Below are 57,486 nucleotides of genomic sequence, written 5' to 3' on the forward strand. Positions count from 1 at the left end.
CCCGTTGCGGGCGTTCAAGGTGAGCGGGTGGGTAGTGCTATGTCGCAAAAAGACCTGGAAACTTAATTTACGGACTATTTAACTCTCCCTATTTTGAAGACTCGTACTTCACACGTACCCAACCTCCTCTTTCGCGGTATGTTATTGGGATCGGGCGACGATTGGGCGGGCTTGAGTGGTCAGAAATCAATACTCCCTGGAATTGGAGTTTCGATCTGCGTAGGAATGAGCAAAATGGAGCCAAGCCCTCGAATAGTCTTCTTTGGTGGTCGCGGCTTCCGATGGTGGTGTTAGCTATTGGTTCGTGGACGATCCTCTTTGGCTTGATTCACAAAGCCACTAGTCCACTAGCCGGGTATATTTGGCTGCTCTTTGGTATCATCAGCCCCTATTTCCACCTGCATCTCAGTCGTGCGATGGCCGATTCGGTCTTGCTCTTTTGTTGTGTGCTGGTTATTCTAACCAGTTATTTCACGCTCTTGCATCTCCGCCAACCCCAACCTACATCCCGCTGGAAGTGGCACCTCTGGCTCCTCACAATAAGCGTGGGGATCTGTGTGGGTGCTACGGGTGCCGCCAAACTGAATGGTCTGGCGCTCGCTCCGGTTGGGCTACTTATAGGTGCTGGTGTGATCCATCGCTATCCCGCTACGCTGCGCCAACGTTGGTTGATGGCTGGCGCAAGTGTGTTGGTTGTCGGTGTGTGTAGTCTTCTGATATTCGTGGCGCTTAATCCCTATCTCTGGCCCAATCCAATTATGCGCACGAAAATTATGCTTGATCAACGTACCTTCGAGATGACTGATCAGCAACGTTTCTTTGCAGAACAGGGTATTAATTCGCTTAGTAAGCGTATGACTATTGTTCCCTTGCGAATCTTTTCAAACTATGCACCTATACTCCCCAATAAAGCGTTGCCTATCAATCTTGCTCTCTTCATTCTAGGGCTGTATGTAATCATTAAACGTATACGTGTGGAAACCTTCCTGCAACCGAGGAGTCTAGCACTTCTGTCCGTCATGGTGCCAGGTTTCTTTGTCTCGTTTCCGTCGCTGCTGACACTTCTAGACTGGGAACGCTATTACCTCTTCCCGATCTTTTTTGTTACGATAACGATTGCGATTGGGCTGGCCGAGGTGATCGAGCGCGGCTATGCGCTGTTGCGGCCCAACTAGGTCGGGATGGTGCCATGTGAGGCCAAGTTGTGCGCGTAGCGCGTCGTTTCGGGTAGCCGGTAGCGGGTCGTACACGCCAGTACTAGATCCGCCGCCTGTTCGATGCCCACCCGGTGCCCCGGTGAGATATACACCGGCTTGACTCGTGGCCGGGTGCGTAGCACCATCCCCACCGCTTCGCCCCGATCCACCAGCAGCACCCGGCCCCCCCGCACATCCGGTACCGCCGCGTGTTCCCCGATCAGTAACGTCTTGGCACAACCAATGCTGGGGATACCAGTCAGTATCCCCAGGTGGCTGGCAATCCCAAAGCGACGCGGATGCGCAATCCCCTGCCCGTCACAGATCAGCAGGTCGGGTGGGGTCTCAAGTTGCTCCAGCGCAGCCAGAATCGCCGGTGCCTCGCGGAAGGAGAGCAACCCGGGGATGTAGGGCAGCGGCGCAGGATGGCGTGCCACCGCATGGGCGATGGGAACCAGATCGGGAAAGCGCAGTACCACCACGGCAGCCCGCGCTACCCGGCCATCCTCCTCGAACCCGGCATCCACTCCGGCGACAGTACGCAAGGGAAACTGCGTGGCCCCCATGATCACCTGGCCCCGCAGTTCCTCCTGAATCGCTCGCCGCTTCGGTTGTGGTTGGCCACATAGGTTACTCCGCGTAACGCTCTTCTTTCCACGGATCGGCATGGTTGCTATAGCCGTAGCGCTCCCAAAAGCCCATCTTGTCCTGTGACAAGAACTCGAGGCCGCGTAACCACTTCGCGCTCTTCCAAAAATATTTACTCGGTACCAAGAGCCGGAGTGGGAAGCCATGATCGGGGGTTAACTCCGCGCCATCGTATTTGTAGGCCAGAAGGACGTTCTCATCCATCAAGACATCAAGCGGTATATTAGCTGTGAAGCCCAGATCGCAATGCGCGAGCACAAAGGCAGCCTCAGGTTTGAGCGGCGGGATATGCCGCAAAAACTCCTTGAATTGCACCCCCTCCCAATCGGTGTCGAGTTTGCTCCAACGGGTAACGCAGTGGATGTCGGTGGTGATGCGCATGGTGGGCAGGCTGCGAAATTGGTTGAAATCGAACCGCGCTGGAGCTTCAAGTTCGCCCCACACCCGCAGATCCCAGGTCTTCTCTAGATCGCTGTAGTGCGGCACATTTCCATAATGAAGCACGGGAAACTTCTCGGTGACGTACTGACCCGGTGGTACCCGGCCTTCCTGGTCGGGTGTACTCCGGTTGAGGCGGCGCTTCAGATTATCAAACATAACCCCTCCCTATAGGTGATTATTCGGTTGTTTCAAGCAGGTAAATCCCACCATCAAAGGTGCTCACCGCAATCTGCTTTCCATCAGGACGGAAGGCTATTGCTAACACGCTTCCGGTCGTAAGGCTGATGCCGCCTAAACGGGTACCACTCTGGGCATCCCAAAACTCGACCGTCCCGATCAGACTCCCTGTGACGAGGAGGGTTGCGTTGGGCGAGAGGGCGAGGCTACTAAACCAGCGTTCGGTGGTGGGGGCGTTGATGGTGCGCACTTCCGAGCCATCAGCGGTGCGCCAGAAGGTGAGCGTACCATTACTGCTCGCACTTACGAGCATATCACCATTAGCCGTGAGATCCATCGCAGTGATCTGGGTCTGTGGGTTGGTAATGACGATCTGCTCAGCACCAGTACGCGCATTCCAGACATGGATCGCGCCGCTGCTATCCTGGTTGGTCGCAGCCGCAAGCCGCGTCGCATCACGGTTGAAGGTGAGCAGCAAGGCTGGCCCATTCAACCCATGGAGCGTGCGAGTCGGTTTGAAGGTCTGGGCATCCCAGATCACCACCTGACCCGTATCGCTCCCGGCGGCAATCAGGCTACGATCCCGACTCACCACCACGCTCATCGCTATACCCTCAAGCCCCTGGAGTTCGTGGTTGCGATACTGCCCCGATAGATCAATGATCACCACCTCGCCTGCATCACTGATCGCCACCAATTCGCGATCACTTAGGAAGGCGATATACTGATTAGTCGGCAACCCGCCGTTAATACTCACTTGGCGTTCATCGGAGAAGCTGTGGATACGCACGGTTCCGCTCGCGCCGCCCGTCCCCAACACCGTCCCACTATCCGAGTAGGCCAGTGCCGTCACAACGCCCTGCGCCAACAGGATGGTGCGTTCAATCGTGCGGGTTTGGGTATTCCAGAGCGTCAACGAACCGCCGGTATCGCTCGCCGTCACGAGGCGTTGGCTATCGGTGGCCCAACTGAGGCCGAGCAGCCGCATACTATGCTCGGTCAATACCGCCCGCTCGGTGCCGGTCAGCGGGTTCCAGAGGCGTAGGGTGCCATCGGTACTGGCGCTGGCCAGGGTGTGGCCATCGGGGCTGTAGCTTAAGCCGCGAATAACCACCCAATCGGTGTGTCCACGCAGTTCATGCAGAAGTTGGCCACTGGTAGCATCGAGAATATAGATACTGTTGCTCACCGAGCCAACGGCAATGTTCGTACCATCCGGGCTGTAGGCGATTCCGGTCAGCCAATAGGGCACATTAGTAGCCGGATTGATCGGGGCCGTAAACGCAAAGCTCGCTACAGGCAATTGGCTCGCCACATCCCACAAGCGCACCGTGCCATCGCGGGCTGCCGAAGCCAAGCGGCTGCCGTCGGGCGCGAAGGCGATATTTCCCAGATAATCGGTATGGCCCCGCAAGACACCCAAAACCTGCCCACTGGCCACATCCCACAAGCGCACGCTGGTATCGGTACTCCCCGATGCCAGGATCGTGCCGTCGGGTGAGAAGGCTAAGCTGCGCACCCAGCCAGTATGCCCCTCAAGGCGCATGCGCTCCTGTGCTGTAGCGACATCCCAGACGATCACTAGCTGTTCATCCTGGGCTGACGAGGCCAGCAAACGACTATCGGGCGAGAAGGCCAGCGCACTCACCGTACTGTGGTGCCCCACCAGACTTGGCCCCGCATCGAGGGTTTCGCCCAGACGTAACTGAACAGTCTGCCCGACCCCGACCGCGATCATCTGGCCATTAGGCGCATAGACCACTGGCCCAACATCGGCCTCCTCGATCTGACGCACTATCGTGTAGGCGGCACTGGTGCTCGCTACCCCACCGAGGGTCGGCGCAGGTGGATTGGAGAGAGCCATACCGGGAGCAACCGAGCCACCCACCGCCACCCGCCCCATGACGGGCAGGTTGATGCCAGAGAAGCTGCGATAGCTGATCAGGACACCCACAAAGCAGATCACAGCAACGCTGATCGTCAATCCAGCCCCTAGGCCAATCAGATACACGGAGTTACTGCGGGGTAGGCTGAAGTGTGAGGCGACAACTGAATGTGCCGGAGCCATGAGCGGCCGGGCAGCATAGGTGCCAGGAGCCGGCTGGGCATAGGGTGAGGCAGGCGGCGGTGGCCCGTAGAGTGAGGGTGTAAAGGCTGGGCACACTGGTCTCTGCGAGCGCTGATCATGCAGCGCAACCATGCGTTCTATCTCGCGCACCAATCCGTGCTGCTCGTGACCACCAGGATCAGCGATCACCAGATAGAAGGTGCTTCCATGCGCAAAATAGTCGTGCCATGCCAAGCGGGCCGATTCATCCTGAACTGCCAGATCACCTAAAATCGTCTCAGCATCCTGGGGTAATTCAGCAATCAACACCCATACTGAAATGCGCAGATCAACCGCTCGATAGATCACACAGTCAGGGTGTTGATCAATGATGGAGGTAATCCGATAGTGATCCTGAAGGGTGGACTCAGGTGCCAGCATTCTCGACCTCAGGGACAAGCAAACCAATCAGGTAATAGCGCCGCATGCGACGATTATTTTGTATTGTAGCAGGTCTCATTGCTGCGCATGGCTGCTCGGCACGAATACTCATTGAGTCCTCATCCTTGGGTAGGGGTTCGGGGGCGGCTACGCCCATTGATATGAAGTTTAGGGCTATCGCCCTAAAATCCACGCTTGGGGCTGCACCCCAGACTCGCTTTTTTCTCTGATGTTGGCGGCTCTGCCGCCAACATCAGAGAAAAAAAGTTCTTCGGGGGCGGCGAAGCCGCCCCCGAACCCCCGCCGGGAGACTTAACATCTTGTATAATCAACAACGTCTGAGTATGCCACGGAAGGGAGTGCTACCTATGTCCGCCCCAAGAACCTATCGTCTGGCCAAACGCCTCGCCCAACTTGAGCCATCTGCGACGGCTGCGATGACTGGACGAGTCGCCCAGATGCGTGCCGCCGGGATCAATGTGATCTCCTTCAGTGTCGGTGAACCCGACTTCGATACCCCCGCCCCGATCAAAGCGGCGGGTATCGCGGCGATCAACCAGAACTATACCCACTACACCCCCGCCGGTGGTATTGCGGAACTGCGTAAGGCAGTCGCCCAGCGTGCCAGTAGCGATAGTGGGGTCACCTATGGTATCAACCAAGTGACGACGACCGCCGGTGCTAAAGAGGCGCTCTACCTAGCCTTCCAGGCACTCTGTGATGACGGCGATGAGGCGATCATCCCCGCTCCCTACTGGGTGAGCTATATCGAACAGGCCAAACTGGCCGGGGCAACCCCGATCACGCCGATGGCCAGCGATGCCAGTGGGTTCAAGCTCACGCCAGAGCAACTGGCCGCCAGCCTTAGCCCGCGCACCCGTATTGTGGTGCTCAACTCGCCCAGCAACCCCACCGGTGCCGTCTATACTGCCGCCGAGTTGCGCGCCCTCGCCGATGTGCTCCGCGATAGCGAGGCTATCGTGATCAGTGACGAGATCTACGACGCTATCAGTTACGTCGAATATGCTCGCTGGCTGAAGGTCGCCCCCGAAATGGCCGACCGCACCCTGATCGTCAATGGGGCTGCCAAAGCCTACGCGATGACCGGCTGGCGCGTCGGGTATGTGGCTGGCCCGCAGCCGATCATCACCGCGATCAAGGACATCCAGAGCCATACCAGCACCCACACGGCCTCGATCTCGCAGTATGCCGCGCTGGCGGCCTATACGCCGAGTGACGAGATTGAGGCTACCGTGGCCGAGATGAGCACCCAGTTCCATAAGCGCCGCGATCTCATCCTGGGGCTGTTGGCTGAGATCCCAGAGATCACCTGCAACGTGCCCGACGGGGCCTTCTACGTCTTTCCGAATGTCACCGGGCTGCTCAACCGGCCCCTGCGTGACGGGCGGGTCTGCACGACTAGCGACGATCTGACCAACTATCTGCTCGATGCGGCGCATATCGCTGCCGTATCAGGCGAATCGTTTGGTGCCCCCGGCTATATCCGCTTCTCCTACGCCACCAGCGAGGAGCAGATCGTTGAGGGCATGCGCCGCTTTATCGCCGCCGTGAAGGGGTAGATTTTTTAGTCTGGTGTGGTGGCGAAGCCACCACACCAGACTAAAAACTGGGGTTTTGCACATCCATGCCCGCTCGCCTTGCCACCCTCATCCCGCGCCTCGCCGGACAACGCATCCTGGTTGTCGGCGATGTGTCGTTGGATGAATATCTCTTCGGGCGCGCCACGCGCCTCTCGCGGGAAGCCCCCATCCCGGTATTAGAGCTACAGCGCCGCGAGATCATTCTCGGTGGCGCAGCCAACCCGGCGCGCAATGTCGTCGCCCTCGGCAGCCATGCATCCCAGATTAGTATCGTCGGCGATGACCTCGAAGGCCAGCAACTGCGCGATCTGCTGCGGCACGCCGGAATTGATGACCGTGGCCTCGTCATCTCACCCCAGCGCCCCACCACCCGCAAGACGCGCATCCTTGCCGATGAGTCGCCCCGGCTGCCCCAACAGGTCGCACGGCTGGATCGCTTGGAGCGCGGGGCGCTTGCACCCGATGAGGAAGCCCTGGTGATCCGCGCCCTCCACGCACAGATTCGCGGAGCCAACGCGCTGATCTGCTCGGACTACCAACTGGGCCTGATGACTCCGGCGGTGATCCAGGCTGCCCGCGACTGTTGCCAGCAGCATGGTGTCTGCTTCACCGTGGATGCGCAGGGCAACTCGCATGCCTACCATGGGGCCAACCTCTTCCGCTGCAACAACCAAGAAGCCGCCGCCGCACTTGGCCGCCGCCTAGAGAACGAAGCTGATTTTATCGCTGGCCTCACCGATCTGCGCGACGAACTCAATGCCCAGTTGGTGATTGTCACCCGTGGCCCGCATGGACTCTCGATCATCGGCCAGGATCTCGTCTATCAGCACCTACCCGCTGTGCAAGTGAGCGAGGTGTATGACACCATCGGAGCCGGGGATACCTTCATCGCCGTGGCGACCTTGGGCCTCGCGGCGGGATTGGCTCCGCTGGATGCCGCGCAGATCGCCAACACCGCAGCGGCACTGGTGGTACGCCGGGTGGGTAACGCCGTCGTCAGCCCCACAGAACTGGCCCAGAATCTGTAAGGGCGCGTCGTGACGCGCCCTAGAGAACGCAAGCTACGCCCGTAGCGGGGGTGTGGGGGCCGCAGGCGCCCACCAAAAAGCGTGTTTTGCTGGTATGGTTGGCCGCGAAGCGGCCAACCATACCAGCAAAACGATGGGTCTGGGGCGTAGCCCCAAGAAGAAATCTTCTTAGCTTGAAATCTCTAGGGGCGCGTCACGACGCGCCCCTGATCAATTCAGCCCCTAAAGCGATCAAACCCGCTTAGTGCCTCCTCCTCAGTCTGATAAATATCCGCATATTGCGCCAAGCCTACCATGCGGAAGATCTTCTGAAAGTGCTGTGAGAGGCCACTCACCGCCAACTTCTGGTTATTACGATTCACCTCGGTGACAATGCCGATCAAGATCGCAATTCCCGCACTATTGATATAGTCATTCTGACGGAAATTCAACAATACAAACCGCGCTCCCGTGTTGGTCACTTCACGATACGCATTGTTGATCTTATCCTCAGCGAAGGTCGTAACATCACCGACCAAATCGATGATCGCTACCCCGTCCTGATCGCGGGTCGTCACCGTCAGATCGTCTTCCAACATTATGCGCTCCTCCAAGCGTATCACCTAGTCGTCTAAAACGACCGCATGCAATCTTCACCCAGGCTTCAGGCTCCCAAGAGCCTACCGACAGACATGCGCCGCTCCCGAGCGCTGAAAGGTAAAGCGAAAACAGTTTCCGGCCTCATCACGCGGTACAAAACCCGACTCATCAGAGAGTTGGCTGATCAACAAGAGGCCCATCCCGCGTAAACTGCCCATACCAGTGAGTTTATCAACAATACTTAGTGGCGTAGGTGGAGGAACAAATGGACGAAGCCCCTGATCATACACCTCTATCACAAAGCGGTCGTCGTCAACATGACAAAGAATCTGCACCCGCAGATTAGGATTGAGTAAATTCCCATGCTCCATCGCATTAATGCATGCTTCACAGAGAGCGGTCTTCATATCATCAATACGATCCATGGGCATCCCTAAACGTCGGGCAAAGGCCGCAATCGTATCGCGGGCAATCAACTCATAGCCAAGCTGATTGGGCAGAGTCAATTCCATAGACATAGTTGTTGTAGGGGAAGCTGTCATGGTTCGAGATGAATAACCATACGTACCTGATTACCACCGCTTGGCGCGGTGGTAAACTCAACTTCATCCATCAATTCACGAATCAGCCAGATACCCCATCCTCCCTTATCTGAACGTTCCAAGACATCAGCAATCTGCGGGCTAGGAGTTGTATGCTCTTGCGGTAGAATTTTTTGGCCTTGGTCGGCAACACTAATCACCAAGCCATCATCACGTGCCGTAAGAAGTACCACGACCTTCATTGCCTCATCATGCTGATTCCCATGTTCGATCGCATTGGTCACGGCCTCACTGAGTGCCGTCTTAAGGGATTCGATTCGATCAGGATGAAAGCCCATCCGGCGTGCCAACGACGATGCCGTATCCATCGCCACCCGCTCATAACCAAGTTTGCTTGGCAGTCGTAGTTCGATGACCTTATCAAGAGGTTCTTGTGCCGGATCGTCGCTGATAGCCATAGCGTGTGTGCATTGGTCGCTAGTTTGTGCGACACAATGTAACAAAGAATTAACCATAAATACGTAGTATGTAACAACCTATAATCATCATAACACAGAGGTATCCTTGGTTGCAATAGGCATAAGGTATGAACCCGTATCCTTGTGTGCAACCTTTTGAACGCAACCCCGTATAAGATATTGTGGAAGCGCACAGCACATGCTAGAATGAACAACGCGACATGCTGCTCGCCTGCTCCACACCTACCGTACAGTGTTGTCGGATGCGAGTCAATCGCTCTTTAAGGAGGAATCGACCATGTCTATTCTGGGCCGGATCAAAGATCTCGTCAGCGCCAATGTTAACTCGATGCTCGACAAGGCCGAAGACCCTGAGAAGATGGCCAATGAGTACCTGCGCCAGCTCACCAATGAGGTGTATGAGGTACGCACGAGTGTTGCGGCGGCAATGGCCGATGAGACCAAGCTGGAACAACGGCGTATTTCAAGCCAGAATGAGGTTGATCAGTGGCAAATGAAGGCTGAGGCTGCTCTCCGCGCTGGCGATGAGGAACTGGCCAAGGCAGCCCTCGCACGCAAGGTACAGACGCAGAAACTGGCCGAGCAGTACCTCTCCCAGGAGCAGGCCCAAGAGGAGCAGGTCGCCGCCCTTCAGGATGCCCTCGTCAACCTGGAGACGCGCATTGCCGAGGTGAAGGCGAAGAAGGAACTAATCATCGCCAAGAAGAATCGCGCTGCTACCCAGGAGGCACTCCAGCGCACCGCTGCCAGCATGGGCCGGATTACGGCGATTGATAAGCTCGATCAGCTTGAGGAGAAGGTTGATGACCGCCTAGCCAAGGCCGATGCAATGGCCAAGCTGGAGCAGGGTTCATTGGAATCCAAGTTCCGCGATCTGGAGAAAGACCAGGAGATTGACTCGGAACTGGCTGAACTCAAGCGCCGTATGGGGATGAGCTAGGCTTCATCAGCGTGGGGTTCGGGGGAGGCACAGCCTCCCCCGAAGATTTTTTTGGTATTGCTTGGCGGCGAAGCCGCCAAGCAATACCAAAATGAGGGGCTGGGGCACAGCCCAGCCCCAAAGAATCTATCCATGCCTTGGCAAGCTTGACGCTAATTTAGACGGCTGCCTCATAACACGCCCGGCAGCGCGCTTCGTAGAGATCGAGGTCACCAACGACAATCGTTGGTGCATTGGCAGGAGCCGCACGCCCGTCAATCAGACGTTGCGAACGGGTAGCATACGCACCGCATCGCACACAGATCGCATACAGCTTATCTACCTGCTCGGCTAGTGCCATGAGTTGGGCTATCGCTGGGAATGGCTCAGCGCGGTAGTTCTGGTCAAGCCCGGCCACCAGAACCCGCAACCCACGATCTGCAAGATCTTGGCAGCCCGCCACGATCTCCTCTGGACGATCCTCAAGAAAGTGTAACTCGTCAATCGCAATCACCTGTAAGCCTTCCGCCCCGGCAATCACCTCCTTGATCGAACTCACCGGCACCGCCTCAAGCCGTCTTCCACTATGACTTGCCACATGGCTACTGCTGTAGCGTGTGTCCAAGCGCGGCGTAAAGACCCGACAACTCTGACGGGCAATCTGTACCTGGCGCATGCGCCGAATCAACTCCTCCGTCTTGCCACTGAACATACATCCACAGATCACTTCGATCCGTCCGCCCGCGCTTGGCCGTGTCACCGCGATTCCTCCTGGTACAATAGAAGAGCCATTGTAATCTCACGAAACAAAGAAGCAACCTATGAAACGACTCACAGATGATGAACGCCTCTTTCTGCACGATCCCCATCGGCAGATGAAGCGTGATTTTACCCACACCGACCCCTGGCGGGTGCTGCGGATTATGGGCGAGTTTGTGGAGGGTTTTGATACCCTCGCTGGCATTGGCCCCGCTGTTACCATCTTCGGTTCAGCCCGCGTCCAAGCCGATGCACCCGATTACCACGCGGCGATTGAGACCGCCAAGCGGTTGGCTGAGGCCGGGTTTGCGATCATCACTGGGGGTGGCCCCGGTATTATGGAAGCCGCCAACCGGGGTGCCCGTGAGGCGAATGGTTTCTCGATTGGCTGTACGATTGAGTTGCCCTTTGAAGCCGGGGCTAATTCGTATGTCGATCTCGAAATCCGCTTTCGCTACTTCTTCGTGCGTAAGACGATGTTTGTGAAGTATGCCTCGGCGTTTGTTATCTTCCCTGGGGGCTTTGGTACTCTTGATGAACTCTTTGAGGCGCTCACGCTTATCCAGACCAGCCGCATCCACAATTTCCCGGTGATTCTGTATGATTCGGCCTATTGGAGCGGTTTGATCACATGGATCAAAGAGAAGATGCTCAGTGAAGGCAAGGTTAATGCCAACGATCTGAATCTGATTACGCTCTGCGATGATCCATCTGAGGTGTGTGCGCTGATCACCACCTCGCATGCCGAGCGGCAGATCATGGCCGAAAGAGAGCAGTAGGGGCGAAGCATCGCCCGCCATGGAACAGGGGACCCCGAACGAGTTTGGCGGGCGATGCTTCGCCCCTACGGGATGTGCGCCAAGCCTTCATTCTTGGCCCGCGACTGTTCGGCCAAGCCCTGCTTGTAGGCGATCATCTTGGCCTGAAGTTCGAGATCTGAGGTGGCCAGGATCTGCACTGCCAATAAGCCCGCATTACGCCCGCCACCAATCGTGACGGTGGCTACCGGCACCCCAGCCGGCATCTGCACAATCGAGAGCAGTGAGTCGAGGCCGTTGAGCGCCTTGCTCTGCACCGGAACCCCGATCACGGGCAGGGGCGAGTAGGCCGCCAGCATACCAGGCAGGTGGGCTGCCCCGCCTGCCCCGGCAATGATCACCCGGATGCCACGGGTGTGGGCGCTGGTGCCGTAGTCGGCCATGTCTTGGGGGGTGCGGTGCGCCGAGACGACCCGCAGTTCATAGGTCACCCCAAACTCACGACACACATCCGCCGCACCCTGCATGGTGGGCAGGTCGCTATCGCTGCCCATAACTATCCCGATCATGATGTTCTTCCTCCCCGCTCAGACATCCACCAGATCAGCCGCCTGCAACGCCAACGCTTCGGCCTCGGCCAGACTCGCCCCCAAGACGGTGATATGGCCCATCTTGCGCCCCACCCGTGCCTCGCGTTTGCCATACAGGTGGATGTGGGCACCCGGAATGGTCAGAGCCGCCCGAAGCGCATCACGGCCCACCGAGCCATTGCGCCGACCAAGCAGATTGACCATGACCGCCGCTGGGGTGCGCAGTGCGGTAGGGGCGAGCGGCCAGCCGAGCACTGCCCGCAGGTGGTTCTCAAACTGCGAAGCGACACACGCCTCAATCGTGTAGTGGCCAGAGTTGTGCGGGCGCGGAGCCAGTTCATTCACGAGCATATGGCCATCGGCGAGCGCAAACAGTTCTACCCCAAAGATACCCACCCCCTGCACCGCCTCAACCGCCGCCACCGCCAGCGCGGTCGCTTCTGCTGCCTCATCAGCACTAATCGCAGCGGGCGCACGCACAATATGACAGATATGGTGGTGCTGCACCGTCTCCACCACCGGATAGGCGCGGGTATCTCCATCACGCCCGCGCACCACCATGACGGCAAGTTCACGCACAAACGGCACGAACGCCTCGACAAGCAGTGGGCTACCGCCACGGGTCAGGCGTTCCCATGCCGGGGCAATATCATCTGGGCTACGCAGCGTCACATTCCCATAGCCATCATAGCCATTGCGGCGCGCCTTGAGCAGCAAGGGGAAACCCAACTCCTGCGCCGCCGTTTGCACCGCCTCCGGGGTATCAACCCGGCGGAAGGTAGGCACCCGCAACCCCGCCGCGCACAGACACTCCTTCTGCAAGAGTTTATCCTGCACCAGCGCCAATGTCGCAGATGAAGGAAAGACCGGCATCCCCTGAACTTCGAGGTGCGCCAGCAGAGCCGCATCAACAAACTCATTCTCCAACGTGATCAGATCTGATTGCTGGGCAAAGGCAGCCAGCAACGCAGCATCCTCCCACGCTCCCACCAATTCGGCCCGCGTCAAGCGGCCCGCCGGACTATCGGCGCTGCGCTCGAAGATCACCGTCTCCACTCCGAGCGAGATGGCAGCTTGGGTCAGCATTTGGGCGAGTTGACCGCCCCCAAAAATACCTAGTCGAGTCATAGGGCGTTATGATAGCGGTAGTTGGCAGGCTGCGCAAGCGGAAAACCTCTGGTGGAGGAACATTTATGGAGGGGCGAAGCATCGCCCCCTAACATGGGTAGGGTTTCCCCAATGTGGGGCATGGCGCGGCACGGCACGGCGAGGCGCGGGGGTGCATGTAGGGGCGAAGCATCGCCCCCCAACATGGTTGGGGTTTCCCCGGCCATCTGGCGGGCGATGCTTCGCCCTTACGGAAATGTGGGGCATGGCGGGGCACCCGTGGCATGGTGGGGCACCCGTGGCATGGCGGGGCACCCGTGGCGGCACGGCGCGGCGAACCCGTGGCATGCACGGGGCATGGCGGGGCACCCGTGGCATGCGCGGGGCACCCGTGGCATGCGCGGGGCATGGTGGGGGTGCATGTAGGGGCGAAGCATCGCCCCCCAACATGGTTGGGATTTCCCCGGCCATCTGGCGGGCGATGCTTCGCCCCTACGGAAATGTGGGGCATGGCGCGGCACCCGTGGCGGCACCCGTGGCGGCACGGCGCGGCGAACCCGTGGCATGCACGGGGCATGGTGGGGGTGCATGTAGGGGCGAAGCATCGCCCCCCAACATGGTTGGGGTTTCCCCGGCCATCTGGCGGGCGATGCTTCGCCCTTACGGAAATGTGGGGCATGGCGGGGCACCCGTGGCATGGTGGGGCACCCGTGGCGGCTTTGGAGATGGTATAATGCCGCACGTTCAGGTTCAGATACCAGGAGAAACGATCATGTCCACCCCGCGTAGCCAGCGCCGCCGCCAGCCCGTTCGCACCCAGCAGCGCCGCACCCCCGCCCGCCAGGTTGAGCCACCCGACTATAGCCGCGATTATGCCTATGTCAAGCAGGATCTGCGTATGATCTCGCTCTGGGGCGGGCTGCTCTTTGTGGCGATGATTGCCGCCTCATTTGTCCTCTAGCCGCAGTGAACGACGCGCACGACCGTATTCGTAGCAAAGCCGCCCGCCTCCGGCGGATCGAGCATCGTCTCTACAACACCCCGGCAGGCATGCGGGTGATCGATCTGGCCGCCGAGTGTGGCGTTGATCGCCGCACGATCTACCGCGACTTGGCGGCGCTTGATGAGATGGGACTCCCGGTCTGGGAGTTGCATGGTCGTTTTGGTATTGACCGCGCCAGCTACCTCTCCACGGTGCGGCTCAACCTGAATGAGGCCATCGCACTCTACTTCGCGGCGCGTCTGCTGACCCACCACAGCGACGAGCATAACCCGCACATTGTCGCTGCGCTAGACAAACTGGCGGCTGGGTTGCCCGATCAGACCATCTCCAGTGCAATTGCCCAGGCCGCCAATGTGGTACGAGCGCGCCCGATGCGCTCCGACTACATCCGCATCCTCGAAACCCTCACACGGGCTTGGGCCGACCGGCGTATAGTGCAACTGCGCTACCGTGCCCTCAATCGGGAGACGACCGAGCGCGAGGTTGCGCCCTACTTCATCGAAGTCTCACGTAGCACCCCCGCCGCCTACGTCATCGGCTATGACCGGCTACGAGGTGCGATTCGCACCTTCAAGATCGAGCGCATCGAACGCGCCATGCTGCTCGACGAATCCTACAGCATCCCTCCCGATTTCGATCCATCCACCTTCTTGTCCAACGCCTGGGGTGTGATGGATGAAGTTGAGACCCACATCCACCTGCGTTTCAATGCCCAAACCGCGCCGCGCATCCACGAGAGTGTTTGGCACCACAGCCAGGAGATCGAAGATCGTGCTGATGGTGGTTGTGACCTCCGCATGACAATTGGTGGGATTCGTGAGGTATTACCCTGGGTGCTGGGCTGGGGGGCCGATGTGGAGGTGTTAGCGCCCGATGAATTGCGCAGGGAAGTCGCAACCCAGGCACAGCGCATGCTTGCGATCTATACATAATGGCGAATAGTTTGTCACGCTGAGCGCAGTGCGGAATCCCGACCGGGACACATCACTGCGCTCAGCATGACAAGTGCTCGCCATAAAAACAGAACCGGAGGCCCACAAGAGCCTCCGGTTACGAGTCTGTGTGCGACCAGCCTACGCTTCTTCGCCGTAGAGTTCCTTGAGCAAGCTCTTCTTGGGGGCTGGCTCATTACGGGCGCTGCGCTGCTTCTCGATAGTGGCTTGGCGATCCTGAGCCGCACTCAGACGGCGCATAAACCGATCAACCTGGCCAGCGGTATCAACAATGCGCTGCTCACCGGTATAGAAGGGGTGGCAATTGGAGCAGATTTCGACGCGCATATTGGGGCGAGTCGAGCCAATCTTCCAATTGGTACCGCAGGTCGTACAAACGATCCCTTCGGTATGATACTTAGGATGAAGACCGTCTTTCACCAGAGTGCTCCAATTCTGGGAGGGGCCGACGCAAGGCCGGGTTTCCTGCCCGATTCAGTTGTTGAAGGTAGGGATCGCTTAATCAGCCGCTGTAGCAACCGGCTGATCGACGGGAATAACGCTAACCATCTTCTGATCCCGCGAGATATACGAGAACTTGACGTGGCCTTCCACCAGCGCGAAGATCGTATAGTCACGGCCCAGACCGACGTTCTTACCCGGCTTAATCTTGGTGCCACACTGGCGCACAATGATGTTACCCGGTATGACCAACTGACCACCGTAGCGCTTCACGCCACGCATTTTTGGTTTGCTATCGCGACCGTTGCGCGAGCTACCCATTCCCTTTTTATGTGCCATGATCGTTTCTCCCGCAGCTTACTCGCTTGGCGTGGCCGTGCTAGGGTAGCCTACGCAACAATATCGCTGATCTTAATCTCGGTGTAGCGCTGGCGATGGCCAGTGCGGCGGCGATAGCGCTTCTTGTTGCGGTAACGGAAGACGATGATCTTCTCACCCTTCTTCATCCCCAACACTTCAGCCTTCACCATCGCACCGCTTACCAGCGGAGCACCTACCCGCACCGTATCGCCGTTGCCGACCAGCAGCACTTCGCCAAGCTCGATCTGGCTACCCGGCTCAACGTCTAGCAGGTCAATGTTAATAACCTGGCCCTTCTCAACGCGGTATTGCATACCACGGTCTCGGATAATCGCGTACACGTCCATGCTCCTTGGGGCAGCGGTGCAACAGAGCACGTTACGGCTGCGCCAACCGTCACGCCGGTGCTGCTACATCTGAAGATTTTTTACAACAAGAAAATAGAGCGGCTGAACCGCCCTTGAGCCTTGTGCATTATACCAAAATCGGGGGGGGGTGTCAAACACGTTCACGGCCATGCACAATGCGCATGATCTCATCGCAGGCGCGCATCAGCGTGATCCTGGCCCAACCGAGTGAGGCTTGTGGTCCAATGGCGATAACGAGGATAAGATCCTCGATGGTGGCCATAATGATGCTCAGATCCTGGCCCTCGTGGATCGTCAGGCGGCCCGGCTGACGCTGGCCCAGGTTGCGGCTAATCTCAGCCATGGCCAGGGTGTTGCCCGCAGCTAAAGCGGCCACGACTGTCACATTGATGCCCCGTTGACGGCTCCAGTGCGTAAGCACCAACCCGCTGATGTCTGCCAACACCGCGCAGACTACGTCTGGTTCGAGTGCCAGATCTTTGAGCGCCAGACGCATCTGCTCGATCTGGACATCGGAGTAGGAGCGCCCGATTGCCCCTGAGTAGCTCGGTGTCAAGCGTAAGGCCACCGGAGCCTCGGTGAGCGGCGCAGTGCCCTTCTTGGCGCGTGCCGCCGAGAGGCGTTGGCCAAGTGGCCCCGTGGAGAGACTCTTGGGCGCTTGGTTCATGCTCTTGGCCGGGGTAGCCGGTAGCGGTGACGCTGGTGGTTGATCGGTGGGTGTCTGCTCCTGAGCCTGTGAGGGGCGGGGTGGAATCTGGCGATCAGGGTTGAGAAGCGTATCCACCACTTGGCGTAGTTTGTCAGGTTCGACCGGTTTGGCCAAGAGGCAATCAACCTTCAACTCCGCAGCCCGCTGGGGAGGCAATTCCTCTGGACTGACGGTAAAAACGACCACAGCGGTATTGGGGTCGAGTTCATGCACTTGGCGCACGAGATCTAAGCCACTCATCCCCGGCATTCTGATGTCGGTGAAGAGCAGATCAACCGGATGCCGACTAATATGCAACAGGGCTGCCTCCGCTGAAGAGACCGCTTGAATAGTGTAGGGTGAATCATCGCTGAGGGCGAGCAGGACAATCCGGCGGATGTCGGGGTCGTCATCAACAACGAGAATGCGCTTGTTCATCGCGGCGATCTCCCTGCGCTGTTGCCATACCCAATGGTACAACGCGGACATGTACGGGCAAGGATAGTTTCTCTTGAGTATAACGCATCGAGAACCGAAATATAAGCGCGACGGCTCACTATTTCCCCACAAAAAAGCCCGCCTGCGGCGGCGGGGAAGAACTTTTTTGGTGGTGGTTGGCGGCGAAGCCGCCAACCATCACCAAAAACTGGGGTTTGGGGCTACGCCCCGAAATCCCCCCTAGCGCAACGTGATGTGTAACTCCTTGAGTTGGCGCTCGTCCACCTCTGAGGGTGCGTTGGTCATCAGATCGGCGGCCTGTTGGGTCTTGGGGAAGGCCATGACCTCGCGGATGGTGCTCTCGTCGGCCAGCAACATGACGATGCGATCAATCCCTGGCGCGATGCCGCCATGGGGTGGGGCACCATACTCGAAGGCTTCGAGCATGTGGCCAAACTGGGATTGCGCGGTCTCTTCGCTAATCCCCAGTAGCTCGAAGATGCGCTGCTGCACGTCGCGGCGGTGGATGCGGATGCTGCCACCACCCACCTCATATCCGTTGAGCACCAGGTCATACGCCTGGGCACGTACCTTGGCTGGGTTGCTGGCCAAGAGTGGTAGATCCTCGGCGTGGGGTGCGGTGAAGGGGTGGTGGACGGCGTCCCAGCGGTTCTCGTCGGGGTTCCAGTCGAGCAACGGGAAGTCGAGCACCCAACTAAAGTGGAGCAGATCGGGATCGGCGAGGTTGAGGCGCTCGGCAAAGAGCCGCCGCAATTTGTCGAGGGCGGTGGCCACGCTGCTGGCCTTGTCGGCGACGATGAGCAGCAGATCGCCGGGTTGGGCCTGCATGCGCTCGATGATCGCGGCCATTTCGCCGGGAGCCAGCAGCTTGCCGAAGGAGGAACGCACATCGCCACCATCGGCGGGCAGTGCGGCCCAGGCCAGACCCTTGCCGCCACTCCCGCGTACCATCTCGATCAGTTCGTCCAACTGCTTGCGGGTGTAGTTGCCACAGCCAGGGATGCGCAGCCCCTTCACCTGACCACCCTGCTCTAACGCGCCCTTAAAGACGTTGAAGGGCGTAGCGGTGAGCAAATCGCTCAGGTTGATCAGTTCCAGCCCATAACGTAGATCGGGCTTGTCGCTGCCGTAACGCTCCATCGCCTCGACATAACTCAGGCGCGGGAAGGGCGTCAGTACGCGCTTGTGGGGTACCACCGCCGCACAGAGTTGAATGAAGAGGCGTTCGATCAGCGTGATCACATCTTCTTGCTCGACAAAGCTCATTTCCATGTCGAGTTGGGTAAACTCCGGCTGACGATCCGCCCGCTGGTCTTCGTCGCGGAAGCAGCGCGCCACCTGGAAGTACTTGTCATATCCGGCGACCATGAGCAACTGTTTGAGTTGCTGCGGGCTTTGGGGCAGGGCGTAGAAGCTGCCTGGATGCACCCGCGAGGGAACCAGATAGTCACGCGCCCCTTCGGGGGTAGACTTGATCAGGATGGGGGTCTCGATCTCCAAGAAGCCTTCGGCATCGAGGAAATCGCGCATGAACTTGATCACGCGGTGGCGCAGGATCATGTTGCGCTGCATACGCTCGCGGCGCAGATCGAGGTAGCGATACTTGAGGCGCAACGCCTCATCTTCGCCGCCCTCTTTGGCGATATAGAGCGGGGTGGTACGGGCAGGATTGAGAACCGTAGCGGATGTGGCCGTGACCTCAATATCGCCGGTGGCCAGTTCGGGGTTATGCGCCTCGGGCGGGCGACTGCGCACAAGACCACGCACCTGGAGCACAAACTCCGAGCGCGACTCCTCGGCAATCGCATGCACCTCTGGACTCTGGCTATCAAAAACGACCTGGGTGATCCCGTAACGGTCGCGGAGATCGACAAAGATGAGCGGGCCATGGTCACGACGGCGATGCACCCAGCCCGCCAGCGTCACCTCCTGGCCGACATGCTCTTGGCGCAGCTCGCCACAGGTGTGCGAGCGGTACATAGGCTCTCCTACAATATGTGATGCGTGAAGTGTATGGGCAATGCCCATGACCGCGCCCATTATAGCACGTCACTCCATAAAGCCGGTTCTACGCTATAATGCGTGATGATTATGCTGTCGCTTGTATCTTCGAGACGCATCATTGTGGCGGTGAAGCCGACAAACGCTAGTTCCCAGACTCTGACCGCAGCACAGCGGCGAATTGCCATTCTCGGTGTCGGTATTGACGACGTGACCGAGGCGGAGGTGTTGGCGCGTCTTGATGATTTGCTGAGGAGTGGCCGCCCGCATCACCTTGTGACGATCAACCCGGAGTTTGTGGTTGAGGCGCAGGTGAACCCGGCCTTCCGTACTATGCTGGCACGTGCTGATCTGTCCACTGCCGACGGCTTCGGGATTCTGTTGGCGGCGCGTTACTTGGGGACGCCGCTGCGTGGCCGGGTGACGGGGGTGGATCTGACGTGGCACCTCGCCGCATTGTGCGCAGATCGCGGCTATCGGATGTTCTTGCTGGGAGCTGCGCCGGGTGTGGCTGAGGCTACGGCAAACGTGTTGCAGGCTCGCTACCCCCAATTGGTGATCGCCGGAACCTATGCCGGCTCGCCCCAGCCACGCCACGAGCCATTCTTGCGTCAAATGATCCATGCCGCCCACCCCGATGTGCTCTTGGTCGCCTATGGGCATCCACACCAGGATCTCTGGATCGCTCGCAACCAACCACTCCTTCAGGTACCCCTCGCCGTTGGTGTCGGGGGCACCTTCGACTATATCTCAGGCCGGGTGCCGCGTGCCCCGGCTGCCATCCGCCGCGTGGGGATGGAGTGGGCCTATCGGCTCGTCCGTCAGCCGCAACGCTGGCGGCGGATCATCAATGCGGTGCCGCGCTTTGTCTGGCTGGTGCTCAGATATGGTCGGCATGCGGCATCGCCAACTTTATACTGATCGTGGTCACCGCTTGTCTATGCAGTAAGGATCGTCATTATGTCCCATACCACCGCCGGGAAGATCGAAGAGTTGCGCCGTCGTCGGGCGCAGGCGCTGCATAACGACAGCGCCGCCGTGGCCCGTCAGCACGAGCGGGGTAAATTGACCGCCCGCGAACGGATTGATGCGTTGGTTGACCCCGGTTCGTTTGTGGAGCTTGATGCCTTCTCGGTACACCGTACCTCTGCGTTCGGTATGGAGAAGCGTAAACCGCTCGGTGATGGCGTGATTACCGGGCATGCCACGATTGATGGCCGCCCGGTGTGTCTCTTCGCCCAGGACTTTACCGTCTTTGGTGGTTCGCTGGGCGAGGTCTTTGCAGAGAAGATCTGCAAGGTGATGGATCTGGCGGTGCGCATGGGGGTGCCCTGTATTGGCATCAACGACAGTGGTGGTGCGCGTATCCAAGAGGGCGTGGTCAGCCTGGGTGGCTATGCCGAGATCTTCTACCGCAACGTGTTGAGTAGCGGGGTGGTACCGCAACTCTCGGTGATTGCCGGGCCATGTGCGGGGGGCGCGGTCTATTCGCCCGCCATGACTGACTTCATCCTGATGGTCAAGGGCAGTAGCCAGATGTTCATCACTGGCCCCGATGTGATCAAGACGGTGACGGGTGAAGAGGTGGGGTTTGAGGAACTTGGCGGTGCGATGACCCACAACACGCGCAGTGGCGTGGCCCACTTTGCCGCCGATGATGAGCCGCACTCCTTCGAGCAACTGCGCACGCTGCTCTCCTTCCTCCCCTCCAACAATATGGACGACCCGCCCTACGTGGCACCTGAGGACGACCCGGAGCGGATGGATGAATCGCTCCAGACGCTCATCCCCGACAATCCGCGCAAGGCGTACAACATGGTGACGGTGATCGAGGCGATTGTTGACGATGGCTTCTTCTTTGAAGTCCAGCCCTTCTGGGCACGCAACATCGTGATCGGGTTTGCACGCCTCGATGGCCATGTGGTCGGTATTGTGGCCAACCAACCTGCCCACATGGCCGGGACGCTGGATATTGACAGTTCGGCCAAGGCGGCGCGTTTCGTGCGCTTCTGCGATGCCTTCAATATTCCACTGGTCACGTTTGTGGATGTCCCCGGCTTTATGCCCGGCACCCAGCAGGAATATGGTGGCATCATCCGTCACGGAGCCAAGCTGCTCTACGCCTACTGCGAGGCCACCGTACCCAAGTTGACCGTGATTACGCGCAAAGCCTACGGTGGTGCCTACGATGTGATGTCCTCCAAGCACATCCGATCCGACTTCAACTTTGCCTGGCCGACCGCCGAGATTGCAGTGATGGGGGTGGATGCAGCGGTGCGGATCATTTTCCGCAAGGAACTGGCCGAAGCCCAAAACCCGGTGGAGCGCATGGCGGAGCTTGTCGAGGACTACCAGAATCGTTTCGCCAACCCGTATGTGGCGGCTGAGCGTGGCTATATCGACTCGGTGATCGAGCCAAAGGAGACCCGCCCGGCGCTGATCAAGGCGCTGCGCCTCGCCCGCACCAAGCGCCAGAGCATGCCGCCGCGTAAGCACGGCAATATCCCATTGTAGGGATCTATTGTTGTTGTTTGGCGGCGAAGCCGCCAAACAACAACAATAGATCTTCGGGGTCGGCATTGCCGCTCCGAACACCCACCATCGGGATAGATTGTGCTATCATGATCCTAAGCAGTGCGCCAATAAATACCAAGGCCGGATTATGAGCAGCGACCAGAGCTTCTCCCCACAGGCGACTGACGAATTCCTGCAAGCCCTGCTCGCCAGTGATCGCTTCGCTGTTCGTAGAATTATCACCCGCTTCGCCGATCTGAGCGGCCCCTTCTCGGTCATTGAGCAGATGATCGTACCCAGTCTCGAAGAGATCGGCCATGCATGGGATAGCGGCGAGATCTCACTCGCCCAGGTCTATATGAGTGGGCGTATCTGTGAGGAGATGGTTGATACCCTCTTGCCTCCCGCGAGTAACCAGCGCATTAACCAACCCCCGATAGCGATTGCCGTCCTTGACGATTATCACATGTTGGGGAAGCGTATGATCGCCTCAGCACTACGGGCGAGTGGCTACGAGATCCACGACTATGGTCGAGTTGATGTGGATCGCTTGATCAAACATGTGATCAACGATAAGATCGCCATCTTGCTGATTTCGGTGCTCATGTTACCCTCAGCGCTGGAGGTTATCCAGATCCGTCAACGCCTAGATCGGGTCGGGCTGCGCCCGCAGATCATCGTCGGTGGGGCACCCTTCCGTTTTGATGCACAACTGTGGCAAGAGGTTGGTGCTGATGCCATGGGCCGTTCGGCGATTGATGCTGTGACCATCGTAGCCAAGCTGCTGGAGGATCTCTCATGAGCATGCCAGCAACCAGTTCACTCCAACGGGTTCTGACCACGCTGAGTCACCAAGAGCCAGATCGGGTGCCGCTCTTTCTGCTGTTGACGATGCATGGGGCTAGGGAGTTGAATCTCTCGATCAAGGAGTATTTCTCCCACGCTGAGCATATGGTTGCGGGGCAGTTGCGTATGGCCGAGAAGTATCGGAATGACTGCTTCTACGCCTTCTCCTATGCTGCTGTTGAAGTTGAAGCGTGGGGCGGCGAGGTGATCTTCCGCGATGACGGGCCACCCAATGCGGGCGAGCCGTTCATCCGTAAGGCGGAGCAGATTCTCAGCCTTGAGGTGCCGACTATTACCGACATTCCCGCCTTACGGCGGATGTTGGAGACGATCAGCCAACTGCATGCCCACAACCAAGGCCAACGCCCGATCATCGCGGTGGTGATGGCCCCCTTCTCATTGCCCGTCATGCAGATGGGCTTCGAGGGCTACCTGGATCTGATGTACGAGCGCCCCGATCTGCTCCAGCGTCTGCTGGAGATCAATACCGAGTTTTGTGTGGCCTGGGCCAATGCCCAGCTTGCAGCCGGAGCGACGGCGATCTGCTACTTTAACCCGTTGGCCTCGACCACGATGGTGACTCCCGCCATGTTCCGGCAGTTTGATGTTCCGTTCTCGCAACAGGTATGCCGCCGAGTCAATGGGCCAATAGCCATGCACTTTGCATCCGGGCGCTGCTTGCCGCTCATGGATGATCTCGCCGAGTTGGGGGTTGCAGTGGTTGGGGTGAGTATAGATGAAGATTTGCGCACCCTCAAACGTGCAGCAAGCGGCAAATTCAGCCTGCTCGGCAATCTGAACGGGATTGCGATGCGCAACTGGAACCCCAGCCAAGCCGAAGCCGAGGTCAAGGCCGCCATTGCCGCCGCTGGCCCCGGCGGTGGGTTCATCTTATCCGACAATCACGGTGAGATTCCCTTTCAAGTACCCGATGAAACCCTCCTCGCAATCAGTGCATCTGTCCAGGAATGGGGGGGCTACCCGCTCCAGTGGGCCACACAAGAGCCATGAGATCTTTCTGTATGTCTGCCGCCACTACCACACCGAGGTCGCTCGCGCTCTGAGCGAGTTAGGCTTCACTGAAGTACAAGTCGCAGCATACCACTTCCCATGTAGTCAGCCCTATGGTTCGGTGCAACCCGCCACGCCACCTATGATCGCCCCACCCGCAGGGAGTGAGGTGATCTTTTTGGGTGCCTGTTCGGTGCGCCCGCAGGCTGACACGCTACCGGGGCAGGTCATTGCGCTCGATCACTGCATCATCATGCTGATCGGGCCAGAGCGCTGGAAGCATGCCACGCGCAGTGGGAGCTACCTGCTTACGCCGGGGTGGCTACACACATGGCGCGAACAGATCGAAGCGTGGGGCTTTCAGAAGGAGGTCGCCCGCGAGTTCTTCCAAGAGACGACCAAGGAGTTGGTGCTGCTCGATACGGGGGTTGATCCCGATGCGGCAACCAACCTAGCCGAATTGGCCGCCTTTGTGGATTGTCCGAGCCGCGTTGAGCCGATTGGGCTGGATTATCTCAAACTCTTTTTGCGCGATCTGGTGCTCACACGGCGCATGGAACAGATCGAAACCCAGCAGCGCCACGTCATGAAGGAAGCGAACCGCAAGATTGCCGAATATGCGATGGCGTTCGATCTGTTGATCCAGCTCTCCTCGATCCAATCCGAAGAGGCGACGATTCACGCCATCCGCGATCTCTTCGCCATGCTCTTCGGCTGCTCCAATCCAACCTACGCCCAAGTGCGCGGCGGTCAGATGATGCAGTTCTTCCCCAGCCCACCGACGTTTATGGTACGCAGCATCTTTGAGCAACTTCTGGGGAACCCCGCAGATGACTACCGGCTCACAGATGAACCAGCGGGCTTCTATCTGCGCATCCAGTACCAGCAAGAGACACTCGGCCTCATTGCGATCAGTAGTATCGCCTTCCCGCACTACCGCGACCAGTACATCAGCCTCGCATTGGCGATCACCAACCTGTGCGGGCTGGCGCTGGCGAATGCGCGCACCTTCACGATGCTTCAGGAAGCTGAACAGGCGCTACGCTACGAGCGTGAGATTACCGATCATTTGCGCCAGACCATGAGCGATCTGACCACCGAACTCGACCAGGAGCAGATGTTGCAGAAGGTGATGGAACAGATTGAACAGCTTATTCCCAGTCAGATCGCCCTGATTCTGCTGCATGAAGGGGTTATGCTACGGGTCGCTTCAGCCCAGAATCTGATCAACGATACCCGCTTGATCGGTACGTACTTCGCGGCTAACCAGCAACCGTTTGCGGCAGTGATTCAGCGCCAAAAAGCGATCATCCTGAATCATGACCAACTCGCCTACCTGCCGACACTCGAACCAGCACTCACCCACCATATTCGTACCTGGATGGGGATTCCACTGCTCCAACAAGAAGGCGTGATTGGGTTACTCATTGTTGCGAGTAACCAACCTAATGCCTACAATGCCAACCATGTGATGATCGCCCAAGTGCTGGCCCACGAAGTTGTTATTGCACTCCAAAATGTTCATATGTTCCAAGAAATGCACATGCTTGCAGGCACCGATCCCCTGACCAAACTCTACAACCGTCGTCGGCTGACCGAGTTGGCCGAAGCGGCCTTCCGCCACGCGCATAACACCAGTGGCCACTTTGCCGCGATCTTCATTGATATTGATCATTTTAAGGATGTGAACGACACCTTTGGGCATGCGGTCGGTGATAAGGTGCTTGAACATCTGGCTACCTCGTTACGCCAAGTACGCAGTTCAGATATCGTGGCTCGCTATGGTGGTGAGGAGTTTGTGATCATCTCCATCGGCCATTCACCACAGCATGTGCGCTTGTTTGCCGAACGGCTACGCCAGGAAGTGGCCCAGCAGCCGGTAAATTTGCCCGAAGGGCAGATTGCGATCACCATCAGTTTGGGGGTAGCAAGCCTGACACCGCAGATTGAAAGCCTCACCGAATTGCTTCAGTATGCGGATCAGGCGCTCTACAAGGCCAAAACATCGGGACGCAATCGGGTCTGTGTGTGGGGGGAGCAGTAGGATTTTAGGAGTCTGCGCAGGCTTTTCTACTCACGCGAAGGAACGCCGCACCACAAAAAACTCGTAGGCGTAGAAGTCCGCATAACGTCGGTGCATGGCTGGTTCGGCGGCGAGTTGATCGAGGATTGCTAACGCCTCTGCATCGCCGATGTAGGTTGGGCGCAACTCGGTGATGCGCCGCTCCATAGGGGTGTAGAAATCATCCCACCATGCCGCATCGGGCAGGGTGAAGTGTACGATCAACTCAAAGCCACTCGCGTCTAGCGCTGCGATGTCGTCCGCCAGCCAGCCCATCTCCGGGTAGTCCATCTCAAAGCTGGCGCGAACTTCGGGCGGTGGGTTCTCCTTCCGCCAGATCGCATCGGTGAAGGCGAGGTAGCCGTTGGGCCGTAATAGGTGGCGGCAGATCCCCAGGGCGTTGCGCAGCCCGATGTTGTAGAGTGCCCCTTCCGACCAGATCAGATCGAAACTTGCGGCGGGTTGCTCTGGGTGGCCCATATTGCCCACACTGGCATTGATGCGTCCACTCAGCCCCCGTTCTTCAATCTTCGCTTGGAGCCGCGCAATACTGGGGGCATGGCTATCAATGGCGGTGATCGTTGCCGAGGGCAGCAGGTCGGCCAGGTACAGGGTTTGCCCACCCACGCCACACCCCAGATCAAGGACACGTGGTGCATCTGGAAGGGTCGCACAGAGGCTGAGCGCTTGGGCGGCGCATGCACGGTTGCCTGGCCCCTGCCGGGGTAGGTCTTCGTAGACGTGGAAGAAGATCTCCCAGAAGCGTTGGTTCATACGGCGCGCACCGCGACCCCTCTCTGGGCCATGTAGCGCTTCACATCGCCGATACTATACTCACCAAAGTGGAAGATTGACGCGGCCAGAACAGCATCGGCGCGCCCATCGGTGACGCCCCGGTACATATCTTCGGGTGATCCAACACCGCCGGAGGCGATCACTGGCACGGCGACCGCATCTGATACGGCTTGGAGCAGTTCAATGTCGTAGCCGCTCTTCTGTCCATCTGCGTCCATACTGTTGATGCAGATCTCACCGGCCCCTAGATCAACCCCGTGGCGAATCCACTCGATAGCATCGAGGCCAGTGGGGCGTGGGTTGGCCCCCGTGTGGGTGAAGACCGCCCAGCGCGGGGCTTCGCCGGGGGCGTTGATGCGGCGTGCATCCACCGAGAGCATAATACACTGGCTACCGAAGCGATGCGCACCCTCGGCGATCAATTGCGGGTTGAGCACGGCTGCGGTGTTGATCGAGACCTTCTCGGCTCCGGCGCGCAACATGCGGTACATGTCGTCCACTGTGCGCAACCCGCCCCCCACCGTCAGCGGGATGAAGATCTCGGCAGCGGTGCGCTCAACTACATCGAGCATAATCGCCCGCTCATCGCTCGATGCGGTAATATCATAAAAGACCAACTCGTCGGCGCCGGCCTCGTTATATGCCGCCGCTAATGCCACGGGATCGCCTGCGTCGCGGTGATTGACAAACGAGATCCCCTTGACCACGCGGCCGGCCTTAACATCGAGACATGGGATAATGCGTCGTGTGAGCATAGTTGCTTCCATCGGACATGAGAATAGCCGTTGATTCTATTATACACCACTAGGATTTTGGCCTGATTCGAGCCGCTTAGGTAAACAGTACCGCCACATCATCGCGGGTCAGCGACTTGAAGACGCTGCCTTCGGTGGCAATCAGTTGCTCAACGAGGGCGCGCTTCTGCTCTTGCAAGAGCAGAATCTTCTCCTCCACCGTCTCGCGGGTGATCAGTTTATACACAAAGACCGGGCGGGTTTGGCCAATGCGGTGGGTGCGGTCGGTGGCCTGCATCTCAATCGCCGGGTTCCACCATGGGTCAACGTGGATGACATAATCAGCGGCGGTGAGGTTAAGGCCCACGCCACCCGCCTTGAGGCTGATCAGGAAGAAGGGCAGATCGGGGTCATTCTGGAAGGTGTCCACCACCTCATGGCGCTTGCGCGTCGATCCATCGAGGTAGGCGTAGGGGATCTTGCGCGCATCGAGCGCCTCGCGGATGATCGTCAACATCTGCACGAACTGCGAGAAGATCAGCGCCTTGTGGCCCTCGGCGCGTAAGGTTTCGAGCGTCTCGATCAGCAACTCGAACTTGCCCGATGTCCCCCGGAACTTCTCGTCCATCAGCCGGGGGTGGTTGCAGATCTGGCGCAGGCGCAAGAGACCCTCCAGGATCTTCATGCGCGCATCGGCAATTCCCTCTTGCTCGATCATACCGAGCAGCAACGAGCGGTAGTGGTCGCGGGTCTTGATATAGAGCTTGCGTTGGGCGGGTTCCATCTCCACCACCAGCAACTCTTCGCTGCGTGGCGGCAGATCGAGCGCCACCTGCTCCTTGGTGCGGCGCAGAATAAACGGGTAGACCATCTTGCGCAGGAAGAGGGCGCTATCGCCATCCTGCTTGCGCTCGATGGGGTTGACGAACTCCTCGCGGTAGTAGTCGAGGTTGCCCAGCAAGCCAGGGTTGAGGAAGGCAAACTGTGACCAGAGTTCGAGGGCGCTATTCTCCACCGGCGTGCCAGTGAGCGCAAAGCGCCGCTCGGCATTGATCGTGCGTGCCACCCGCGAGGTCTCGCCCACCGGATTTTTGATCGCCTGCGACTCATCCAGAATTGCACAGTCGAAGTGGTACTGGCGCAGTAGTTCAATATCGCGCAGCAGAATGCCGTAGGTCGTCAGCACCAGATCGTACTTGGCAAACTCAGCCGGATCTTTACTGCGGCTCTGTTCGGCATGAACATAGACGCGCAGATTGGGCGCAAACTGGTTTGCTTCGCGTTCCCAGTTGAAGAGCAACGAGCGCGGCATGACGATCAGATTGGCCGGGCGATCCGGCTGGCGTTCGCGCAGCGATTGGAGAAAGGCGAGCGTTACCACCGTCTTGCCCATACCCATGTCATCGGCCAGACAGCCACCGAAGCCGTAGGTGTAGAGGAAGTGCAACCAATCGTAGGCTGCCTTCTGGTAGGGGCGTAGCGTGCCGGTGAAGTGCTGCGGCAAGGGTTGGGCCTCGATCTCCTCAAAGTTGCGTAGCCGGTCGCGGCGGGCGTGGAACTCGGCATCGGTCTGGGCGCGGTCGGCATCGGCGAGCACCTGGTCAATCAGGCCGACGTGGTGTTCCGAAAGGCGCAGCCCGCCCTCGTGCTCTTCGGCCATCGCGAACATATGGCGGTAGCGCTCGATCCACTCTTCGGGAATCGCGCCCACTGAGCCATCGGCAAGCTTAATAAACTTCTCGCGCTTACGAATCGCCCGGCGCAGATCCTTCATGGCAACCTCTTGGTCGCCAAAACGAACGACTGCCTCCACATCAAACCAGTCAATCCCTGAACTGACACGGAAGGAGATACTCGGCTTACTGCGATTAACCCGTGCTACCGTCAGGCCATCCTCGCCATAGATCGTAAACCCAGCCGTAATCAGCTTAGGCACCTCGCGCACCAGAAAGTCAATCGGCTGGAGGTTGCGGCGTAAGACAAACTCGTGGGGTGGATCGCTGCGCTTAAGACCAAAGCTGCTCAACTCCTGCCAACTCTGCTGTTCAAGTTCAGGCTGACGGGCAATCCGGGCGAGGGTGGTTGAATCGGTGATGCGCCGGGTTGAGGCGGGCGGCAGATGCTTCTCGTAGGGCAATTCATATTCTGCGTAGCCAAAACGTAACTCGGCAATCAGTTGGCGGTCACGCTCACTCAGATAGATGCGCCGTTCGAGCGGGGCGACCACCTCGTGCCAATCCAATACATCGCCACGCACGGGGATACTCTCGGCCAATGGCAACAGATAGCGCTCGATAAATTCGCTCTGATCCTGGTTCGGGATACGTAGGCGCGGGTAGTTGATCAATGTCTCAGCCGCGACCGGAATATCGGCCACCTGAATTAAGCGATCCTCAATCCACATCCAGAGCGGATCACGTTCAATGATCTGCACATGGCCAGGGCGCAGTCCGATATGCTCCTCGCCCATGGTGATGCGGAAATTGACAATCAGATCCTCGCCATTGCGATCCAGTTGCATCTCGATTCGCCCCGGTTGGGGCATGACCCGGATGCGCTCATGGATGGGATCTTGCTCATCGCCAACATAGAGCAACCCCTTGTGCAACATCCCAAAGACCGCCGTGAGTGCCTTGTGGTTGGTGTACCAGTAGCCGTAGGTGGACCCCGATGCAATTGCGGTGTTGGCCGCCGCCAGTACCTCAACCGGCATATGCTGGTAGACATCTTGGCTAATCTGATTGCGCAGGTGTTTGATCTGCGGGCGCAGGTTGTATTTCTCGATTGCCTCAGCCAGAATATTGGGGTCGCCATGATGATCCAGCGGGAGGTACTTCCCCGCGATGGTATAGGGCAAGATTGACCAGATTGATCCGCGTTGTTGCAGGCTAAAGATCACCGCAGCCCCCACGTTTGTCGCACTACTGTTGTTGCGGCGGGCCGTGGGTTGGATGGCTTGGTTGAGCACTGCCCGCCACAAACTGGGCGGATTCTGGCGTAGGTAGTCGCGGAGTTGCAGCAGTGCCGCGACGCGGTGCTGGCACAGCCCCCATGCGTAGCCGTAGCGACAGCTACAGGTGACAATCACCTGATTGCCATTCAAGCGCACTGCACATTGCGCAGGCGCACCGGGTGCCTCCTCAACGCTGATAATGGCATTGGTCGGTTCACAGTGGGAAACCTTGGCCATTCCCTTCGTATAGAGATCCCGTCCTTGCTGAAGGATGGATTGTTGGGTACTATTCAGCAGTTGATCAACCGGCAGGGTCTCTGCCGTTAAGAGGTACAGCATCCTGGTAACCTGATTTATACTGAGTTGTGGTATTCGGCACGTTCATGTAGTATACCGGGGAGAGCCACCTCGGTCAAACATAGGATCTCGTTATGTACTCATCATTGCGTCATATTTTTCTCGTGGCCTTGATTCTTCTCCTCAGCGCTTGCCAACTAGAGGGAGGTGTGGTGCGTCCAACCGTTTCTAGTGCTGCAACAGCTACAGGTGTGGAGATGGCATTGACAGGGGCCGCCCCAGAGGCTAGTTCACTGCCAGTCACGCCCGCCGATGGTAGTCTGCGGTTGGGTCTCACTGCTGAACCAAGCGATCTCCTGCCTTATCATAATGATAGCGCTGACGAACGGATTACCGCCCCGATCAGCCAGCTACTCTTCCCCGCGCCGCTACTGGCGCTCAACTACACCTATACGACCACCGGCATTCTGGAGCGCGTGCCGAGTGTTGAGAATGGCGATGTGCAGGTCAAGACGTTTGATGTCTTTCTCGATTCGGCGGGTTTCATCACGACTACCGAAACGAGTGTGATTACTCAGGTGCAGCAACTCAGTGTCACGTATCACTGGAACCCCAAACTCACTTGGTCGGATGGGACACTAGTCACCGCCGATGACTCGATCTTCGCCTACCAGTTGGCCCGTCAGATTGATCTGGGCCAAGAGGCTAATAGCCGTCTCGCGCTACTCGAACGCTACGAGAAGGTGGATGCGCACACCACACGCGCCGTTTTGCGCCCCGATTTCACCGATCCGGCCTATATTACGACATACTGGACACCGTTGCCTAAACATCTGCTCGAAGCGGTTGATCCGGCGACGTTTGCGACGAGTCAGTATGCGCTCTTGCCGGTGGGCTATGGACCATATATGATCGAACGCCGCGATCAGGGCAGTATGCGGCTGGTGCGCAATTCTTACTGGGAGGCTCCGAATGCACCAGCGGCATTGAGTATTATCTTCCGCGATAGTGTTGATCTGTTACGTGGCGCGGTGGTGGGTGGGAGCCTGGATGTGGCCGGTTTTGAACTCCCCGAAGCGACGCTGGCGCAGTCCATCCAGAATGATGCCAACGGTGGTATGCTCAATCTGGCTACCGCACCTAGCCCGATTTGGGAGCACCTCGACTTTAATCTCGACATCCCCATGTTGCAGGATATTCGCTTGCGGCGTGCGATTGCCCAGGCCATCAACCGCCAAGCGATGGTAGATACACTTCTCCTGGGCTATAGCAGCGTGCTTGAGAGTTGGGTCGTACCTGGTCAGTCGGTTGCGGCTCCGCTTGATCAGATCACCCGCTACCCCTACAACCCCGACGAATCCCGCCGCCTGCTCGACGAGATCGGCTATACCGATAGTGATGGTGATGGGCTGCGTGAGTTCAATGGCGAACCACTGACGATCAGCCTTGTCACTACGGTTGCCTCGCCCTTGCGGCAGGCCATCGCGGCCCAAATCTATGCTGATCTCGCAGCCGTGGGGATTCGCCTAGAGATTGACACCATCTCGGCGGCTGATCTCTACCGCCAGGATGGCCCACTCTATCGGCGCAATTTTGAGTTGGCGCTCTTTGCCTGGATCGCTGGCCCTGATCCGCGTGGTTGGGAGCGCTGGAGTTGTGCCGGGGTGCCCAATGAGGCCAATCAGTGGACCGGCAATAACTTTTCGGGTTGGTGCTTCTTCGAGGCCGATAAGGCGATCCGTACTGCCACCACGACGATTGATCCAACGGCGCGTCAGGCAGCCTACTTACGCCAGCAGCAACTCTTTACCCAGGAGTTGCCGGTGTTGCCGCTCTTCCAGCGGGTTGATGTGGTGGTGAGCGCCCCCACCATTCGTGGCCCCCAACCCGACTCAACCGCGCCATGGACATGGAATCTGACCAGTTGGGTCCGTGAGCCGTAGGGGGTAGAGAAACCCCTCACAATGGTGATTGCTCGCATCCCCATGATCTCGTGTACAATTCAGAGGCACACTGGTTCAGGATGAGGAGCTACTTCCGTGAGCGATACGGCACAGCGTGACGCGCTCAAGCGTCTGGCTGCCGAGCAGGCAGTCACTCTGGTTCAGTCGGGAATGGTCGTTGGGCTTGGGGTTGGCAGTACCGCGATCTTTGCGATTCGCCGCATCGCCGAACTGCTGGCGAGCGGTGAACTCCACGATATTGTGGGCATTCCCTGTGCGCTGCGGGTTGAAGAAGAGGCGCGGCGCTTGGGTATTCCCCTGACTACGCTTGAAGAACGTGCCCAGGTGGATGTCACCATTGATGGGGCCGATGAGGTTGATCCGCAACTCAATCTGATCAAGGGCGGTGGGGCAGCGTTGCTACGCGAGAAGATCGTGGCTCAATCCAGCCTGCGCGAAGTGATTGTGGTGGATGAGGCCAAACTCTCCCCTGTACTCGGCACTCAGTGGGCTATTCCGGTCGAGGTGGTGCGCTTTGGCTGGGGTGCCCAGGCGCGCTGGATTACCAGTTTGGGGGCCGAAGTGACCCTGCGCCGCCAGCCCGATGGGGAACCACTCACCACCGACCAGGGTAACTACATCCTCGATTGTAACTTTGGCCCGATTGCGGATCTGACTAGCGTGGCTACCCAACTTTCGCTGCGCACCGGGATTGTGGACCACGGCCTCTTCTTGGGCCTTGCCACCGACCTGATCGTCGCCGGAGCCGATGGTATCCGCCATATCCAGCGCCCCGCCTAAGTGGTGGGTGCGCGGATCATTGTCTCATAAAGAGGACCCCATGCATATTGCCCCGTCTATTCTCACCGCTGATTTTGCCCATATGGGCGACGAACTGACTGCGATCTTCGAGGCGGGTATTCGTTGGCTGCACCTTGATGTGATGGATGGCCGTTTTGTGCCCAACATCAGCTTCGGCCCGATGCTGATTCGCTCGCTGCGCCCGATTGCCGAGCAGTATGGGGTGGTGCTCGATGCCCACCTGATGATCGCCGACCCGGATCGCTACGTGGAGGATTTTGCCGCCGCTGGCTGCGAGTACATCACCGTCCATGCCGAGGCGTGTACCCACCTCCATCGCACCATCCAGCACATCCGCGCTCTGGGCAAGAAGCCCGGCGTGGCGCTCAACCCGGCTACGCCACTCAGCGCGATTGAAGAGGTACTGCCCGATCTCTCACTGGCACTGATCATGAGCGTCAACCCCGGCTTTGGTGGCCAGCGCTTCATTCCCGCCAGCCTCGACAAGATCCGCCGCCTGCGCGCCATGCTCGACGAGCGTGGCCTGAATGACGTCGTGCTCCAGATTGACGGCGGGGTCAACAAGGATCTCATCGCCACCGTGCGCGATGCCGGGGCCACCTGCGCCGTCACGGGTTCTGCCGTCTACGCCCCTGGCCGCAACCGCGCCGAGACAGTGGCGGAATTGCGCCAGGCGTTGGGGGAGTAGGGGCGTATCAAGCAGTAGCGGCGCAAAACCTTGCGCCGCTACTGCTTGACAAGATCCCCCTTACGCTCTAAAATAGTGTAAATCTTACACTATTTGAAGGAGCATTTCGATGGAGCATCACGAGGAGACGGCGGCAACCTATGACGCCTCGCGCTATGAGCGTCCGTCCGTAACAGTAGATGTTGTCATCTTCACGTTGATTGAGCGTGAACTGCACGTCCTACTCGTGCAGCGCCGCCACTGGCCCTATGATGGGTTCTGGGCCATTCCGGGGGGCTTCATCAATATGGATGAGTCGCTCGAACAAGCGGCGCGCCGCGAGTTGGAAGAAGAGACCGGCGTGCGCGATCTCTATATCGAGCAGCTCTTCACCTTTGGGGATGTTGGGCGTGATCCGCGCATGCGCGTGATTAGTGTCGCCTATATCGCACTGGTACGTTTTGATGCCCAGAAATTGCGCGTTAGTGAAGAGAGCCACGATGTGCGTTGGTTCCCGGTGAGTGATCTGCCGCATGACCTCGCCTTTGATCATGAGCAGATTCTGGCCTATGCGATCTCGCGGCTGCGCTCGAAGTTGGAGTATACCACGCTCGCCTTCCAACTGTTGCCCGAACTCTTCTCGATCCTCGAATTGAAGCATATCTACGAGCAGATTTTGGGCGAGAAGTTGGACAAAGGCAACTTCTATCGTAAAATCAAAGAGGCCGGTCTGCTTGAAGAGACCAACCAGATGCGTGAGGGGCGTGGCCGCCCGACGCGGCTCTGGCGCTTTAAGCGGGATCGCGCCGGGGATAAGCAGTTTGTCTTTCGCTGGCGTGAGGATCGTGGGGATCGGGCCTGATCTGCTGATATACCTGTTTATACTTCTCCTACGGAAGCCCGTTGTTCTGTCACGCTGAGCGTATGATCCGAAGTTAGCGAAGGTGTGATGCCCAATTCCTGACCGGGGTCTTTCGCTTCGCCTTGCGGCTCCGCTCAGGGTGACAACGTCCTTTACCCCAGTTTGTGAGGTTGAATGACCATACACGGTATGCCATATCGCACCGCTTGGGTGTTGCTGGTTTGGTTTCTTCTGTTAGCGCTCTCCGGTTGTGAGGTGGTATCTGCTCCACCCCCTGACACCACCACCACTTCGGTTGTACTGGGCGTTACCCCCTCACCCCCATCCCCCACGGACGTACCCGCTCCACCTCCGGCTCCTGTCCTCTTGAGTCGGGCGTTGGCCGCTCGCCAGATCGGTGCCGATCTGGATGCGGCGCAGGATCTGAGTGCGCTGCTCAATGCCTACCCGAATGATCCCGAAGCCCCTCAGGCGCGCTTCTTTTTGGCCGAGAGTATGGCTCGCCGGGGTCTCTGGAGTGCCGCCGCGCAACTCTTCCGACCCTTTGCCGATGGCCCCACGGATGATCCGCTGCATGCTCCGGCGCTCTTTTGGTTGGCGCGTTGCACCGAAGAGGCTGGTGATCATGCCACTGCGGTCGATCTCTACCAGCGTTACCGCGATCTCGCGACGCCGCTTGAACCCTATGCTGCCATGCGTCAAGCCGCTCAACTCGTCGCCTTGGGGCGTCAGGCTGATGCCGCCGCTGCCTATACGCATGTGGCGCGCCTCGATATTGTGCGCGGTGAGCGTGCCGGGAGTTATGAGCGGGCGATTGAACTGCATATTCAGTTGGGTGATCCGGCGGTTGCGCTCGATCTCTATACCGAATTGCTCGATTTTGCGCAGACCCCAACCTACCGTGCCCGTATCCTCTTTGATGCCGCGAGTTTGGCCCAGCAATTGGGTCAGGCTGAACAGGCGGCGGCCTGGTTGCGCCAACTCATTGCCGATGCTCCGGCAACCTCGCAGGCTCAGATCGCTGTTGATCAGTTGCTCGCAGCCGGTGATACTGCCCTCAGCCCAGCGGCGGCAGCCCAGGTCTTGATGCAGGCCGAGCGCTGGCCGGAGGCGTTGACGCAGTTTGATCTGGCGCTTGCCCAAGCCGCTGATCTCGAAGTGGCGACGGAGTTGCGCCGTCTGCGCGGCATGACGCTGCGTTTCCAGGGCGATTTTCCGGCGGCGCTGGCGGCTTTGTCTGAGGCCGGCGCGATGAGTCCCAATAGCGAAGCCGGGCGGCAGGCCCAACTGGATTGGATTCAGACCCTCGGCCAGAGTGGCGAGGTGGAACGGGCGAGTGTCGCCTACCAGGAGTATGCGGCGAATTACCCCGATGATCCGCGTGCGCCCGATGCGCTGGATCGCGCCGCGCAGTTGCGCGAGCGTTTGGGGGATCGTGAAGGAACGTTGGCTATCCAGCGCTCGCTAGGTGAACGCTACCCCCAGAGTTCCCAGGCTGCGAGTGTGTTGCACCGGGCGGCCATGGCGCTCTTCCGCAGTGGCGATTATGCGCAGGCGCGAGCGTTCTGGCAGATCTTGGCCGAGCAGGCACGCGGTGAGGTGCAGGCTCAGGCGGCCTTCTGGGCGGCCCGTAGTGCGGTGGCCCAGAGCGATCCTGCCGCTGCCAGCGCGTTGTTCCGCGTTGCCTTGGACGCCGCGCCGAGTAGCTATTATACTGCGCGTGCCAGTGAGGAGTTGGGGCTGGAACTTCAGGGTAGTGTGCCGCTCGATGCGCCGCTGAACGAGAGTGATTGGGCGACTCTGCGTGCCTGGGTGCGTAGTTGGCCCGATCAGGCTGCGGCACCCACCCCGGAAGAGCTTGGGCTTGAAGCCGATGGTTCTGTGCGCCGCGCCACCCTGCTTGTTGAGGTGGGGCTAGGAACCGAGGCGCGCAATGAGTGGCTGGCGGCCATAGAGCGTTGGACCGACGATCCGCCGCGTTTGGCCGAACTGGCGCGCCTTGCGCATTCCCAAGGCTCGGCCTATGTCGCGCTGCGTAGCGCGGCCCGTCTGGCGCGCCTCGCCCCCAGCGATTCGCCCCAACCACTGGTGCTCGAACGGCTCCTCTATCCGGCCCCCTACCCCGCGTTGCTCATCCAACAATCTGCCGAACGTGGGCTGGACCCGCGCCTGCTCTACGCGCTGCTGCGCCAGGAGAGCCTCTTCGACCCCCTGGCGACCTCGTGGGTGGGCGCACGCGGTATGGCCCAGGTGATGCCCGCTACCGGCGAGGGGATCGCCCACAATCTGGGGCTCGCCGACTTTACGCTCGATGATCTCTACCGCCCGGTGGTGAGTGTGAACTTTGGAGCCTACTACCTGAGCGCTCGCATGGCCGACATGCAGGGGAGTATCCAGGGGGGCTTGGCCTCCTACAACGGTGGCCTGGGGAATGCCCAACGCTGGGCGGGGGGCAGTTTTATCAGCGATCCCGATCTCTTTACCGAAGGGGTGGATTTCGCCGAGACCCGTGGCTATATCAAGGCCGTGTATGGGTTTTATGCGGTTTACCAGCGTATTTACACTCAGCCGTAGGGGTTACCCCCGCACCACCGCCGCCCGTGGCAACACCACCGTAAACATACTTCCTTGCCCTGGGGTGCTGCGTACCGTGATGTGCCCACCATGCGCATTCAGCACATGTTGAACGATGGCTAACCCCAAGCCACTGCCGGCATGCCCACTGGCGAGCGAGCTATCTACGCGGTAGAAGGGCAAGAAGATCTTCTCGTGGCATTCGGGAGGGATACCGATCCCACTATCTTCCACCCGGATGATCAGCCGTGATGGCTCATCCTGAAAGACCACTCGCACCCATCCACCAGCCGGGGTAAACTTGATCGCATTATCAATCAGGTTGCGCACCAGTTGTTCGATTCCACTGGTATCGGCGAATAGGGGCGCAACCTCAGTCCCCTGTACATCAAAACGAATACCCGCCTGCTTCGCTCGATCATGGAAGAGTAAGAGGCTCTGTTGGAGCAGATCGCGCAGGTTGATCCGGCGTAGGTGAAAGCTACGCGAACGCAGTTCTTGGAAGTAGAGTAGGTTGTTGAGTTGTTGTGAAAGAATCGTACAACTGCGCCGCATCACTCCCATCGCCTCGCTCTGTGGGGGGCTGAGCGTGCCAAGCATACCGCGATCAAAGAGTTCGATATAGCCGATCAGCGCGGTCAGGGGAGTGCGTAGTTCGTGCGAGAGGGTGGCCAGAAATTGGCTCTTGAGCGTGTCAAGTTCTTGGAGGGCAGTATTGGCTGCGCTGAGTTCGCGGACTTGCTGTTCAAGCCGCTCCACCAACTTCTGGTTATAGCTGCGCAGCAGACTGCGTTCATCGCTCTCGGCAGAGATCTGTTCGCGGCGCCCACCCAGAAATTCGGCGATCTGGTGGGGGAGTTGGCGCGTATCAATTGGCTTGGTCAGGTACCCATCACATCCCGCCACCAACGCCTGTTCGCGTGCCCCGGATGAACTATCGGCGGTTAAGGCGATGATCGGAATCCCCACGAGGTGGGGCAGACTACGCAGCCGGGTAGTTGTTTCGTAGCCATCCAGCCCCGGCAAGCCCAGATCAACCAAGATCAAGACCGGAAGAGACTCGCGTGCTAGTGAGATTCCACTTGGCCCATCCTCCGCAATGAGGACGTGGTATCCGCGTGCGCCCAATACTCGTTCCACGAGGCGTTGATTGTCGCGGTTATCTTCAATGTAGAGGATTTTGGGAGTGTTCATGGATGTATCTGCTTCTGCTTCTGCACCCTGATCCTACCTCCTACGTTGCTATCGGTAGGCTTACACTAAAAGTACTGCCCTCATTGGGGCTACTCTCAACCCAGATGCGCCCTTGGTGGGCCTCGACCAGCCGTCGCACAATGGCTAACCCCAGCCCAGTACCGCGCCGTCGTAGCCGCTTGTCGTGTACCTGGACAAACTCCTCGAAGATCTCATGCTGGCGGTTGGCTGGAATACCGATTCCAGTATCGCGGATGCTCATTACCACCACGGGTTGGGAGGTACCATCGAGTCGTAGTTCATCACTGCGGTAGGCACTGACAGTAATCGTTCCGCGCTCAGTGAATTTTACCGCATTTGAGAGCAGATTGAATAGGATCTGTCGTATGCGATCTGCATCGGCATAGATGGGTGGCAGATCTGAAGGTAGGTTCTGGTTGAGGCTCACCTGGCCTTCGCGCAACAAGCCCTGCATGGTGTCTATCACTTCACTTACCACCGGGGCCAGCGCAACCTGCCCCAGATCAAGATCGAGGTGTCCGGCTTCAATCCGCGCCAGATCGAGCAGTTCGTTGATTAGATGCAGCAAGAAGCGCCCATTGCGGTTAATGCTCTGGGCATCTTCACGTTGCGTTGGTGAGAGTGGTCCATCAAGTTCATCAATCAGAACGGTCGAGAAGCCGATAATCGCATTCAGGGGCGTGCGTAGCTCATGCGAGATGCCGGTGAGGAAATCGCTTTTGCGCCGATCTGCCAATTGGGCCTGTTCCAGTGCGGCGCGCAACTCCTCGGTGCGCTGGGCGACTTGATGTTCGAGGTTGTGGTAGAGTTGCACGTTCTGAATCGTTAGGCCGACCATACTGGCGAACATGAGTAATTGGCTGGCATCCTGTGGCTGAATGTTGCGCTGACTCAGGTGGTAGTCGGCAGCGAGGACACCAATGACTTGCTCTTCGCGGCCAAAGATCGGTACTTGGACATACGAGTGGCCGCCCGAAATCACCTGCTTGCGCCGGTCTACCCGTGGGTGGTTCCAGGGGTCATCAACAATCACCGCCTTACCGCTGCGTACCACATCGGCTTCGACGGTGCCCCCATCGAGGCGCAATGGTTCAACATTGACGACCTGGACAAAGTGGGCGGCTTGGTGTTCGTTGCCGCTGCCGAACGAAGCGCTGGCTGCCTTCAGGTACTTGCCTTCGACCAGATAGAGTACCGCTCGATCAAAACCGAAACGCTCACACACCGCATCAGGGATGCGCTCAAGCAGCGCTTCGAGATCGAGGATGCCCTTTAGTTCATTGGAGACGTTATTGAGGTTGGCGAGTTGCTGCGCGTGCATCTCCAGTTCGGCCACTTTGCTCTGGAGGGCGGTGGTCATGGTGTTGAAGGCGTCCACCAGTTCGCCAATCTCATCCGCGCCAGCCTGCGGTAAGCGTTCATCGAGCTTGCCACTGGCTACGGCACGCACGCCATATTGCAGCGCACGGATGGGCCGCGTGAAGGAGAGTGACATAAAGACACTCCCCACGCCAATCGCCGATGCCACTACCACGAGCAACAGGGTGAGTTGATGTCGCAGACGATCCTGGCTCTCCCCAATCCGCTGGCCGGTGTTAAGGGCGGGTTGAATGATCGCATCGGCAGGTACCACCATCCCCACACTCCAGCCGGAGGCGCTGATCGGGGCGTAGCTGATATAGCTTGGTTGATCCTCGTACTCGATCTGTTCGATGCCGGTCTGGTGATCGAGCATCTTCTCTACCAGAATGCGCAGTTCTTCGCTCGGTGAGTCGTGCAGATTCTCGCTCTGGAATGGCTCATCCCAGTTGGTATTGGCGGCGCTCAGGTTAGGGCGCACAATCACATCGCCCACGGTATTGAGCATGAAGGCGTAGCCTCCCTGGCCAATATCAACCGTGAGCAGATCCTGTTGGATGGTGCTGAGGAGGAGATCGAAGGCCACCACACCGATCAACTGGCCCTGCGAACCATACACGGGTGTCGCGCAGGTGGTTGCTAAGGCTCCGGTGTTGGCATCCACATACGCATCTGTCCAAATTGTCTTCCCAGCCTCGCGGGCCTGGATGTACCATGGCCGCTGACGTGGGTCAAAGGGCTGGATTGTCAGCAGTTTGTCAATGACGGATGTATCGTTAAAGGCAATGATTCCGCCCTGATCAAGCGCGATATAGCCAATACTGAAGAGGCTGTTGTGATCAATCACCGACTGGAGTAGCGGAATCATCTGCTGCGCATAGGCTACCTGGGGGGTATAGCTCGCTAACAGTTCAGGACTGGGCGCAGGCGCAATCCAGACCCGGTCGGCAGTCCGATTTGGAACGGGTTCGGTGGCTTGATGGGCGGCATAGCTGGCAACCCCCTCTACCTGTTGCTGGATGGCAGTGAGGGTGACATTATAGAACTGGGCGCGTTCGCGGGCGCGTTGGGCTAGTGTCTCTTCGGCTTGGTTGCGTAGGGCATTGGTGCCCTCTTCGACCGCAGTATCATGGGCGCGGGCGAGGCCCGTCAGCCCTAACCAGCCCACAAAAATCAGGGGAGGGAGCGAGAGAGTTAAGAGTAAAAACAGGATCTTCTGCTGGATGCGCGAACGAAAACGATGCATGGACGACGCGCTTTCGTTTAGGTTGGAATCTGGTTCATACGCATCGTACCAGGAGTTGCGTGCTGATGCAATCGGCAAACATTAAGAGAGGTTTACGGATTTGCGTCCCCCCGTGAAGGGTCTTATACTGGCAAGCACTGTCTCTATCTTTGCGGATACTAGGGAATTCCCATGAAATATACGCTTGAACGCTTTACCGATGAGGTGCGCTCGGTCATCGCCGCTACGGGGCGGGTCGCGCCGGAGTTGATCGAGACCGCCACACCCAAATCGAATATTCCAGCCGATCTGGCCTTCCCGGCCTTTCGCGCCGCAAAGGCGTTGGGTCTTCCGCCGCCCCAGTTGGCCAGCGAGTTGGCTGCCAGCATCACACTGGCTCCCGATTCGCTGATTGGTGCGGTGAGTGCCACCGGGCCGTTCCTCAACTTCAGTCTGCATCCGCAGCGTTTGGCCGAGGCGGTGCTGGCCGAGGTTGCTCAGATGGGCGCGGCCTATGGTACCCATACCGATGGTGCCGACCAGATGATCGTGGTGGATTATTCGGCCCCCAATATCGCCAAGCGCATGCACGTTGGTCATATCCGCAGCACGATTATTGGCCAGAGTTTGGTCAATATCTTCCGTGCCCTGGGCTATACGGTGGTGGGCGATAACCACCTGGGTGATTGGGGTAAGCAGTTTGGGGTGGTGCTGGCGGCAATTGAGTTGTATGGTCGCCCCGACGCTGTGGGCGAGGCCGCCCTGGAGGCGCTTGAGGCGCAGTATGCGCGCTATGCCGCTGCGGCCAAGGATCAGCCGCAGCTTGATGAGGCGGCTCGCCACTGGTCGTTGCGTCTCGAACAGGGTGATGCCCAGGCACGTGATCTGTGGCAGTGGTGTGTTGATCTGACTATGCACGCCGCCCAGCGCAACTATGATCGCTTAGGGGTGCATATTGACCACGCTTATGGCGAGAGTTTCTATGAGCACATGCTGCCTGATGTGATCGCGGAGGCGCTCGATAAGGGCGTGGCTCAGCGTGAAGAGGGCGGCGCGGTGGTGATTACCGACCTTGAGAAGTTGCCCACCTTCCTCCTTCAGCGTAGTGATGGCGGGACGCTCTACATGACCCGCGATTTGGCGACGGTGCTCTTCCGCCTTACCGAGTTCAAGCCGACGCGCATCGTTTATGTGGTGGGTGAACCCCAGGCGCTCCACTTGCGCCAGCTCTTCGCCCTGACCCATGCGATGGGCCATGCACTTGCTACTGATCTGGTTCATATCGCCTTCGGCACGGTCTTTGATGCCAGTGGCCAGCCGCTCTCGACCCGGCGCGGCAATATGGTCTACCTAGAGAGCCTGCTCGATGAGGCGGTGGCGCGTGCCTTGGCGGTGGTCGAACAGAAGAGTCCCGATCTGCCTGCCGAGGAGAAGCAGGCAGTGGCCGAGGCGGTCGGGGTCGGTGCGGTGGTCTATAACGATCTCTACCAGGATACCAAGCGCAATATCACCCTCGATTGGGATCGGATGTTGGCCACCGAAGGCAATAGTGCTACCTATCTGCAATATTCGCACGCCCGTTGTTGCTCGATTCTGCGGCGTGCCGAGGCGGATGGGAGTGACATCACGCATGCGGCGCTGCTCATCCACCCCGCCGAAGTGAGCTTGATCAAGCATCTGGCGCGCCTGCCCGCTGCGCTGCGTGAGGCTGGCGAGCGCTACGCCCCCTTTGTCATCGCCGATTGGTGCTACACCACTGCCCGTGAATTTGGGGTCTTCTTTGAGCAGTGTCCAGTGTTGAAGGCCGAGCAATCGGCATTGCGCAGCGCTCGGCTGGCGCTCGTGGCGGCTACGGCCCACGCGCTCAGGGTTGGCTTGGGGTTATTAGGAATCCAAGCCCCGGAACGGATGTAGTATGCTGAATCTGGCAACCATACGCGGCGTGCTCTTCGATATGGATGGTGTGCTCTACCGTGGTCGGCAGGTCTTGGCGGGGGTGTCCGAGGTATTAGCCTTCCTCGATTCCCAGCGCATCGCATATGCCTGTATCACCAATAACGCCTCGATGACCCCCGCGCAGTACGAGGAGAAGTTGCAGGCGATGGGTATCGCCATCCCCTCGGATCGCGTGGTCACCTCGGCGCTGATCACCGGGCGCTATTTGCGCACCACCTACCCCGCTGGGACACGGGTGCTCATCGTGGGGATGCGCGGGTTGCGCGAGATTGTCTTGGGTGATGGCTATTTTGTTGAGGATCGCCTCACTCCCGATCTGGTGATCCAGGGCGTGGACTTTGAAACCACCTACGCTAAACTAAAGGAGGCGACTCTCGCTATTCGGCGTGGGGCGCGCTATATCGTCACCAACCCGGATCGCTCCTTTCCTTCTGAGGAGGGCTTGATCCCCGGTTCGGGGGCGATTATGGCCGCGTTGGTGGCCGCGACCGATGCGACCCCGTTGGTGATCGGCAAGCCCGCACCGACTATGTTCCTGGTTGCGGCGCAGATGTTGGGGCTTGACCCCGCACAGACGCTGATGGTTGGAGATCGTCTGGATACCGACATTGCCGGTGCCCACGCAGCGGGCATGCCCGCTGCCCTCGTCCTCACCGGGGTGACCCGCCGCGAGGAGCTTGGCACCGACCTTATGCCCGATCTGGTGGTGGAAGATCTGCCTGCACTACTCGCCCACTGGCGCGAGGCTCGCCTATGAGTACGTTTACTCCCGACCAACCGCTCCTGGTTGCCTATGATCGCACGCGGGTGCGTGAGTTGTTGCGTAATACCACCGCCCAGGGGCTTCACGATGCGTTGCGCAATGGTACCTTCGGGGCCAACTTGGCTCCCGCAGAACGTACCGAGTTGGATGCCTTGCTCACCGCCTGGATGCAGCGCGCTCTGGGCTATGTCTTTCTGCGCGATGCGCTCTTGGTGGATGGTCAGCGCGGCCCGCGTGTCTTTAGCCTGATCTGTGCCGAAATGACGAGTGAGCAGATCGTATTGAACTCCGATCTGGCCGCCGCACTGCGCGGGCGTGATCTGAGTCGCTTGATGCCTACCGATCTGGCCGCGCTCCATGTTCATGATGCGGCGGTTATGCGCCTCGCCGACATGGCCCAGCGGCAGGGGCTGAGTCTGGTGCTGCTCGAAACAGCGAGTTCCTATCCGCTCCCCACGGATCTTGAGCGCTTATTGCCTAGTATCCCCCTCCATCTGCCCCACGCCAATGACTATTTTGTGCCACCGACGGGCTTGCGGCGACTGGTGGCGGTGACATTGGCGGTGACGGGTATTCTCTTGTTGCTTATCCCTATTCTGAGTGGTACGATTCCTAAGCATCCAGCCGGTTTGCCCCTCGCCCTGATCACCCTGGCCTTGATGGTGGGGGTCAAGGCGGGTTGGGCGGGCTATAGTGGGGCTTTGTGCCTCTGGTTGGTGCCCAATTTACCCGGTTTTCGCTCTGATCGCAGCCTGACTGAACTTCTACCCTACCTCCCACTCCTGCTTGGTGGTGTCGCCTTGCTGATCTATGACCGCCGTATGCGTGCCCTTTGGGCATGGTTGCGGGGCCAATTCGGCTTAGGCTTGTAGATGTCTAATGGAGGTGTTGCGATGTTCAAGGGATTTCGTGACTTCGTTCTGCGCGGGAACGTGCTCGATCTGGCGATTGGTGTGATTATTGGTATTGCGTTTGGGGCCATCATTAACTCGCTTTCGGCAGATGTGCTGATGCCCGTCGTGGGCCTCATCTTTGGTCAACCCGATTTCTCGGCGATTGTGCTTGGCCCGCTCAAGATCGGTAATCTACTCAATGCCATGCTCAGTTTCCTGATGACTGCCTTTGCGCTCTACTTCTTTGTGGTTGCACCGATGAATATGATTAATGAGCGTCAGAAGTCCAAGCAACCACCCGTGCCACCTGCAACCCGCACCTGCCCAGAGTGCCTGAGTGAAGTGCCTATCGGGGCGCGTCGTTGCGCTTTTTGTACCAGTGAATTGCCCAAGAGCTAGTCTTTGCACCAAATGGAGTTATCTGTGAGTGACATCAATGAGTTGCTGACCCGTGGCGTTGCGGAAGTGATTATTGAAGCCGAGTTGCGGCAGCGTCTCGCTGCGGGTCAGCCGTTGCGCCTCAAGCAGGGCTTTGATCCGACCAAGCCCGATATGCACATTGGCCATGCGGTGGGCCTGCGTAAGTTGCGCAAATTTCAGGAGGCTGGCCACCAGGTGGTGCTGATTGTGGGTGACTGGACGGCTCAGATTGGTGATCCGAGTGGCCGCGATGAGACCCGCCCGCGCCTTGATGCGGCGACGGTGCGCCGCAACGCCGAAACCTACATGGAGCAGTTCTTCCGCGTGGTGGATCGCGATTCTACCGAGGTGCGCTGGCAGAGTGAGTGGTTTGGTGAGTTTAAGCTCGAACAAGCCCTCGATCTGGCCGGGCGCTTCACACTGGGCCAGATGTTGGCCCACGAGACCTTCCGCCGCCGCTATGAGGAGGGTGCGAAACTGACCATCCTCGAACTCATGTACCCCATGCTCCAGGGCTATGACTCGGTAGCTATTCAGTCTGATGTCGAGTTTGGTGGCACCGACCAGAAGTTTAACAACCTCGCGGGCCGTGAACTGATGAGCCAACTCGGTATGCGCCCGCAACACGTCCTACTGGTGCCGCTCATCCCCGGTACCGATGGGCGCAAGATGGGTAAGACCTTCAACAACACCGTGGACATCACGCTCTCTCCGACGGACATGTTGGGCAAGATCATGTCTATGAGTGATGAGGTGCTGCCGCTCTACTTCGAGGTGCTGACCGATGTGCCGCTGGCCGAATTGGCCGAGATCCGTGCGGCGATGGAGGCCGGTACGGTCAACCCGCGTAATCTCAAGATGCGCCTTGCCCGTGAGGTGGTGAGCCAGTTCCACAGCCCCACCGACGCGATTGCGGCGGAAGAAGCCTTTGTGCGTCAGTTTGTGCAGCGCGAGTTGCCCACCGATATTCCTGAGTATGTGTTGAGTGCGCCCGCGACGATCATTGATCTGATGGTGGCGGCCAAGCTTGCGGCCTCCAAGGGTGAGGCGCGCCGCCTGATTGATGGCGGGGGGGTGCGCGTGGCCGGTGAACGGGTCGAGGGCTATGAGATGAGCCTCGATCCAGGTGTCGGAGTGGTGGTGCAGGTCGGGCGCAGGAAGTTTGTACGGGTTATGTGACGATGATATGACAACCGAACCCAAAACTATCCTTCTCACCGGGGCCACCAGCGGCATTGGGCGTGAGATGGCACAGAGCCTAGCCCAGCAGGGTGCGAACCTCGTGCTGGCCTGCCGCAACCCGGCCAAGGCCGAGGCGTTGTGTGCTGAGTTGCGTAGCACTACAGGCAACCCGCATATCGCTACTATGAGCCTCGATCTGGCCTCGCTCGCTGCGATCCGCACCTTTTGTAGCGAGTTTCGTACTCGCTACACCCAGGTGCATGTCTTGATCAACAATGCCGGAGCCTTTAGCTTGGATCGCCGCGAGACGGTTGATGGCTTCGAGTTGACGATGGGCACCAACTTCTTTGGCCCCTTCCTGCTGACGTGCGAACTGGCTCCGCTGCTCGCGGCAACGCCGGGGGCCAGAATCGTCAATGTGGGCTCGGCGGCGTATCGCTATGGGAAGATCGATCTCAACGATCTCCAACTAACCCACACCTACGACAGCTTCCCGGCCTATGCCGCCTCCAAATTGGCGGTGCAGTTTTGGACACAGGAACTGGCCGCTCGTCTCGCTCCAGCGGGTGTGACGGCGAATGTCGCCCATCCTGGCCACGTCAAGACCGCGATCTGGGATCTGTGGCCCCAGCCTACGTGGTATCAGCGTCTCTTCTTGAATCTGCACGCCACCTTCATGATCAGTGCCGAGGCCGGTGCGCAGACCCCGCTCTACCTTGCGACTTCGCCCGCTGTGGCCGGGGTTACGGGTGGCTATTTCGCGAAACAACAGCAACGCCCGGTTGCTACGTTGGCCCAGAATCTTGTTCTTCAGCGTGCCTTGTGGGCGTTGGCCCAACGGCTCACCGGGGCGCGCTGGGGGTAACTGCTCACATCACACTTCTCCTAGTAGGGTGAAGCATCGCCCTCCAACCTCGTTCGGGTTCACCGACCACATGGAGGGCGATGCTTCGCCCCTACAATTGGGGAGGGAAAAAGCTATGGACCCGCAAACGCTCGCCGCCTACGAGAACCAGGCTGCCCAAATCGCCGCTCGCCACCGCTCGGTCTTTCCGCAGCGTACCCATGCCCTGATCCAGCGCTTCTTCCAACCCGGTCAGCTTACCGCCGATCTCGGCTGTGGGAGTGGCCGCGATGCTGATTGGCTCAGTCAGCGTGGCTATAATGTGATTGGCTATGATGCCTCGCCCGCGATGCTGGCTGAGGCGCAACGCGCCTACCCCCACATTCCGTTTATCGTGGCCAATTTGCCCGATCTAGCTGAAATTCCTGCCGAAACCTATGCCAATATTCTGTGTAACGCGGTGCTGATGCACCTGCCCACCGCAAGTCTGCCCGCTGCAACCCAGGCAATTGCGCGTATCCTTGTGCCGGGTGGGCGACTCGTCTTGAGCTACCGGGGCAGTATTACCGGTGATGAACGCGAAGCGGATGGCCGTCTCTTTACGTCCATCCTGCCCGCCGATCTGATTCAACTCTTTGGATTGTCCGGGTTGGATTGTATCACGCACGAAGCCCAGCCCGATGAACAGCGCCCTACTGTGGTGTGGCAGATGATGGTGATCGAACGCCCCACATGAGAAAACGAACGGCGTGACTCCTGAAGTGGAGCCACGCCGTGGGGGTTCTGACTATCTTGAGCTGCGTAGACCAAAGAGGTTGGCCGAAGGCGTCTGCTCAGCGGCGGTACCGACGGCGTAGACGCTCAACATCATCAATGCGTACAGGAACACGCGCTGGTTCGAAATTGAGGAGTGATGCAACGACCATAGCGGCCAGTAATAGGATAAACGCGATAGCGATGATGAGGATCATAGCGGGTTCCTTTCCGCAGGTGGGGCCTACGCTTGGCTCGACATGGTAGGTCGGTAATAATCTTATAGATACAGTATAACGAAAAAGAGGGGCCGCGTCCATAGCATTTTAGTCACATGTTGACGCTATCCCCCCTATCGGCTACAATCGAAATCCCGGAAGCCCACCACCATCCTGGATGTGCTATGTCCCACTTTCTTGTCACTGTTACCCCCCGCGAACTGCCCACGACGGGGGAGTCTGTCCATACGCTCTATCTTCTCTCTGGTGCCGAACTTGCCCCCGCCGATGTGGCTCGTATGACGGCTGAGTTGTTGCACGACCCGGTTGTTCAGCAGGCGCATTGGTGTGAGTTGTCGCAGGCGGCGCTCGATGCTGAGGATCTGGAGTTGCACGCCGCTAGTCTGTTGGAGATCGCCTACCGCCCTGGGGTCACCGATAACCCCGGTGAGAGTGCCGCTGAGGGTGCGCGTCGCCTGGGGATCACTACGGTGGAGCAGGCGCGTGCGTTGAGCCGCTACCTGCTCCCGGCGGGGGTTGATGCGCAGCAGCGCGCCCGCGAGTTGGCGATTGATCTGGTGCAGACGACGCTGATCTCTCACCCCGGTGCGGATCAGGCCCAGCGTCTGGCCTTCTACCACATGCTCGTCGCGCCGCCCCCACCGGCAACCCCGGTCATCACCCGCGTGCCGCTGCGCGCCGCCGATGATGCGGAGCTGTTGCGGATTAGCCGCGCTGGGGTCTTGGCGCTCGATCTGGACGAGATGCGCACCGTGCGCGACTACTTCGCGCAGTTGGGCCGCGATCCGAGTGACGGTGAGTTGGAGACGATTGCCCAGACCTGGAGCGAGCATTGTAGTCATAAGACCTTTAAGGCGAAGGTGCGCTATCGCCAGCAGGCTGGTTCTTCCCTGCCCGCTGATGCCGATCTCTATCCGATGCTGCATCTGCTCGAACGCGGCCAGTCTGAGGTGGTTGAGATTGATAGCATGATCAAGACCTTCCTCATGCACGCCACCCAGAAGGTTTTGGCGGATCGCGACGAGGCGGATTGGGTGCTCTCGGCGTTTGTGGATAATGCCGGTATCATTGCCTTCGGCCCCGATCACGAGGTCTCGTTTAAGGTTGAAACCCACAACCACCCCAGTGCGCTGGAGCCGTTTGGCGGCGCGAATACGGGTGTGGGCGGCGTCATCCGTGATGTGCTGGGGGTCTCGGCGCGCCCGATTGCCAACACCGACATTCTCTGTTTCGGTATGCCCGATGGCAGCGCCCCCGCTGGCGTCCTGGCTCCCCAGCGTATCGCCACTGGGGTGGTGGCGGGTGTGCGCGACTACGGCAATAAACTGGGTATCCCCACCGTGAATGGCGCGGTGCTCTTTGACCCCGGCTACACCGCGAACCCGCTGGTCTACTGCGGGACGTTGGGGATTGCCCCGCGTGGCTCCAACCCGCACAACATCCAGCCCGGTGATGCGGTGGTGGTCTTGGGTGGGCGCACCGGGCGCGATGGTATCCACGGCGCGACCTTTAGTAGTATTGAATTGACCCACAGTACCGCCGCTGAGGTGGGCAGCGCTGTCCAGATCGGTGATCCGATCACCGAGAAGAAGCTGCTCGATGTGCTGCTCCAGGCACGCGACATGGGCCTCTACAGCGCGATCACCGACTGTGGCGCGGGCGGTCTCTCTTCCGCCGTGGGCGAGATGGGGGCCGAAATCGGGGCGGCGGTGGAACTTGAGCAGGTACCGCTCAAGTATGCCGGCCTACAGCCCTGGGAAGTGTGGCTCTCCGAGGCTCAGGAGCGCATGGTGCTGGCCGTACCACCCGCCAACCTCGCCGCCTTCTTGGATCTGTGCGCCAGTGAAGATGTTGAAGCCTGCGCGATTGGCCACTTCAGCGACGACAAACACCTGCGCGTCACCCATGGCGGGCAGACCCTGGTAGACATTGATATGGCCTTCCTGCACGATGGCCGCCCGCAGCGCGTCTTGGAGGCGCACTGGCAGCCCGGCCAGGTGGCGAGTGCAGCGACGTTGCCCGCTGCCACCCCCTCCGAGTTGTTGCTGCGCCTCATGGCGCACCCCAACATCGCCTCCAAGGAGCGCATCATCCGCAGCTACGACCACGAAATAGGCGGGGCAACGGTGGTCAAACCGCTGGTAGGCGTGAAGAGTGACGGGCCGGGCGATGCGGCGGTGCTCCAGCCCCTGCCGCGCAGCAGCGAGGGCTTGGCGCTGGCATGTGGCATCAACCCGCGCTACGGCTTCGCCGACCCCTACTGGATGACGCTGGCCGCAGTGGATGAAGCGTTGCGCAACGTCGTGGCGGTCGGGGGCGACCCCAACCGCACCGTGATCCTCGACAACTTCTGCTGGGGCGACCCGCGCCAGCCGGATCGCATGGCGGGGCTAGTACGTTCGGGCGCGGCCTGCTACGATGCTGCGGTCGCCTTTGGCACGCCCTTCATCAGCGGCAAGGACAGCCTGAATAATGAATACCGCGACGCCTCCGGGCAGCGCGTCGCCATCCCACCCACGCTACTCATCTCGGCACTCGCGCATGTCCCCGATGTGCGCCGCTGCGTCACTATGGATCTCAAGGCGGCGGGTAATCGGCTCTACCTGGTGGGGGCGACGGGTGAGGATCTTCAGGGTTCGCACCTCCAGGCGCTAGGGGTCGAGGTGGGCGCGAGCGATCTTCCCCGCGTGGATCTGGCCGTGGCCCGCGAGACCTTCGCCAAGCTCTACGCGGCAATCAGTGCCGGGACGGTACGGGCGTGCCACGATCTAAGCGAGGGCGGCCTCGCCGTCGCCGCCGCTGAAATGGCGCTCGCCGGTGGCTTCGGTCTGGAGTTGGATATTGCCGCCATCCCCGGCGGTGTCAGCCGCACGGCGCGGCTCTTCGGCGAAAGCCCCAGCCGCTTCTTGGTTGAGGTGGCCCCCGAACAGGCGGCCGCGTTCACCACGCAGATGATGGGCATCACCCTTACTGCTCTGGGCAGTGTCACCGACACGGGGCAGGTGGTGGTGCGCGATGGTGCAGAGCGCCTAGTAGATCTCGGTACTGCCGCATTGAAGGCCGCCTGGCAATCGGGATTGGCCCCACTGAGCCTGTAGTACTCCATAATGGTTTGTTGGTGTTTGGCGGCTGCGCCGCCAAACACCAACAAACCAAAGATCTTCCCCACCGGAGGTGACTTTGCCCATGCCTTGGGAGTAGAGGAACTATGCAAACTGCGGCGATTCTGCTCTTATTGATCTGCTACGGGGCCGCAGGCTACCTCGTCTGGCAGCAGCGCAACTTGATCTACCTGCTCGTCATCCTCGCCGGACATGTCGGGGCGCTCCTCCTGCCACTCTGGCACCTGCTCTATGCCGGTGATTCCCGTTTGAGCCTCGCCACCTTTTGGGCTACGCTCAGCCAGCCACCCACCCTCACCAGCATCCTGATCGCAGGATGGCCACATGCCCTACCCGCGATCTTCGTTCTGCTACTCTACCTTACCCGTTGGTGGTTCCCTGGCAGCCTCACCGGCGCAATGACCTATGTCGTCTTTCTGCTCTACCACCTGCTGATCGAACTGATCGGCCTTCAATCAGGCTTGTGGCCGTCACGGTATAGCCCATTACCATTTGGGGTGCCAGCCCCGCTCTTCTCAGCAATCATGGCGGCGCTCGTCTCCTATGCACTGCTCTATGTGCTGCTCTCGATCTATCGCTATGCCTGGACGAGTCTGATCCTGGCGCTGTTACCGACACTCCTGTTGCTCAGCCTGCTCGTGTATGGGTTACTGGGTGCTCCGCTCTGGATCGCACTGGCGCTGGATGGCGTACCCTGGGCGGTGGGCTTAGGCACCGCGAGTGCCTTGGCGCTGCTACTCTGGGCGGTACAGATTGTCACCGGGGGCATCCGCCGGGTCGAATAGGAGATCATCACAGTTTGGCTACCCCGCAGACTCTCACGCCAGCCATGCTGATTGCCGCCTATCGCAGTGGCATCTTCCCCATGGCCGACGAGGATGGTGCGCTTGGATGGTATGAACCGCGCATCCGGGCGATCATCCCCTTGGACGACGGATTCCATGTACCGAGCCGCTTGGCGCGCACGGTGCGCAGCGGGCGTTTTGAGGTGCGCATGGTTAGTGCCTTTACCGAGGTGGTGCAGGCGTGTGCCGAGCCTGCTCCGGGGCGCGAGACGACCTGGATTTCAGAGGAGATTGTGCGTGCCTACACCGAACTCTACCGCATGGGCTTGGCCCACAGCGTCGAGTGTTGGCGTGAAGGGCAACTCGTGGGGGGACTCTATGGAGTTGCCCTGAATGGCCTGTTTGCCGGTGAGAGCATGTTCCACCGCGAACGCGATGCGAGTAAGGTCGCGTTGGTGCATCTGGTCGAGCGGCTCCGCCGGAGTGGGTTTGTGCTGCTCGACACGCAGTTCATCGTTGGGGCGCACATGCTCCAGTTCGGCACCATCGAGATCCCGCGTACCGAGTACCACCGCCGCTTAAAAGGAGCGTTGCAGACAGAGGCGCGGTGGTAGATCCATGTTGGTTCTGGTTTGGCGGCGTAGCCGCCAAACCAGAACCAACAGAAGATCCTACTTCTTCTTCTTGCGCTCGCGGCGCGCCTCGCGGCGGCTCGTTGTTGCCACTGGGCGTGGTGCAGGTGGCGGCTGATCGGCGGCAGCGACGGCGCGTTGCTGGGATGCACGTACCGGGCGCTTGCCGACCTGGGCCTTCTCAAGCGCGGGCAGAATCTTGCGCATGTAGAAGGTCATATATCCGGCTGCGGCCAGATCAACCAGCAATAGAATCCAGAACCAGAGCCGCTGACTGATCACCGGGATACCAATGAGGCGTAAAATAGCCGCCAACAAGCCAACGCCACCCAGGATGAGCAGGGCAATCCCTACCTGGCGAAAGAAGGTGTAGCGAGCCAGATTCCGTTCGGTATGGGCGTAGTAGAAATAGGCTCCCGCAACCACACCAGAGAGTTGGAGCAGAAAGAAGATCCAAGCGAGAGTGCCGAACCCAGCCGTAGGACTTGATGCCGTCATGTACTCGATGAAACCCATTGCGCAAAAGCCTCCCAATGATGGTGTGGATGCTGAGACGGCGGCGATTATAGCAGTCTGATCCAGCAGCGTCAACTTTTAGGATGGACATTCGGTAAAAGAGGGGTAAAATAGCCTTATGAGCTTCCCGGAAGCTGGGTATCCGTATGCTTGACTCGCATGAACCCTTCCTGAGTGTGACACCGGCTATGAGCCAGATTCCACATACTTCCGATTCAACCGAGTCTCTATGGCCACAACAGATGGCTGAAGTGGCCCATGTGCAAAGTCCGGCAGAGTTGGCACAACGTGTCGCTTTGGTAATGGAACATATCCTCCCCATGACCGATTATGATCTGGTATGGGCGAGTGAATATGACCAGAGCCTTCTTGATGCCGAAGTACGGGCTAAGTTACTCGCTGGTACGCATGTTCCGGGCACTTCAGGCCGACCAGGCTATATTCCCATCCACGCTGGGAAACAGTTGGTGGGTTGGTTGCGCCTGATGCCAGGCCACTGGAATGCATCTCAGGGGGCGGCACTCACGCTCTTAGCCTCCATCCTCGGCTTGCTCTCCGCTGATCTACGTGTCCTGATTGATGAATGTAGCCTGTGGCGTTACCAGTTGCGATCTGAGTTGCTCGCACTGCGTGATATACGCAACTTTGATCACCTCTTGGTTCAGATTGCCCAGATTGTGGAACAGACCTTTGACCACGTTAACTTTATGATTGCGCTGCGCTACCAGCAGAGCAGTTGGGTTGAGATGGTCTATTTTTCGATCAATGGGACACGCCTGGATCGCACTGTCTTCTGGGAGGATTATGCCGGCCTGAGTGGGTACATTCTCAAACATCATGAGCCGATCTCAACCGAGAACTACCTTGAGGAGTGTCGCCAACGGCATATTACGCCGCTCTATGTAACACCTGATGTGCGTTGGTATGCCTGGATCGGTGCCCCGTTGCGTGATGCTGATCAGGTCTTTGGGGTGATCAGTTGCTCTACACTTGGCCCGGATATTTGCTTCTCGCCAGATCAGTTTGAACGCTTGCTCATGTTGGCTGAGGAGTTGGCGCACCCGCTCCGCAATGCCCAGTTGTTGCGCCGAGCGGAGCAACAGGCCCAGCAGATGCAGGCACTTAACCAGATTGCCCGTGTGATCACCTCAACGCTGGATCAAAATCGGGTGCCCGCGCTGATTATTGAACGCGCTCAGGCGCTCTTTAATGCCGAAGAAGGCTCGTTGTTATTGCTGGATGAAGAGACCCGTGAGTTGGTCTTTAGCTATGCCGGTGGCCCGGCGGGCCATCAGTTGTTGGGGCAGCGCCTTCCCTCTGGTGCGGGCGTGGCGGGCCATGTAGTGACGAGTGCTCAACCGGCGGTGGTCAATAATGTGCGCAGCGATGGTCGTTTCTATAGCCTGCCCGATGGCGATACGGGCTTTGCAACGCGCTCGTTGATCGCGGTGCCGCTGCGTGGGATTGATGGTGTCAAGGGTGTGATCGAGATCCTCAACCGCCGTGATAATGCGCCCTTCACCGATGAGGATCGCCTCCTGCTCGAAGCAATTGCCGACCACGCCATGATCGCGTTAGAGAACGCCAATCGCTTTGCACAGGTTGATCAGACCTTGGCGCGGCGTGCCCAGGATCTGGATCGCAGTAATGATCGTCTGCGGCGTATTCTGCGAGTCTCCAATGCGCTGCGGGCTGAGCGTAACCGTGATGAGTTGCTGCAAAAAATTGTTCAATCTGTGGCTGAGAGTTCAGGCTTTCAGACCACGATGTTGGCGCTGGTGCAACCCAACGATAACGGTGACGCCCTGCTTCAGTATATGCTGGCAACAGGCCCAGGGGCGAGCTATTTCGAGCACCTCTCTACGGTGCGGGTGCCGGTCGCACACCTCAAGGCGATTCTGCGGCTCGAATTTCAGTACAGTGCCTCTACCTACCTGATTGACCGGCATTTCAGTGACTATGTTGATCTCTGGCAGGGTGCGCTGCGACGGCCTCCCTATGATGCTCGGCTCGTTCCGGCGGGTACGTGGCATCCGTATGATGTCATCTTTAGCCTGCTACGTAATATGCACGGCGAGATCTTAGGGCTGATTGCGGTGAGTGATCCCGAAGATGGAATGCAGCCTGATCCGGATCAGATCCAGATTCTGGAGATCTTCGCTAATCAGGCTTCGGTTGCTCTTGAGAATGCGCAACTCTACCATGAACTCCAGCATAGCCTGCGGAGCCTGACGGCGCTCAATGGCTTGGGGATGGCGCTCAATACCACGTTGCGCTCTTCCCAAGAGATTTATCAGATGACGGTGGCTGGTATGATGGCCCATGGGGATGCCCGTTGGGGAATGGCGCTGCTTGAACAGACGGACTCCGTCACGCTGCCGCTGAGTCTGGCGGCCCACGTCGGTGAACCGACCCAGGATCAGGCGGCGGTGGAAGCGCTGGCCCGTGAGGCGATCCGTCTGCGCCGCCCACAGATGATCCCGCCCGGCGCGAATGGGGCGGAGGCGGTGGTTGCGATCCCGCTGCGGGCGACCCGTGGCGTCTTGGGGAGTATCTGTATCGGCTATGCGGGCGGTCTGCCGCGCTATACCGAGATCGAGAGGCTTAGCCTCTTTGCCGGGCAGGCGGCGGTGGCGGCTGAGAGCCTGCAACTCTTTACGGCGGTGCGCCAGGGCCGTGATCAACTCGCCTCGATTATGGCCTCGACCCGTGAGGGGATGTTGCTGGTTGATGAGCATGGTCTTGTGCTGGTGGCTAATGATGCCTTCCGCGAGTTGGCCGATGTCTTTGCATGGCCAAGTATGTCGGAGCAGCCTGAATTGGCCGGCCAGATGATCTATACCGTGTTGGCCAATTGGCAGGCAGCTAACTGCTATCCGCCAGGCGATTTGGATCACCTCTGTTCCTGTCTCGCTCAGGTTGCTGATGGTCGTCAGCGCTTTCTTAATGGCCAGTTGGTTCCTATTCTTGCCAATGCGATTGCCCTTGAGTGGGGCGTCTTGCCAGCGTTACCCGAAGGGAGCCATGATCATGGCCACGAGCACTTGCAGACACGTTGGCCGATCTTGCTGACCTTCCGTGATATTACCGATGCGATCCAGGCCGAACGTCTGCGGCAGGATCTTACCAGTATGATGGTGCATGATTTACGTAGCCCGCTGACGAGTATTATTACCTCGATTGATATGATCTTCCGTGGTACAGTTGGTGAGGCTACGTCGTTGCAGCGCGAAATCCTGAATATTGCCTATTCGAGTACCCAACATCTGCTCGATATGGTCAATCTGCTGCTTGATATTAGCCGTCTCGAAAGTCGTCAGATGCCACTCGATTGTACGTCGGTGGATCTGTATGAGTTGGCTCAAGCGACAATCGAACGGATGACGATGATCGCCCAGAAACAGCATGTGACAATCACCTTGCAGTCAGATAGGGAGCATCTCTACGCTCATGCTGATCGTGAATTGATTATGCGGGTGTTGCAGAATCTTCTCGATAATGCGATCAAGTTTAGCCCTGCGCATCAACAGGTACTTCTCTCGCTCCAATTGTTGCCACAACAGAATCGCGTGCGGGTTGCAGTGCGTGATGTTGGTGCCGGGATCAAAGCACTTGATAAAGAGAAGATCTTTACCAAGTTTGGTCAGATCGGGAACCGCCGTAGCAGTGGGAGTGGCTTGGGGTTGACATTCTGTAAGTTGGTGGTGGAGGCGCATGCCGGGGAGATTGATGTCGAGAGTGCCCCCGGCCAAGGCAGTACCTTTTTCTTCACCCTGCCAGCCGCCACAGTGCCGTGACGGATTGGTGGGGCTAGTGAGCGAGGCCGACAATGACGACGGCACAGCCTGAATTGAACGACCAATCTATGGCACTACTCTGCAAGGCGTTGGGCAACCCGGTACGTATTCAGATACTGC

50 protein-coding genes (1 of these 50 only partly in view) are annotated in these 57,486 nt (G+C 58.9%); 29 read left to right on the forward strand and 21 right to left on the reverse strand.

Features of this window, described 5'->3' with window-relative positions:
* Window positions 1-65 precede the first annotated feature (65 nt).
* On the forward strand, window positions 66-1,175 hold the full coding sequence (locus EKD03_RS09900; RefSeq protein ID WP_338030940.1) for a phospholipid carrier-dependent glycosyltransferase: 1,110 nt from the start codon (window positions 66-68) through the stop codon (window positions 1,173-1,175).
* On the opposite strand, the gene nfi is transcribed toward EKD03_RS09900, so the two are convergent.
* From nfi to EKD03_RS09915, 3 genes are read right to left on the reverse strand one after another with little or no spacing between them, the layout of a single operon-like run.
* Entirely contained in the window at window positions 1,172-1,864 is a 693-nt protein-coding gene (nfi, locus tag EKD03_RS09905; protein WP_129630103.1) for a deoxyribonuclease V, read from the reverse strand. The genes EKD03_RS09900 and nfi overlap by 4 nt on opposite strands.
* Window positions 1,827-2,441 carry a sulfite oxidase-like oxidoreductase gene (locus tag EKD03_RS09910; RefSeq protein WP_129630105.1) on the reverse strand — a complete coding sequence of 205 codons (615 nt, stop codon included), beginning with the start codon at window positions 2,439-2,441 and terminating at the stop codon, window positions 1,827-1,829. Before EKD03_RS09910 ends, nfi begins: the two co-directional genes overlap by 38 nt.
* 19 nt (window positions 2,442-2,460) lie before the next feature.
* Window positions 2,461-4,950: a WD40 repeat domain-containing protein gene (locus EKD03_RS09915; protein ID WP_129630107.1), complete on the reverse strand. Its 2,490-nt coding sequence runs from the start codon at window positions 4,948-4,950 to the stop codon at window positions 2,461-2,463.
* Between the two features lie 368 nt (window positions 4,951-5,318).
* On the opposite strand from EKD03_RS09915, the gene EKD03_RS09920 reads away from it, so the two are divergent.
* Window positions 5,319-6,530 (forward strand): pyridoxal phosphate-dependent aminotransferase, encoded by a 1,212-nt coding sequence (locus EKD03_RS09920; RefSeq protein ID WP_129630109.1) that lies wholly within the window; start codon window positions 5,319-5,321, stop codon window positions 6,528-6,530.
* Between the two features lie 65 nt (window positions 6,531-6,595).
* Window positions 6,596-7,579: a bifunctional heptose 7-phosphate kinase/heptose 1-phosphate adenyltransferase gene (locus tag EKD03_RS09925; RefSeq protein WP_129630111.1), complete on the forward strand. Its 984-nt coding sequence runs from the start codon at window positions 6,596-6,598 to the stop codon at window positions 7,577-7,579.
* 215 nt (window positions 7,580-7,794) lie between these two features.
* Here EKD03_RS09925 and EKD03_RS09930 read toward each other — a convergent pair whose 3' ends face one another.
* The 3 genes from EKD03_RS09930 to EKD03_RS09940 form a co-directional block, all read right to left on the reverse strand.
* Entirely contained in the window at window positions 7,795-8,157 is a 363-nt protein-coding gene (locus EKD03_RS09930) for an STAS domain-containing protein (RefSeq protein ID WP_044200291.1), read from the reverse strand.
* A gap of 81 nt (window positions 8,158-8,238) precedes the next feature.
* Window positions 8,239-8,670, reverse strand: a complete 432-nt coding sequence (locus tag EKD03_RS09935) for an ATP-binding protein (RefSeq protein ID WP_161569228.1) — start codon at window positions 8,668-8,670, stop codon at window positions 8,239-8,241.
* 26 nt (window positions 8,671-8,696) lie between these two features.
* Window positions 8,697-9,158 carry an ATP-binding protein gene (locus tag EKD03_RS09940; protein WP_129630115.1) on the reverse strand — a complete coding sequence of 154 codons (462 nt, stop codon included), beginning with the start codon at window positions 9,156-9,158 and terminating at the stop codon, window positions 8,697-8,699.
* A gap of 298 nt (window positions 9,159-9,456) precedes the next feature.
* Between EKD03_RS09940 and EKD03_RS09945 the strand changes: the two genes are divergently transcribed.
* Window positions 9,457-10,119 carry a PspA/IM30 family protein gene (locus EKD03_RS09945; RefSeq protein ID WP_129630117.1) on the forward strand — a complete coding sequence of 221 codons (663 nt, stop codon included), beginning with the start codon at window positions 9,457-9,459 and terminating at the stop codon, window positions 10,117-10,119.
* Window positions 10,120-10,276: 157 nt separating this feature from the next.
* Here EKD03_RS09945 and EKD03_RS09950 read toward each other — a convergent pair whose 3' ends face one another.
* Window positions 10,277-10,858 (reverse strand): thymidine kinase, encoded by a 582-nt coding sequence (locus EKD03_RS09950; protein ID WP_129630119.1) that lies wholly within the window; start codon window positions 10,856-10,858, stop codon window positions 10,277-10,279.
* 61 nt (window positions 10,859-10,919) lie between these two features.
* Here EKD03_RS09950 and EKD03_RS09955 point away from each other — a divergent pair, with 61 nt between their 5' ends.
* Window positions 10,920-11,636 carry an LOG family protein gene (locus EKD03_RS09955; protein ID WP_129630121.1) on the forward strand — a complete coding sequence of 239 codons (717 nt, stop codon included), beginning with the start codon at window positions 10,920-10,922 and terminating at the stop codon, window positions 11,634-11,636.
* Window positions 11,637-11,701: 65 nt separating this feature from the next.
* Here EKD03_RS09955 and purE read toward each other — a convergent pair whose 3' ends face one another.
* Both purE and EKD03_RS09965 read right to left on the reverse strand, forming a co-directional pair.
* The gene (purE, locus tag EKD03_RS09960) at window positions 11,702-12,184 is read right to left on the reverse strand and encodes a 5-(carboxyamino)imidazole ribonucleotide mutase (protein ID WP_129630123.1); all 483 of its coding nucleotides are present in this window, start codon (window positions 12,182-12,184) and stop codon (window positions 11,702-11,704) included.
* Between the two features lie 18 nt (window positions 12,185-12,202).
* A complete protein-coding gene (locus EKD03_RS09965; protein ID WP_129630125.1) occupies window positions 12,203-13,333 on the reverse strand; it encodes a 5-(carboxyamino)imidazole ribonucleotide synthase in 1,131 nt (376 codons plus the stop codon).
* Between the two features lie 751 nt (window positions 13,334-14,084).
* Here EKD03_RS09965 and EKD03_RS09970 point away from each other — a divergent pair.
* Together EKD03_RS09970 and EKD03_RS09975 are read left to right on the forward strand one after the other, a co-directional pair.
* Window positions 14,085-14,273, forward strand: a complete 189-nt coding sequence (locus EKD03_RS09970) for a hypothetical protein (RefSeq protein ID WP_129630127.1) — start codon at window positions 14,085-14,087, stop codon at window positions 14,271-14,273.
* A 5-nt stretch (window positions 14,274-14,278) separates the two neighbouring features.
* The gene (locus tag EKD03_RS09975; RefSeq protein WP_129630129.1) at window positions 14,279-15,247 is read left to right on the forward strand and encodes a helix-turn-helix transcriptional regulator; all 969 of its coding nucleotides are present in this window, start codon (window positions 14,279-14,281) and stop codon (window positions 15,245-15,247) included.
* Between the two features lie 141 nt (window positions 15,248-15,388).
* Here the strand turns inward: EKD03_RS09975 and rpmE are convergent, their stop codons facing one another.
* The 5 genes from rpmE to aspS all read right to left on the reverse strand — a co-directional run bounded on the left by rpmE (window position 15,389) and on the right by aspS (window position 19,564).
* Entirely contained in the window at window positions 15,389-15,688 is a 300-nt protein-coding gene (gene rpmE / locus EKD03_RS09980) for a 50S ribosomal protein L31 (RefSeq protein ID WP_129630131.1), read from the reverse strand.
* Window positions 15,689-15,766: 78 nt separating this feature from the next.
* Window positions 15,767-16,048, reverse strand: coding sequence for a 50S ribosomal protein L27 (gene rpmA, locus EKD03_RS09985; RefSeq protein ID WP_129630133.1), 282 nt, complete (start codon window positions 16,046-16,048; stop codon window positions 15,767-15,769).
* 50 nt (window positions 16,049-16,098) lie between these two features.
* On the reverse strand, window positions 16,099-16,410 hold the full coding sequence (rplU, locus tag EKD03_RS09990) for a 50S ribosomal protein L21 (RefSeq protein ID WP_129630135.1): 312 nt from the start codon (window positions 16,408-16,410) through the stop codon (window positions 16,099-16,101).
* Between the two features lie 157 nt (window positions 16,411-16,567).
* Window positions 16,568-17,563, reverse strand: a complete 996-nt coding sequence (locus tag EKD03_RS09995; protein WP_174842854.1) for a response regulator — start codon at window positions 17,561-17,563, stop codon at window positions 16,568-16,570.
* 240 nt (window positions 17,564-17,803) lie between these two features.
* Entirely contained in the window at window positions 17,804-19,564 is a 1,761-nt protein-coding gene (gene aspS / locus EKD03_RS10000) for an aspartate--tRNA ligase (RefSeq protein WP_129630137.1), read from the reverse strand.
* Window positions 19,565-19,675: 111 nt separating this feature from the next.
* On the opposite strand from aspS, the gene EKD03_RS10005 reads away from it, so the two are divergent.
* The 5 genes from EKD03_RS10005 (at window position 19,676) to EKD03_RS10025 (ending at window position 26,000) form a co-directional block, all read left to right on the forward strand.
* A complete protein-coding gene (locus EKD03_RS10005) occupies window positions 19,676-20,506 on the forward strand; it encodes a WecB/TagA/CpsF family glycosyltransferase (protein ID WP_174842855.1) in 831 nt (276 codons plus the stop codon).
* Between the two features lie 39 nt (window positions 20,507-20,545).
* On the forward strand, window positions 20,546-22,099 hold the full coding sequence (locus tag EKD03_RS10010; protein WP_129630139.1) for an acyl-CoA carboxylase subunit beta: 1,554 nt from the start codon (window positions 20,546-20,548) through the stop codon (window positions 22,097-22,099).
* Window positions 22,100-22,247: 148 nt separating this feature from the next.
* A complete protein-coding gene (locus EKD03_RS10015; RefSeq protein WP_129630141.1) occupies window positions 22,248-22,901 on the forward strand; it encodes a cobalamin B12-binding domain-containing protein in 654 nt (217 codons plus the stop codon).
* Entirely contained in the window at window positions 22,898-23,956 is a 1,059-nt protein-coding gene (locus tag EKD03_RS10020; RefSeq protein ID WP_129630143.1) for a uroporphyrinogen decarboxylase family protein, read from the forward strand. Before EKD03_RS10015 ends, EKD03_RS10020 begins: the two co-directional genes overlap by 4 nt.
* Window positions 23,877-26,000, forward strand: a complete 2,124-nt coding sequence (locus EKD03_RS10025) for a diguanylate cyclase (RefSeq protein WP_129630145.1) — start codon at window positions 23,877-23,879, stop codon at window positions 25,998-26,000. Before EKD03_RS10020 ends, EKD03_RS10025 begins: the two co-directional genes overlap by 80 nt.
* Window positions 26,001-26,030: 30 nt before the next feature.
* Here the strand turns inward: EKD03_RS10025 and EKD03_RS10030 are convergent, their stop codons facing one another.
* The 3 genes from EKD03_RS10030 to EKD03_RS10040 form a co-directional block, all read right to left on the reverse strand.
* Entirely contained in the window at window positions 26,031-26,792 is a 762-nt protein-coding gene (locus EKD03_RS10030; RefSeq protein ID WP_129630147.1) for an SAM-dependent methyltransferase, read from the reverse strand.
* Window positions 26,789-27,568, reverse strand: a complete 780-nt coding sequence (gene hisF / locus EKD03_RS10035) for an imidazole glycerol phosphate synthase subunit HisF (RefSeq protein WP_129630149.1) — start codon at window positions 27,566-27,568, stop codon at window positions 26,789-26,791. The genes EKD03_RS10030 and hisF overlap by 4 nt, the downstream gene beginning before the upstream one ends.
* A 76-nt stretch (window positions 27,569-27,644) precedes the next feature.
* A complete protein-coding gene (locus EKD03_RS10040; protein ID WP_129630151.1) occupies window positions 27,645-30,839 on the reverse strand; it encodes a DEAD/DEAH box helicase in 3,195 nt (1,064 codons plus the stop codon).
* A 215-nt stretch (window positions 30,840-31,054) separates the two neighbouring features.
* On the opposite strand from EKD03_RS10040, the gene EKD03_RS10045 reads away from it, so the two are divergent.
* The 5 genes from EKD03_RS10045 (at window position 31,055) to EKD03_RS10065 (ending at window position 37,665) form a co-directional block, all read left to right on the forward strand.
* Window positions 31,055-32,740 carry a peptide ABC transporter substrate-binding protein gene (locus EKD03_RS10045; RefSeq protein WP_238613473.1) on the forward strand — a complete coding sequence of 562 codons (1,686 nt, stop codon included), beginning with the start codon at window positions 31,055-31,057 and terminating at the stop codon, window positions 32,738-32,740.
* 96 nt (window positions 32,741-32,836) lie between these two features.
* Window positions 32,837-33,541, forward strand: a complete 705-nt coding sequence (gene rpiA, locus EKD03_RS10050) for a ribose-5-phosphate isomerase RpiA (protein ID WP_129630153.1) — start codon at window positions 32,837-32,839, stop codon at window positions 33,539-33,541.
* A gap of 40 nt (window positions 33,542-33,581) precedes the next feature.
* Window positions 33,582-34,250, forward strand: coding sequence for a ribulose-phosphate 3-epimerase (gene rpe, locus EKD03_RS10055; protein WP_129630155.1), 669 nt, complete (start codon window positions 33,582-33,584; stop codon window positions 34,248-34,250).
* Window positions 34,251-34,359: 109 nt separating this feature from the next.
* Window positions 34,360-35,091: an NUDIX hydrolase gene (locus EKD03_RS10060; RefSeq protein ID WP_129630157.1), complete on the forward strand. Its 732-nt coding sequence runs from the start codon at window positions 34,360-34,362 to the stop codon at window positions 35,089-35,091.
* A gap of 189 nt (window positions 35,092-35,280) precedes the next feature.
* Entirely contained in the window at window positions 35,281-37,665 is a 2,385-nt protein-coding gene (locus EKD03_RS10065) for a transglycosylase SLT domain-containing protein (RefSeq protein WP_161569229.1), read from the forward strand.
* Window positions 37,666-37,668: 3 nt separating this feature from the next.
* On the opposite strand, the gene EKD03_RS10070 is transcribed toward EKD03_RS10065, so the two are convergent.
* A complete protein-coding gene (locus tag EKD03_RS10070) occupies window positions 37,669-38,859 on the reverse strand; it encodes an ATP-binding response regulator (RefSeq protein WP_129630161.1) in 1,191 nt (396 codons plus the stop codon).
* 40 nt (window positions 38,860-38,899) lie between these two features.
* Entirely contained in the window at window positions 38,900-41,485 is a 2,586-nt protein-coding gene (locus EKD03_RS10075; RefSeq protein WP_129630162.1) for a sensor histidine kinase, read from the reverse strand.
* Window positions 41,486-41,656: 171 nt separating this feature from the next.
* Between EKD03_RS10075 and argS the strand changes: the two genes are divergently transcribed.
* From argS to EKD03_RS10110, 7 genes are all read left to right on the forward strand, one after another.
* Window positions 41,657-43,378 (forward strand): arginine--tRNA ligase, encoded by a 1,722-nt coding sequence (gene argS / locus EKD03_RS10080; protein ID WP_129630164.1) that lies wholly within the window; start codon window positions 41,657-41,659, stop codon window positions 43,376-43,378.
* Between the two features lies 1 nt (window position 43,379).
* The gene (locus tag EKD03_RS10085; protein WP_129630166.1) at window positions 43,380-44,177 is read left to right on the forward strand and encodes an HAD-IIA family hydrolase; all 798 of its coding nucleotides are present in this window, start codon (window positions 43,380-43,382) and stop codon (window positions 44,175-44,177) included.
* On the forward strand, window positions 44,174-45,055 hold the full coding sequence (locus EKD03_RS10090) for a hypothetical protein (protein WP_129630168.1): 882 nt from the start codon (window positions 44,174-44,176) through the stop codon (window positions 45,053-45,055). Before EKD03_RS10085 ends, EKD03_RS10090 begins: the two co-directional genes overlap by 4 nt.
* Before the next feature lie 21 nt (window positions 45,056-45,076).
* A complete protein-coding gene (gene mscL / locus EKD03_RS10095; RefSeq protein WP_129630170.1) occupies window positions 45,077-45,475 on the forward strand; it encodes a large conductance mechanosensitive channel protein MscL in 399 nt (132 codons plus the stop codon).
* Between the two features lie 24 nt (window positions 45,476-45,499).
* Window positions 45,500-46,675, forward strand: coding sequence for a tyrosine--tRNA ligase (gene tyrS, locus EKD03_RS10100; protein ID WP_238613474.1), 1,176 nt, complete (start codon window positions 45,500-45,502; stop codon window positions 46,673-46,675).
* 7 nt (window positions 46,676-46,682) lie between these two features.
* Complete coding sequence (locus tag EKD03_RS10105; RefSeq protein ID WP_129630172.1) at window positions 46,683-47,543, forward strand: SDR family oxidoreductase; 861 nt, start codon at window positions 46,683-46,685, stop codon at window positions 47,541-47,543.
* A gap of 115 nt (window positions 47,544-47,658) precedes the next feature.
* Window positions 47,659-48,258 carry a class I SAM-dependent methyltransferase gene (locus EKD03_RS10110; RefSeq protein WP_161569230.1) on the forward strand — a complete coding sequence of 200 codons (600 nt, stop codon included), beginning with the start codon at window positions 47,659-47,661 and terminating at the stop codon, window positions 48,256-48,258.
* 97 nt (window positions 48,259-48,355) lie between these two features.
* Here the strand turns inward: EKD03_RS10110 and EKD03_RS18415 are convergent, their stop codons facing one another.
* Window positions 48,356-48,493: a hypothetical protein gene (locus tag EKD03_RS18415; RefSeq protein WP_161569231.1), complete on the reverse strand. Its 138-nt coding sequence runs from the start codon at window positions 48,491-48,493 to the stop codon at window positions 48,356-48,358.
* 185 nt (window positions 48,494-48,678) lie between these two features.
* Between EKD03_RS18415 and purL the strand changes: the two genes are divergently transcribed.
* From purL to aat, 3 genes are all read left to right on the forward strand, one after another.
* A complete protein-coding gene (gene purL / locus EKD03_RS10115; RefSeq protein ID WP_129630176.1) occupies window positions 48,679-51,612 on the forward strand; it encodes a phosphoribosylformylglycinamidine synthase subunit PurL in 2,934 nt (977 codons plus the stop codon).
* 110 nt (window positions 51,613-51,722) lie between these two features.
* Window positions 51,723-52,421, forward strand: coding sequence for a hypothetical protein (locus EKD03_RS10120; RefSeq protein ID WP_129630178.1), 699 nt, complete (start codon window positions 51,723-51,725; stop codon window positions 52,419-52,421).
* A gap of 14 nt (window positions 52,422-52,435) precedes the next feature.
* Window positions 52,436-53,035 (forward strand): leucyl/phenylalanyl-tRNA--protein transferase, encoded by a 600-nt coding sequence (gene aat / locus EKD03_RS10125; protein WP_129630180.1) that lies wholly within the window; start codon window positions 52,436-52,438, stop codon window positions 53,033-53,035.
* A gap of 57 nt (window positions 53,036-53,092) precedes the next feature.
* Here the strand turns inward: aat and EKD03_RS10130 are convergent, their stop codons facing one another.
* Complete coding sequence (locus EKD03_RS10130) at window positions 53,093-53,551, reverse strand: hypothetical protein (protein ID WP_238613475.1); 459 nt, start codon at window positions 53,549-53,551, stop codon at window positions 53,093-53,095.
* A gap of 164 nt (window positions 53,552-53,715) precedes the next feature.
* Between EKD03_RS10130 and EKD03_RS10135 the strand changes: the two genes are divergently transcribed.
* Both EKD03_RS10135 and EKD03_RS10140 read left to right on the forward strand, forming a co-directional pair.
* Window positions 53,716-57,366, forward strand: a complete 3,651-nt coding sequence (locus EKD03_RS10135; protein WP_129630184.1) for a GAF domain-containing protein — start codon at window positions 53,716-53,718, stop codon at window positions 57,364-57,366.
* 32 nt (window positions 57,367-57,398) lie between these two features.
* A protein-coding gene (locus EKD03_RS10140; protein WP_129630186.1) for an ArsR/SmtB family transcription factor crosses the window boundary here: on the forward strand, window positions 57,399-57,486 show its 5' portion. 212 nt of this gene lie beyond the right edge of the window; only the first 88 of its 300 coding nucleotides appear in the window; the start codon lies at window positions 57,399-57,401; its stop codon lies beyond the right edge, outside the window.

It is taken from the genome of Candidatus Oscillochloris fontis (assembly GCF_004138135.1).
Taxonomy (GTDB): Bacteria; Chloroflexota; Chloroflexia; order Chloroflexales; family Chloroflexaceae; genus Oscillochloris; species Oscillochloris fontis.

What these genes read in the sequence shown, in the direction of transcription:
- nfi (WP_129630103.1), bottom strand. Translation starts at nt 1,864, where the DNA reads ATGCCGATCCGTGGAAAGAAGAGCGTTACGCGGAGTAACCTATGTGGC.
- EKD03_RS09910 (WP_129630105.1), bottom strand. Translation starts at nt 2,441, where the DNA reads ATGTTTGATAATCTGAAGCGCCGCCTCAACCGGAGTACACCCGACCAG.
- EKD03_RS09915 (WP_129630107.1), bottom strand. Translation starts at nt 4,950, where the DNA reads ATGCTGGCACCTGAGTCCACCCTTCAGGATCACTATCGGATTACCTCC.
- EKD03_RS09920 (WP_129630109.1), top strand. Translation starts at nt 5,319, where the DNA reads ATGTCCGCCCCAAGAACCTATCGTCTGGCCAAACGCCTCGCCCAACTT.
- EKD03_RS09925 (WP_129630111.1), top strand. Translation starts at nt 6,596, where the DNA reads ATGCCCGCTCGCCTTGCCACCCTCATCCCGCGCCTCGCCGGACAACGC.
- EKD03_RS09930 (WP_044200291.1), bottom strand. Translation starts at nt 8,157, where the DNA reads ATGTTGGAAGACGATCTGACGGTGACGACCCGCGATCAGGACGGGGTA.
- EKD03_RS09935 (WP_161569228.1), bottom strand. Translation starts at nt 8,670, where the DNA reads ATGGAATTGACTCTGCCCAATCAGCTTGGCTATGAGTTGATTGCCCGC.
- EKD03_RS09940 (WP_129630115.1), bottom strand. Translation starts at nt 9,158, where the DNA reads ATGGCTATCAGCGACGATCCGGCACAAGAACCTCTTGATAAGGTCATC.
- EKD03_RS09945 (WP_129630117.1), top strand. Translation starts at nt 9,457, where the DNA reads ATGTCTATTCTGGGCCGGATCAAAGATCTCGTCAGCGCCAATGTTAAC.
- EKD03_RS09955 (WP_129630121.1), top strand. Translation starts at nt 10,920, where the DNA reads ATGAAACGACTCACAGATGATGAACGCCTCTTTCTGCACGATCCCCAT.
- purE (WP_129630123.1), bottom strand. Translation starts at nt 12,184, where the DNA reads ATGATCGGGATAGTTATGGGCAGCGATAGCGACCTGCCCACCATGCAG.
- EKD03_RS09965 (WP_129630125.1), bottom strand. Translation starts at nt 13,333, where the DNA reads ATGACTCGACTAGGTATTTTTGGGGGCGGTCAACTCGCCCAAATGCTG.
- EKD03_RS09970 (WP_129630127.1), top strand. Translation starts at nt 14,085, where the DNA reads ATGTCCACCCCGCGTAGCCAGCGCCGCCGCCAGCCCGTTCGCACCCAG.
- rpmA (WP_129630133.1), bottom strand. Translation starts at nt 16,048, where the DNA reads ATGGCACATAAAAAGGGAATGGGTAGCTCGCGCAACGGTCGCGATAGC.
- EKD03_RS09995 (WP_174842854.1), bottom strand. Translation starts at nt 17,563, where the DNA reads ATGAACAAGCGCATTCTCGTTGTTGATGACGACCCCGACATCCGCCGG.
- aspS (WP_129630137.1), bottom strand. Translation starts at nt 19,564, where the DNA reads ATGTACCGCTCGCACACCTGTGGCGAGCTGCGCCAAGAGCATGTCGGC.
- EKD03_RS10005 (WP_174842855.1), top strand. Translation starts at nt 19,676, where the DNA reads ATGCTGTCGCTTGTATCTTCGAGACGCATCATTGTGGCGGTGAAGCCG.
- EKD03_RS10010 (WP_129630139.1), top strand. Translation starts at nt 20,546, where the DNA reads ATGTCCCATACCACCGCCGGGAAGATCGAAGAGTTGCGCCGTCGTCGG.
- EKD03_RS10015 (WP_129630141.1), top strand. Translation starts at nt 22,248, where the DNA reads ATGAGCAGCGACCAGAGCTTCTCCCCACAGGCGACTGACGAATTCCTG.
- EKD03_RS10020 (WP_129630143.1), top strand. Translation starts at nt 22,898, where the DNA reads ATGAGCATGCCAGCAACCAGTTCACTCCAACGGGTTCTGACCACGCTG.
- EKD03_RS10025 (WP_129630145.1), top strand. Translation starts at nt 23,877, where the DNA reads ATGAAACCCTCCTCGCAATCAGTGCATCTGTCCAGGAATGGGGGGGCT.
- EKD03_RS10030 (WP_129630147.1), bottom strand. Translation starts at nt 26,792, where the DNA reads ATGAACCAACGCTTCTGGGAGATCTTCTTCCACGTCTACGAAGACCTA.
- hisF (WP_129630149.1), bottom strand. Translation starts at nt 27,568, where the DNA reads ATGCTCACACGACGCATTATCCCATGTCTCGATGTTAAGGCCGGCCGC.
- EKD03_RS10040 (WP_129630151.1), bottom strand. Translation starts at nt 30,839, where the DNA reads ATGCTGTACCTCTTAACGGCAGAGACCCTGCCGGTTGATCAACTGCTG.
- EKD03_RS10045 (WP_238613473.1), top strand. Translation starts at nt 31,055, where the DNA reads ATGGCATTGACAGGGGCCGCCCCAGAGGCTAGTTCACTGCCAGTCACG.
- rpe (WP_129630155.1), top strand. Translation starts at nt 33,582, where the DNA reads ATGCATATTGCCCCGTCTATTCTCACCGCTGATTTTGCCCATATGGGC.
- EKD03_RS10060 (WP_129630157.1), top strand. Translation starts at nt 34,360, where the DNA reads ATGGAGCATCACGAGGAGACGGCGGCAACCTATGACGCCTCGCGCTAT.
- EKD03_RS10065 (WP_161569229.1), top strand. Translation starts at nt 35,281, where the DNA reads ATGCCATATCGCACCGCTTGGGTGTTGCTGGTTTGGTTTCTTCTGTTA.
- EKD03_RS10070 (WP_129630161.1), bottom strand. Translation starts at nt 38,859, where the DNA reads ATGAACACTCCCAAAATCCTCTACATTGAAGATAACCGCGACAATCAA.
- EKD03_RS10075 (WP_129630162.1), bottom strand. Translation starts at nt 41,485, where the DNA reads ATGCATCGTTTTCGTTCGCGCATCCAGCAGAAGATCCTGTTTTTACTC.
- argS (WP_129630164.1), top strand. Translation starts at nt 41,657, where the DNA reads ATGAAATATACGCTTGAACGCTTTACCGATGAGGTGCGCTCGGTCATC.
- EKD03_RS10085 (WP_129630166.1), top strand. Translation starts at nt 43,380, where the DNA reads ATGCTGAATCTGGCAACCATACGCGGCGTGCTCTTCGATATGGATGGT.
- EKD03_RS10090 (WP_129630168.1), top strand. Translation starts at nt 44,174, where the DNA reads ATGAGTACGTTTACTCCCGACCAACCGCTCCTGGTTGCCTATGATCGC.
- mscL (WP_129630170.1), top strand. Translation starts at nt 45,077, where the DNA reads ATGTTCAAGGGATTTCGTGACTTCGTTCTGCGCGGGAACGTGCTCGAT.
- EKD03_RS10105 (WP_129630172.1), top strand. Translation starts at nt 46,683, where the DNA reads ATGACAACCGAACCCAAAACTATCCTTCTCACCGGGGCCACCAGCGGC.
- EKD03_RS10110 (WP_161569230.1), top strand. Translation starts at nt 47,659, where the DNA reads ATGGACCCGCAAACGCTCGCCGCCTACGAGAACCAGGCTGCCCAAATC.
- EKD03_RS18415 (WP_161569231.1), bottom strand. Translation starts at nt 48,493, where the DNA reads ATGATCCTCATCATCGCTATCGCGTTTATCCTATTACTGGCCGCTATG.
- purL (WP_129630176.1), top strand. Translation starts at nt 48,679, where the DNA reads ATGTCCCACTTTCTTGTCACTGTTACCCCCCGCGAACTGCCCACGACG.
- EKD03_RS10120 (WP_129630178.1), top strand. Translation starts at nt 51,723, where the DNA reads ATGCAAACTGCGGCGATTCTGCTCTTATTGATCTGCTACGGGGCCGCA.
- EKD03_RS10130 (WP_238613475.1), bottom strand. Translation starts at nt 53,551, where the DNA reads ATGACGGCATCAAGTCCTACGGCTGGGTTCGGCACTCTCGCTTGGATC.
- EKD03_RS10135 (WP_129630184.1), top strand. Translation starts at nt 53,716, where the DNA reads ATGCTTGACTCGCATGAACCCTTCCTGAGTGTGACACCGGCTATGAGC.